Source organism: Bradyrhizobium denitrificans (assembly GCF_013179005.1).
In the GTDB taxonomy this organism is placed as follows: domain Bacteria; phylum Pseudomonadota; class Alphaproteobacteria; order Rhizobiales; family Xanthobacteraceae; genus Bradyrhizobium; species Bradyrhizobium denitrificans.
Map to the genome: position 1 here is coordinate 172,474 of NZ_JABFDP010000001.1, position 56,357 is coordinate 228,830.

The 56,357-nt window shown below is 65.0% G+C and carries 54 protein-coding genes, 1 tRNA gene and 2 riboswitches (2 of these 57 only partly in view); of the genes, 37 read left to right on the plus strand and 18 right to left on the minus strand.

From position 1 onward, the window contains the following. The 4 genes from HL671_RS00660 to HL671_RS00675 form a co-directional block, all read left to right on the plus strand. Positions 1–254, plus strand: the final stretch of a protein-coding gene (locus HL671_RS00660; protein ID WP_012041050.1) for a branched-chain amino acid ABC transporter permease. The gene continues 694 nt to the left of window position 1, outside the view; the window shows 254 of its 948 coding nt (coding positions 695–948); its start codon lies beyond the left edge, outside the window; it ends in the stop codon at positions 252–254. Continuing rightward, a complete protein-coding gene (locus tag HL671_RS00665) occupies positions 247–1,017 on the plus strand; it encodes an ABC transporter ATP-binding protein (protein WP_012041051.1) in 771 nt (256 codons plus the stop codon). The genes HL671_RS00660 and HL671_RS00665 overlap by 8 nt, the downstream gene beginning before the upstream one ends. Before the next feature lie 16 nt (positions 1,018–1,033). Further along, positions 1,034–1,738, plus strand: a complete 705-nt coding sequence (locus HL671_RS00670) for an ABC transporter ATP-binding protein (RefSeq protein ID WP_012041052.1) — start codon at positions 1,034–1,036, stop codon at positions 1,736–1,738. A gap of 295 nt (positions 1,739–2,033) precedes the next feature. After that, positions 2,034–2,183, plus strand: a complete 150-nt coding sequence (locus HL671_RS00675; protein ID WP_012041053.1) for a hypothetical protein — start codon at positions 2,034–2,036, stop codon at positions 2,181–2,183. 8 nt (positions 2,184–2,191) lie between these two features. Here the strand turns inward: HL671_RS00675 and HL671_RS00680 are convergent, their stop codons facing one another. Further along, positions 2,192–2,542 (minus strand): hypothetical protein, encoded by a 351-nt coding sequence (locus HL671_RS00680; protein WP_012041054.1) that lies wholly within the window; start codon positions 2,540–2,542, stop codon positions 2,192–2,194. A gap of 216 nt (positions 2,543–2,758) precedes the next feature. After that, positions 2,759–2,861, plus strand: a riboswitch (guanidine-I (ykkC/yxkD leader). A 75-nt stretch (positions 2,862–2,936) separates the two neighbouring features. On the opposite strand from HL671_RS00680, the gene HL671_RS00685 reads away from it, so the two are divergent. From HL671_RS00685 to HL671_RS00710, 6 genes are all read left to right on the plus strand, one after another. Further along, positions 2,937–4,007 (plus strand): putative urea ABC transporter substrate-binding protein, encoded by a 1,071-nt coding sequence (locus HL671_RS00685; protein WP_172235321.1) that lies wholly within the window; start codon positions 2,937–2,939, stop codon positions 4,005–4,007. A 408-nt stretch (positions 4,008–4,415) separates the two neighbouring features. Beyond that, positions 4,416–5,237, plus strand: coding sequence for an ABC transporter permease (locus HL671_RS00690; RefSeq protein ID WP_012041057.1), 822 nt, complete (start codon positions 4,416–4,418; stop codon positions 5,235–5,237). Further along, positions 5,237–6,010, plus strand: coding sequence for an ABC transporter ATP-binding protein (locus HL671_RS00695; RefSeq protein WP_172235322.1), 774 nt, complete (start codon positions 5,237–5,239; stop codon positions 6,008–6,010). Before HL671_RS00690 ends, HL671_RS00695 begins: the two co-directional genes overlap by 1 nt. 41 nt (positions 6,011–6,051) lie before the next feature. Then, on the plus strand, positions 6,052–7,257 hold the full coding sequence (locus HL671_RS00700) for an agmatinase family protein (protein ID WP_012041059.1): 1,206 nt from the start codon (positions 6,052–6,054) through the stop codon (positions 7,255–7,257). Positions 7,258–7,397: 140 nt separating this feature from the next. Then, on the plus strand, positions 7,398–7,775 hold the full coding sequence (locus HL671_RS00705; protein WP_012041060.1) for a hypothetical protein: 378 nt from the start codon (positions 7,398–7,400) through the stop codon (positions 7,773–7,775). Between the two features lie 77 nt (positions 7,776–7,852). After that, positions 7,853–8,314, plus strand: a complete 462-nt coding sequence (locus HL671_RS00710) for a DUF4231 domain-containing protein (RefSeq protein WP_012041061.1) — start codon at positions 7,853–7,855, stop codon at positions 8,312–8,314. Between the two features lie 193 nt (positions 8,315–8,507). Here the strand turns inward: HL671_RS00710 and HL671_RS00715 are convergent, their stop codons facing one another. After that, the gene (locus HL671_RS00715; RefSeq protein ID WP_012041062.1) at positions 8,508–9,428 is read right to left on the minus strand and encodes a helix-turn-helix transcriptional regulator; all 921 of its coding nucleotides are present in this window, start codon (positions 9,426–9,428) and stop codon (positions 8,508–8,510) included. Between the two features lie 128 nt (positions 9,429–9,556). Here HL671_RS00715 and HL671_RS00720 point away from each other — a divergent pair, with 128 nt between their 5' ends. The 4 genes from HL671_RS00720 (at position 9,557) to boxB (ending at position 15,354) form a co-directional block, all read left to right on the plus strand. After that, entirely contained in the window at positions 9,557–11,077 is a 1,521-nt protein-coding gene (locus HL671_RS00720) for a benzoate-CoA ligase family protein (protein WP_172235446.1), read from the plus strand. Positions 11,078–11,197: 120 nt separating this feature from the next. After that, positions 11,198–12,001: an alpha/beta fold hydrolase gene (locus HL671_RS00725; protein WP_172235323.1), complete on the plus strand. Its 804-nt coding sequence runs from the start codon at positions 11,198–11,200 to the stop codon at positions 11,999–12,001. 96 nt (positions 12,002–12,097) lie between these two features. Then, the gene (boxC, locus tag HL671_RS00730; RefSeq protein ID WP_172235324.1) at positions 12,098–13,786 is read left to right on the plus strand and encodes a 2,3-epoxybenzoyl-CoA dihydrolase; all 1,689 of its coding nucleotides are present in this window, start codon (positions 12,098–12,100) and stop codon (positions 13,784–13,786) included. 116 nt (positions 13,787–13,902) lie between these two features. Then, the gene (gene boxB, locus HL671_RS00735; RefSeq protein WP_041750301.1) at positions 13,903–15,354 is read left to right on the plus strand and encodes a benzoyl-CoA 2,3-epoxidase subunit BoxB; all 1,452 of its coding nucleotides are present in this window, start codon (positions 13,903–13,905) and stop codon (positions 15,352–15,354) included. A 65-nt stretch (positions 15,355–15,419) separates the two neighbouring features. On the opposite strand, the gene HL671_RS00740 is transcribed toward boxB, so the two are convergent. Both HL671_RS00740 and HL671_RS00745 read right to left on the minus strand, forming a co-directional pair. Next, positions 15,420–16,229, minus strand: coding sequence for an SDR family oxidoreductase (locus HL671_RS00740; RefSeq protein ID WP_012041067.1), 810 nt, complete (start codon positions 16,227–16,229; stop codon positions 15,420–15,422). Positions 16,230–16,341: 112 nt separating this feature from the next. Next, the gene (locus tag HL671_RS00745; protein ID WP_012041068.1) at positions 16,342–17,400 is read right to left on the minus strand and encodes a polysaccharide deacetylase family protein; all 1,059 of its coding nucleotides are present in this window, start codon (positions 17,398–17,400) and stop codon (positions 16,342–16,344) included. 165 nt (positions 17,401–17,565) lie between these two features. Between HL671_RS00745 and HL671_RS00750 the strand changes: the two genes are divergently transcribed. The 4 genes from HL671_RS00750 to HL671_RS00765 all read left to right on the plus strand — a co-directional run bounded on the left by HL671_RS00750 (position 17,566) and on the right by HL671_RS00765 (position 22,147). Then, a complete protein-coding gene (locus HL671_RS00750) occupies positions 17,566–18,960 on the plus strand; it encodes an OmpA family protein (protein WP_012041069.1) in 1,395 nt (464 codons plus the stop codon). Positions 18,961–18,964: 4 nt separating this feature from the next. Continuing rightward, positions 18,965–19,270, plus strand: a complete 306-nt coding sequence (locus HL671_RS00755; RefSeq protein WP_012041070.1) for a hypothetical protein — start codon at positions 18,965–18,967, stop codon at positions 19,268–19,270. A 484-nt stretch (positions 19,271–19,754) separates the two neighbouring features. Further along, positions 19,755–20,810 (plus strand): lysylphosphatidylglycerol synthase domain-containing protein, encoded by a 1,056-nt coding sequence (locus HL671_RS00760; RefSeq protein WP_012041071.1) that lies wholly within the window; start codon positions 19,755–19,757, stop codon positions 20,808–20,810. Between the two features lie 29 nt (positions 20,811–20,839). Beyond that, positions 20,840–22,147 (plus strand): ATP-binding protein, encoded by a 1,308-nt coding sequence (locus tag HL671_RS00765; RefSeq protein ID WP_012041072.1) that lies wholly within the window; start codon positions 20,840–20,842, stop codon positions 22,145–22,147. Positions 22,148–22,274: 127 nt separating this feature from the next. On the opposite strand, the gene HL671_RS00770 is transcribed toward HL671_RS00765, so the two are convergent. Beyond that, on the minus strand, positions 22,275–22,790 hold the full coding sequence (locus HL671_RS00770) for a GcrA family cell cycle regulator (RefSeq protein ID WP_012041073.1): 516 nt from the start codon (positions 22,788–22,790) through the stop codon (positions 22,275–22,277). 472 nt (positions 22,791–23,262) lie between these two features. Here HL671_RS00770 and HL671_RS00775 point away from each other — a divergent pair, with 472 nt between their 5' ends. From HL671_RS00775 to HL671_RS00795, 5 genes are all read left to right on the plus strand, one after another. Next, positions 23,263–24,474 carry an aspartate aminotransferase family protein gene (locus tag HL671_RS00775; RefSeq protein WP_172235325.1) on the plus strand — a complete coding sequence of 404 codons (1,212 nt, stop codon included), beginning with the start codon at positions 23,263–23,265 and terminating at the stop codon, positions 24,472–24,474. Between the two features lie 8 nt (positions 24,475–24,482). Beyond that, a complete protein-coding gene (argF, locus tag HL671_RS00780) occupies positions 24,483–25,409 on the plus strand; it encodes an ornithine carbamoyltransferase (protein ID WP_172235447.1) in 927 nt (308 codons plus the stop codon). Between the two features lie 333 nt (positions 25,410–25,742). Continuing rightward, positions 25,743–26,738, plus strand: a complete 996-nt coding sequence (locus HL671_RS00785; protein WP_012041076.1) for an Hsp33 family molecular chaperone — start codon at positions 25,743–25,745, stop codon at positions 26,736–26,738. Positions 26,739–26,930: 192 nt separating this feature from the next. Beyond that, positions 26,931–27,308 (plus strand): hypothetical protein, encoded by a 378-nt coding sequence (locus HL671_RS00790; RefSeq protein WP_012041077.1) that lies wholly within the window; start codon positions 26,931–26,933, stop codon positions 27,306–27,308. A 136-nt stretch (positions 27,309–27,444) separates the two neighbouring features. Beyond that, a complete protein-coding gene (locus HL671_RS00795; RefSeq protein ID WP_049795292.1) occupies positions 27,445–27,840 on the plus strand; it encodes a hypothetical protein in 396 nt (131 codons plus the stop codon). 148 nt (positions 27,841–27,988) lie between these two features. Here the strand turns inward: HL671_RS00795 and apaG are convergent, their stop codons facing one another. Then, the gene (apaG, locus tag HL671_RS00800; RefSeq protein ID WP_012041079.1) at positions 27,989–28,384 is read right to left on the minus strand and encodes a Co2+/Mg2+ efflux protein ApaG; all 396 of its coding nucleotides are present in this window, start codon (positions 28,382–28,384) and stop codon (positions 27,989–27,991) included. A 369-nt stretch (positions 28,385–28,753) separates the two neighbouring features. Between apaG and HL671_RS00805 the strand changes: the two genes are divergently transcribed. From HL671_RS00805 to HL671_RS00815, 3 genes are read left to right on the plus strand one after another with little or no spacing between them, the layout of a single operon-like run. Further along, on the plus strand, positions 28,754–30,019 hold the full coding sequence (locus HL671_RS00805; RefSeq protein WP_172235326.1) for an OpgC domain-containing protein: 1,266 nt from the start codon (positions 28,754–28,756) through the stop codon (positions 30,017–30,019). Next, entirely contained in the window at positions 30,019–30,777 is a 759-nt protein-coding gene (locus HL671_RS00810; RefSeq protein WP_012041081.1) for an SGNH/GDSL hydrolase family protein, read from the plus strand. Before HL671_RS00805 ends, HL671_RS00810 begins: the two co-directional genes overlap by 1 nt. A 14-nt stretch (positions 30,778–30,791) precedes the next feature. After that, positions 30,792–31,931 carry a GDSL-type esterase/lipase family protein gene (locus tag HL671_RS00815; protein ID WP_172235327.1) on the plus strand — a complete coding sequence of 380 codons (1,140 nt, stop codon included), beginning with the start codon at positions 30,792–30,794 and terminating at the stop codon, positions 31,929–31,931. Positions 31,932–32,012: 81 nt separating this feature from the next. Here the strand turns inward: HL671_RS00815 and HL671_RS00820 are convergent, their stop codons facing one another. Then, complete coding sequence (locus HL671_RS00820; protein WP_012041083.1) at positions 32,013–33,221, minus strand: O-succinylhomoserine sulfhydrylase; 1,209 nt, start codon at positions 33,219–33,221, stop codon at positions 32,013–32,015. A gap of 76 nt (positions 33,222–33,297) precedes the next feature. Continuing rightward, positions 33,298–33,377: riboswitch (SAM riboswitch) on the minus strand. A 112-nt stretch (positions 33,378–33,489) separates the two neighbouring features. On the opposite strand from HL671_RS00820, the gene HL671_RS00825 reads away from it, so the two are divergent. Beyond that, positions 33,490–34,596, plus strand: a complete 1,107-nt coding sequence (locus tag HL671_RS00825) for a 2'-deoxycytidine 5'-triphosphate deaminase (RefSeq protein WP_172235328.1) — start codon at positions 33,490–33,492, stop codon at positions 34,594–34,596. Between the two features lie 68 nt (positions 34,597–34,664). Here HL671_RS00825 and HL671_RS00830 read toward each other — a convergent pair whose 3' ends face one another. Then, on the minus strand, positions 34,665–37,526 hold the full coding sequence (locus HL671_RS00830; protein WP_210263703.1) for a S8 family serine peptidase: 2,862 nt from the start codon (positions 37,524–37,526) through the stop codon (positions 34,665–34,667). Between the two features lie 432 nt (positions 37,527–37,958). Here HL671_RS00830 and HL671_RS00835 point away from each other — a divergent pair, with 432 nt between their 5' ends. Beyond that, positions 37,959–39,416, plus strand: coding sequence for an MATE family efflux transporter (locus HL671_RS00835; protein ID WP_012041086.1), 1,458 nt, complete (start codon positions 37,959–37,961; stop codon positions 39,414–39,416). Positions 39,417–39,423: 7 nt separating this feature from the next. On the opposite strand, the gene HL671_RS00840 is transcribed toward HL671_RS00835, so the two are convergent. The 5 genes from HL671_RS00840 to HL671_RS00860 form a co-directional block, all read right to left on the minus strand. Next, positions 39,424–39,825 carry an SRPBCC family protein gene (locus HL671_RS00840; protein WP_172235330.1) on the minus strand — a complete coding sequence of 134 codons (402 nt, stop codon included), beginning with the start codon at positions 39,823–39,825 and terminating at the stop codon, positions 39,424–39,426. Between the two features lie 38 nt (positions 39,826–39,863). Continuing rightward, positions 39,864–40,223, minus strand: a complete 360-nt coding sequence (locus HL671_RS00845; protein ID WP_172235331.1) for a VOC family protein — start codon at positions 40,221–40,223, stop codon at positions 39,864–39,866. 52 nt (positions 40,224–40,275) lie between these two features. Further along, positions 40,276–41,112 carry a helix-turn-helix transcriptional regulator gene (locus tag HL671_RS00850; protein ID WP_172235332.1) on the minus strand — a complete coding sequence of 279 codons (837 nt, stop codon included), beginning with the start codon at positions 41,110–41,112 and terminating at the stop codon, positions 40,276–40,278. 76 nt (positions 41,113–41,188) lie between these two features. Further along, a complete protein-coding gene (locus HL671_RS00855) occupies positions 41,189–41,761 on the minus strand; it encodes a methylated-DNA--[protein]-cysteine S-methyltransferase (RefSeq protein WP_012041090.1) in 573 nt (190 codons plus the stop codon). 205 nt (positions 41,762–41,966) lie between these two features. Further along, positions 41,967–42,371, minus strand: coding sequence for an SPW repeat protein (locus HL671_RS00860; protein ID WP_172235333.1), 405 nt, complete (start codon positions 42,369–42,371; stop codon positions 41,967–41,969). A gap of 229 nt (positions 42,372–42,600) precedes the next feature. On the opposite strand from HL671_RS00860, the gene HL671_RS00865 reads away from it, so the two are divergent. Together HL671_RS00865 and HL671_RS00870 are read left to right on the plus strand one after the other, a co-directional pair. Continuing rightward, positions 42,601–42,674 (plus strand) — tRNA-Gly (locus HL671_RS00865). Positions 42,675–42,874: 200 nt separating this feature from the next. Beyond that, positions 42,875–43,630 (plus strand): SDR family oxidoreductase, encoded by a 756-nt coding sequence (locus HL671_RS00870; RefSeq protein ID WP_172235334.1) that lies wholly within the window; start codon positions 42,875–42,877, stop codon positions 43,628–43,630. A 32-nt stretch (positions 43,631–43,662) separates the two neighbouring features. Here the strand turns inward: HL671_RS00870 and HL671_RS00875 are convergent, their stop codons facing one another. The 3 genes from HL671_RS00875 to HL671_RS00885 form a co-directional block, all read right to left on the minus strand. Then, positions 43,663–44,661, minus strand: a complete 999-nt coding sequence (locus HL671_RS00875; RefSeq protein ID WP_172235448.1) for a LacI family DNA-binding transcriptional regulator — start codon at positions 44,659–44,661, stop codon at positions 43,663–43,665. A gap of 296 nt (positions 44,662–44,957) precedes the next feature. Further along, on the minus strand, positions 44,958–46,802 hold the full coding sequence (locus tag HL671_RS00880) for an AMP-dependent synthetase/ligase (protein WP_172235335.1): 1,845 nt from the start codon (positions 46,800–46,802) through the stop codon (positions 44,958–44,960). A 196-nt stretch (positions 46,803–46,998) separates the two neighbouring features. Continuing rightward, positions 46,999–47,364, minus strand: coding sequence for a nuclear transport factor 2 family protein (locus HL671_RS00885; protein WP_172235336.1), 366 nt, complete (start codon positions 47,362–47,364; stop codon positions 46,999–47,001). Positions 47,365–47,573: 209 nt separating this feature from the next. Between HL671_RS00885 and HL671_RS00890 the strand changes: the two genes are divergently transcribed. The 5 genes from HL671_RS00890 to HL671_RS00910 all read left to right on the plus strand — a co-directional run bounded on the left by HL671_RS00890 (position 47,574) and on the right by HL671_RS00910 (position 52,979). Continuing rightward, positions 47,574–47,888, plus strand: coding sequence for a hypothetical protein (locus HL671_RS00890; RefSeq protein WP_307768953.1), 315 nt, complete (start codon positions 47,574–47,576; stop codon positions 47,886–47,888). A 773-nt stretch (positions 47,889–48,661) separates the two neighbouring features. Beyond that, complete coding sequence (locus tag HL671_RS00895) at positions 48,662–49,186, plus strand: hypothetical protein (protein ID WP_172235337.1); 525 nt, start codon at positions 48,662–48,664, stop codon at positions 49,184–49,186. A 362-nt stretch (positions 49,187–49,548) separates the two neighbouring features. After that, positions 49,549–50,142, plus strand: a complete 594-nt coding sequence (locus tag HL671_RS00900) for an SCO family protein (protein WP_012041100.1) — start codon at positions 49,549–49,551, stop codon at positions 50,140–50,142. Between the two features lie 97 nt (positions 50,143–50,239). Beyond that, a complete protein-coding gene (locus HL671_RS00905; protein WP_012041101.1) occupies positions 50,240–51,148 on the plus strand; it encodes a transporter substrate-binding domain-containing protein in 909 nt (302 codons plus the stop codon). A gap of 184 nt (positions 51,149–51,332) precedes the next feature. Next, a complete protein-coding gene (locus HL671_RS00910; RefSeq protein WP_172235338.1) occupies positions 51,333–52,979 on the plus strand; it encodes a lysine--tRNA ligase in 1,647 nt (548 codons plus the stop codon). Positions 52,980–53,078: 99 nt separating this feature from the next. Here the strand turns inward: HL671_RS00910 and HL671_RS00915 are convergent, their stop codons facing one another. After that, the gene (locus HL671_RS00915) at positions 53,079–53,840 is read right to left on the minus strand and encodes a carbonic anhydrase (protein WP_012041104.1); all 762 of its coding nucleotides are present in this window, start codon (positions 53,838–53,840) and stop codon (positions 53,079–53,081) included. Between the two features lie 287 nt (positions 53,841–54,127). On the opposite strand from HL671_RS00915, the gene HL671_RS00920 reads away from it, so the two are divergent. Both HL671_RS00920 and HL671_RS00925 read left to right on the plus strand, forming a co-directional pair. Continuing rightward, positions 54,128–54,472, plus strand: coding sequence for a DUF952 domain-containing protein (locus HL671_RS00920; RefSeq protein ID WP_012041105.1), 345 nt, complete (start codon positions 54,128–54,130; stop codon positions 54,470–54,472). Then, positions 54,469–55,563, plus strand: a complete 1,095-nt coding sequence (locus HL671_RS00925; protein ID WP_172235339.1) for a quinone-dependent dihydroorotate dehydrogenase — start codon at positions 54,469–54,471, stop codon at positions 55,561–55,563. Before HL671_RS00920 ends, HL671_RS00925 begins: the two co-directional genes overlap by 4 nt. Before the next feature lie 130 nt (positions 55,564–55,693). On the opposite strand, the gene HL671_RS00930 is transcribed toward HL671_RS00925, so the two are convergent. Next, on the minus strand, positions 55,694–56,357 hold the 3' portion of the coding sequence (locus HL671_RS00930) for an MATE family efflux transporter (RefSeq protein WP_172235449.1). Its footprint extends 641 nt past the window's final position; only the last 664 of its 1,305 coding nucleotides appear in the window; its start codon lies off the right edge, out of view; its stop codon occupies positions 55,694–55,696.

The window sequence follows — 56,357 nt, forward strand, 5'->3', positions numbered from 1 at the left end:
ACAACACCGATTTCGTCAGCCCCGCCGTGATGTACTGGACCCGCTCCGGCGATCTGATGGTGATGGTGATCCTGGGCGGCATGGGCACGCTGATGGGGCCGGTCGTCGGCTCCGTCGTGTTCCTGGTGCTGGAGGAGGTGCTGTCGCAGCTCACCGAATATTGGGCGCTGATCATGGGGCCGCTGCTGCTTTTGATCGTGCTGTTCGGCCGCGGCGGCATCATGGGCATGCTCGGGAGATTGAACCGTGGCTGAACCGCTGCTTCGCGTCGACAATCTCGTCCGCCGCTTCGGCGGCATCGTCGCCACCGATCACGTCTGCCTCGATGTGTCCAAGGGCGAGATCCACGCCATCATCGGCCCGAACGGCGCCGGCAAGACCACCTTGATCAGCCAGCTCACCGGCCATCTCGCGCCGCATGCGGGTCGCATCTTCTTAGGGGGCCGCGACATCTCGCATTTCCCGGCCTACAAGCGCAGCGCGCTGGGGCTCGCGCGCTCGTTCCAGATCACCTCGCTGCTGACCGACTTCACTGCGGCGGACAATGTCGCGCTGGCGGCGCAGGCCCATGACGGCCGGCACTCATTCCGGTTCTTTGCCAATGCGCGCAAGGAGAAGACGCTGCGCGATGCCGCGCGCGCCGCGCTCGAGCGCGTCGGCCTCGGCCACCGCGCCGACGTGCTCGTCTCCAAGCTGAGCCATGGCGAGCAGCGTGAGCTGGAGTTGGCGGTCGCGCTCGCGACCAAGCCGCAACTGCTGCTGCTCGACGAGCCGATGGCCGGCCTCGGGGTCACCGAGTCGCAGCGCATGGTGAAGCTGCTGAATGAGCTGCGCAAAGAGGTCTCGATCGTGCTGGTCGAGCACGACATGGAGGCGGTGTTCGCGCTGGCCGATCGTATCTCGGTGCTGGTCTATGGCCGGATCATCGCCTCGGGCAGACCGGATGAGATCCGGCAGAACGAAGAGGTCAAGCGCGCCTATCTCGGCGATCAGCACGTGGTGGTCGGCCATGGTTGATCAGGGAACAAGCGCCATGCTGCTTGAGGTCGACGGTATCGAGACCTGCTATGGCCTGAGCCAGGTCCTGTTCGGTCTGTCGCTGGCGATCCGTCCCGGCGAGATGGTCTCGCTGATGGGCCGTAACGGCATGGGCAAGACCACCACGATCCGCTCGATCATGGGCCTGACCCAGGCCCGCGCCGGAGTGATCCGTTTCAGCGGCCAGGAAACGCGCAAGCTGCCGTCCTACCGGATCGCCCAACTCGGCATCGGCCTCGTGCCGGAGGGGCGGCAGATCTTCCCGAACCTCACGGTCACCGAAAATCTCGTGGCGGCCTCCACCAACCGGCTCGGCGCCGCCGATCCGTGGACGCTCGACAAGATCCACGCGCTGTTTCCGCGGCTCGCCGAGCGCGGCAGCAACATGGGCAACCAGCTCTCCGGCGGCGAGCAGCAGATGCTGGCGATCGGCCGTGCGCTGATGACCAATCCGAAGCTGCTGATCCTCGACGAGGCGACCGAGGGCCTGGCGCCGCTGATCCGCGAGGAGATCTGGAACTGCCTGTCGCTGCTCAAATCGCGCGGGCAGTCGATCCTGGTGATCGACAAGAACGTCGAGCATCTCACCCGCATCTGCGACCGCCACTACATTATCGAGCGGGGCCGTACCGTCTGGCACGGCACATCTGAACAGCTGATGGCCGAGCCCGAGCTGCAACACCGCTATCTCGGGATTTGATAGTCACTCTCTGCGGCAGGCGTGGTCTGCACCTCCCCGACTTGCGGGGGAGGGCGGCCCGCATAAAAAGTCAGAGTTCTGTACCTGTCTGTCTCCACGTCGTTCGGCATCCTGTGCACGGCGTGGAGGCCCGGGACGAGCCGGGGCATGACGGAGCAACTCACTGCCAGCTTGCTCGTCGTCGAATCCGGCAGCCAAGCTGACATGCGCCGTTTTTTCGCATTGAGATGCGCCCCGACCGCGCCTATGCTCTCAAGGTAGTAGTTTGTTTTGCCTTTTATCAAAGGTCGAGCAAATGCGTGCGCATCCGATCGACATCCAGGCGCAGAACAAGCCGGTATCCGGCCGGCGCGGCTTCTGGTCGAACCACCCCGACATCGAGACACTGCTCTGTCTTGCCTTCATGCTGATCGTCGGCGTGATCGTGAAGCTCACACCGCCCTGAGCGGCGCGTCAGCGCGCGAATGGAATGTACTTCTGATACTCCTTCGGCACCCGGCTGCGGTAGCGCGAGGGCACGGTACCGCTGCGCAGTGAGTCCTCCACCTCCTTGCGCGTGCTGGTCTTGGTGCGCTTCTGCTTCGGCGCAGTCGCCTCCTTGGCCGGCTTGGCGTCACCCGTCTTGTCGGCCGAGGCGGCCGGTGCGGGCGTTGCGTCCGGGGCGGGGCTTGCGGCGGGCGCGGGCTGGACCGGGGCAGGTTGGGCCGGCGCATCGGCGGCAGGCGCGTTCTGCGCGACGGCGGCTCCGGCGGAGAGACTCAAAGCCAGAACCGATGCAAGTGCGACCCGGGACAACCTGATCATGTCGACGAAACCCCAAAAAGCGTGTCGGTTGATGCTGGTCTGATGAGGTCGCCTGCGTGCGCCGTCGGGTTCATGCCCGGCACATGACTCACGCCGGCCGATGGTCCCATCGCCCAACTTCAATTCGTGCTGCCAATTTCTTGGGCACAGCGTGCGATTGCTCGTGTTGAATCGCAAGCATTTTTCTCTGGCACGGGGATTGCTGATCTCATGTTCAGAGTTGGCAGCTAGGGTTCCGGTTCTCTCGATGAGAACGCTGGTCCGAGAGCAGCCGCCAGGGGAGAGCCCTGGTGCACGGCGGGATAAAAACCCGGGAGACCTCAGTGGCCGCGCTTGGCAGGCTCGAGGTTGTCTTTGCCAGTCCGCAGGTCACAAAACCGATGAGGGACTGGACATGTTCAAAGCACGAAATCTGTTTGTTGCCCTGCTCGCGGCATCGACCCTGGCGACCGCATCGCTGTCGCCGGCCTTCGCTGAGAAGAAGAAGGAATTCAACATCGCATGGACGATCTATGTCGGCTGGATGCCGTGGCCCTATGCCGCGGAATCCGGGATCGTCAAGAAATGGGCCGATAAATACGGCATCTCGATCAAGGTCACCCAGATCAACGACTACGTCGAATCGATCAACCAGTACACCGCCGGCAAGTTCGACGGCGTGACCGTCACCAACATGGATGCGCTGACGATTCCGGCTGCCGGCGGCGTCGACACGTCGGCCATCATCATGGGTGACTATTCCAACGGCAATGACGGCGTGGTGCTGAAGAAGGGCAAGACCCTGGCAGATATCAAGGGCCAGAAGGTCAACCTCGTCGAGCTCTCGGTGTCGCATTATCTGCTGGCGCGCGGCCTGGAGACCGTGAAGCTCTCGGAAAAGAGCATCAAGACGGTCAACACGTCCGACGCCGATATTGTCGCGGCGGCGAAGTCGCCGGACACGACCGCGGTCGTCACCTGGAACCCGCAGCTGCTCGAAGTGAAGGCCGAGCCCGGCGCAACGCTGGTGTTCGACTCCAGCAAGATCCCGGGCGAGATCGAGGATCTCCTGGTCGTGAACAGCGCCACGCTCAAGGACAATCCGGAGCTCGGCAAGGCGTTGGTCGGCATCTGGTACGAGACCATCGCGCTGATGAAAGACCAGAGTGAGAAGGGCAGGGCCGCGCGCGAGGCGATGGCCAAGCTGTCGGGCACCGATCTCGCGGGCTTCGAGACCCAGCTCAAGACCACGTTCATGTATTACGAGCCGAAGGACGCGCTTGCTTTCATGACCGGGCCGGAGCTGCCGAAGATCATGGATCACGTCCGCACCTTCTGCTTCGACCACAATCTGCTCGGCGAGAACGTGAAGTCGAAGGATGCGGTCGGCATCTCCACGCCGTCGAAGGCGCTGGGTTCGACGACCAACGTGAAGCTGCGCTTCGATCCGACCTACATGAAGATGGCCGCCGACGGGAAGCTCTGATCCATCCATCGTCGTGCCAACAGCATCTCCCTTCATCCTGAGGAGCTTGCGTAGCAAGCGTCTCGAAGGATGAGGCCCCGACCGGGCCTCATGGTTCGAGACGGCGCTCACCCATCTCCTCACCATGAGGGGGCGGATCGTAGCCCGGATGAGCGGAAGCCGAAGCCTGGAGGGCGAAGGCGGACGCGATATCCGGGGTCTCACGAGGCGTCGCGTGTGAACCCGGATGTCGCTTCGCTCATCCGGGCTACGCGGGCTCCTCACCATGAGGGGCCGGCACCGAGACCGGTGCTGCACGTTGACCATGAACACGCTGTCGGCGTGCTCATGGAGAGGGTGAGCTCCAAGGTCGGCGCTGCACATGGACCATGACCATCGCGCCATGGAGAGGATTGAGGGAGCTTCGCAATGCCGCGTGCCATGAACGTCGTTCCGAACCGGGGCAGCCGGCTGTTGCTGGCGTTCCTGCCGTTCCTGCTGATCGCCCTGATCTACGTGGTCGGCTCGGCACAGCGGCGCGCGGATAATCCCGACGACAAGCTGCTGCCGCCGGTCTCGGAGATGGTCGCGACGTCGAAGCGGCTCGCCACCGAGCCGGATCGCCGCTCCGGCGACTACGTGCTGTGGTCGGACACCGCGGCGAGTCTGCAGCGCCTCGCCCTCGGGCTCGGCATCTCCGCGGTGATTGGTCTCGTGCTCGGGCTTGCGATCGGGTTGCTGCCGATCGCCGGCGCCGGCTTCGGCACATTGGTCGCGGTGCTGTCGATGATCCCGCCGATGGCGGTGCTGCCGGTGCTGTTCATCGTGTTCGGCCTCGGTGAGCTCTCCAAGGTGGTGCTGATCATCATCGGCGTCACGCCGACGCTGGTCCGCGATCTTTCGTTGGAAGTGCAGAACATGCCGCGCGAGCAGTTGATCAAGGCGCAGACGCTGGGCGCCTCGACCTGGCAGGTCGCGATCCGCGTGGTGCTGCCGCAGATCATGCCACGGCTGATCCAGGGCCTGCGCCTGATGATCGGGCCGGCCTTCCTGTTCCTGATCTCGGCGGAGGCCATCGCCTCCGATGTCGGGCTCGGCTATCGCATCTTTCTCGTTCGGCGCTATCTGTCGATGGACGTGATCCTGCCTTACGTCGTCTGGATCACCTTGCTCGCCTACATCTTCGACTACGCGCTGATCTGGTTCGGCCAGCGCGCCTTTCCCTGGGCGTATGCGGGAGCGAGCCGCTGATGAGCACGCTGTCCTTCCGCAACGTCTGGGTCGAGTACGGCAACCAGGTCGTGCTCGAGCGCATCAATCTCGAGATCACCTCCGGCACCTTCCTGTCGATCGTCGGTCCGTCCGGCGCGGGAAAGAGCACGTTCCTGCGGCTGATCCTCGGCCAGGAGCGGCCGAGCCAGGGCGCCGTGCTGCTCGACGGCGAGCCGTTTCCGGCCGAGCCGGGGCCCGACCGCGGCATCGTGTTCCAGCGCTATTCGGTGTTCCCGCATCTGACCGTGCTCGGCAATGTGCTGCTCGGCTATGAGCTCGCGGCGCGCCCGTTCACGGCGCGGCTGTTCGGCACCGCGCGCAAGCAGGCGGTGGAGAGGAGCCGCGCGCTGATCGACGCCGTTGGTCTCGGCGCTCACTGCGACAAATATCCGAGCGCGCTGTCCGGCGGCATGCAGCAGCGGCTGGCGATCGCGCAGGCGCTGGCGAAGCAGCCGCGCGTGCTGTTGCTCGACGAGCCCTTCGGCGCGCTCGATCCCGGCACCCGCGCGCAGATGCATGCGCTGATCAAGCCGCTGTGGCGCGAGCACAAGATGACCATCGTGATGGTCACCCACGACATCAAGGAGGCGTTCGGCCTGGCGACGCGGCTGATCGCGCTCGACCGTCCCCGCAAGGATCCGCAGGCGCCCGAACGGTTCGGCGCCCGCATCACCTACGATCTCGATCTCACCCGCGAGAGTCCTGTGCCCGTGCTCGGCTTCATCCGTGCCAGCGCGCAGGCGGCGCAATAGTCAGCCCCAAGAAACGTCGAAAGAAACGAAGGAGAGTCTTCATGTCGTTCCCAGCCATGCGCCGCACGCGCCATGCCGGATTACAAGGTCATCGCCGGAGCCTGCGCCGTCACCATCCGGACTTCGACAAGATGGCCACGCAAGGCTGGCAGGCGCTGGAGGCCGAAGGCAAGCTGCCGAGCAATGGCTGGCGCAAGGAGCGGCAATGGGCGCTCGACATGGGCCTGCCCGGCGCCGACACGCTGACCGATCGCGACATCCCCACATTCGCACGCGGCGAGCTGCCGCATTTCGCGGGCATCAACACCTTCATGAAGGCGCCCTATGTCGAGAACGTCCGCGACGTCGGGAAATATGACGCCGCAGTCATCGGCATCCCCTTCGATTCCGGCACCACCTACCGCCCTGGCACCCGCTTCGGGCCGCAGGGCATCCGCCGCATCTCCGCGCTCTACACGCCCTACAATTACGAGCTCGGCGTCGACCTGCGCGAGCAGATGACCCTGTGCGATGCCGGCGACGTTTTCACGATTCCCGCCAATCTGGAAAAGAGCTTCGACCAGATCAGCCGCGGCGTCGCGCATGTGTTCTCGTCCGGCGCGCTGCCGATCATGCTCGGCGGCGACCACTCGATCGGCTTCCCCTGCGTGCGCGGCATCGCGCAATGCACCGACAAGAAGATCGGCATCATCCATTTCGACCGCCATATCGATATCCAGGAGAAGGATCTCGACGAGCGCATGCACACGACGCCCTGGTACTGGGCGACCAATTTGCCGAACGTGTCGCCGACCAATCTGGTGCAGCTCGGCATCGGCGGCTGGCAGGTGCCGCGCGAGGGCGTCGAGGTCGCGCGTAAGCGCAACACCAATGTGCTGACCATCGCCGACATCGAGAAGATCGGTCTGGAGAAGACCGCCGAGATCGCACTCGAACTGGCCTGGAAGGACGCCGACGCCGTCTACATCTCGTTCGACGTCGACTCCATCGATTGCGGTTTCGTGCCTGGCACCGGCTGGCCGGAGCCCGGCGGCTTCCTGCCGCGCGAGGCGCTGAAGCTGCTCGGCCTCGTCGCGGCCGAGGGCCTGTGCGGCCTCGAAGTGGTCGAGGTCTCGCCGCCCTACGACACCTCCGACATCACCGCGCTGATCGGCGTCCGCGTCGTCGTGGAAGCGCTCGGCTCGATGGTCGCGCATGGCAAGCTCGGCAGCCACAAGCACATCATCAACAAGCCGGTCAGCTATTGAGGCCCGCGATGCGTCATCATCACCACCATCACGGCCATCATCATCACGACCACGGCCATTCGCATGATCATGATCATCCTCATGATCACGATCACCCGCCGCACGGCCCAGGGCATAACCATCCGCACGGCCGCTCTCCCGTGCAGTGGCAGACGCCGCATCAGCCGGAGGGCGCCAGGCCTGTCGCGGTGGTCGAGCCGGATCTCGACAAGGTCGAAGCCGCTTTCGTCGACGGCTTCATCGCCGCGCCCGATCCGACCAGCTTCCTGCGGCTCGCGCGCATTCCGTTCGAGATCCTGCGCGACGGTGCGAGCCTCAAGTTGCTGCGTGTCGAGATCGATGCGCTCACCGATGTGGGAAGCCTGACGCCGCATCTTGGCGGCGGCACCTTCCGCTACGATCCGCTGCCGTCGAACTTCATCTCCCGCCGGCGTCGTCTGCGCTTCATCTATTTCGATGGCGCCGGGCTGACGCCGCTCACCTATGCGGAGCTGCGGGAGCTCGAGACCCGGGGCTGATCTGCGACGTCTTCCGCTCACACGGCCGGCTCGTGCTTGCGCGAAGCCGGACATTGTCGTTGGATTGTCCCTCAATCATGGGCTGTGTCGGCCTTCCAGCCGGCGCGACGGGGGAGGGAACGATGGCCAACGGACATGGGCAGGAAGCGGGCGCGGATTTCGTCGCGCGCACACTGAGCGATGCGCTGCGCTGGAGCAACCGGGGGCAGAAGCTGTGGAGCTTCGCCAATCACGGATCCACGGTCTGCGTCGTGGTGTTCAGTGCCACGGCTGCGGTGCTATCGCAGACCAGCAGCGCCATCTTCGGTTTTGATGCGAAGACCGTGGCGACGGTGTTGTCGCTTTGCGTGACCATCATCTCGACAGTGCAGTCAAAGCTCGGCTTTGAGCGCAAATGGGTCGCCAACCGGCTGACTCACAGCGCGCTCAACCGCCTGCTGCTGGACGAGAAAACCGGCGCTGACGTGCAGGACACCAAGGAAAAGCTGAAGACGATCCTCGAAGCGCACGACCGCGCGATCGCCGCAACGGGTGGCTGATTCAGCCTGCCGCTCTTGTCATTTCAGGGCAAGGCCGAACGTATTGAACTCGGAACCTTGTGTCGGGTCTTGATCACTTCGGGATTCCGGTTAATCGCCACCCCACGGTGGCTTTGCGTCTGCGCAGTGACAAATCCGCCGGAATGACCTTGAAAGCGTGACTGATTGATTTCTAAAATGCCGAAGGACCAGCTCACCCCCGCGCGAACATCCGCGCCTCGTTGGCGATGACGGGCTGCACCACCTCGCTGAGCCGCGCCGCGGCCGCTTCGACCGTCAGTCCGGCGGTGTCGACCACCGCATTGGCCCGCGCATAGAGCGGCTCGCGGCTCACCAGGATGTTGCGCAGCTCGGCCATCGCCGAACGATCATCGGCCATCGGCCGCAGATCGCCCTGGCCGCGCACGCGCGCCATGTGCTCCTCCGGCTTGGCCTTCAGCCAGATCGTGTAGAACGCGTTGAGGATCAGGTCGAAGGTGACGGGCTCGGAGACGATGCCGCCGCCGGTCGCCAGCACCATCAGCTCTTTGCGCGCAAGCAGTTGTTGCAGCGCCGCCTGCTCCATGCGGCGAAATCCCTCCTGGCCATAGAGCGCGATGATCTCCGCAACCGACAGACCGTTCTGCCGCTCGATCTCCTTGTTCAATTCGACGAAGCTCCAGCCGATCCGTTCCGCCAGCATCTTGCCGAGCGTCGATTTGCCGGCACCGCGCAAGCCGATCAGTGCGATGCCGGAGAACGAACGCCGCAGCGGCGCCGACGCGCCGCCCGCGAGCAGATCCTTGACCTCGGCGATCTGGCTCGGGCTCGCTTTCTTGAGGAGGTCCCGGATGACCGGCCAGTCCGGCGACGGTTCGCTGCCGGGAATGATGTCGTCGAGCGGCGCGTTGATCGCGTTGGCGATCCGGCGCAGCAGCACGATCGAGACGTTGCCTTTGCCGCTTTCGAGCTGGGCGATGTAGCGTTCGGAAATGCCGGAAACCTGGGCCAGCACCTTGCGCGACATGCCGGCAAGGCCGCGCATCCGCCGCACCCGTTGGCCCAGCTGGTCGAGGAAGTCGGTCTCGGCCGCGGACTGGCCGTCGTCGCGCGGGGCGTCGCTGTCTCGCGTCATATCCCTGAGGCACTCTTGTGACTAGGAAACATAATGCCGGGAAGGATTGACAGCAAGCGATGTTGGTGGCCTTCTATGAATTATAATTCAAATATCGGGGGAGGGACGCCGTGGGGTCATACAATGCGGTGTCATGGTTGCTTGACCGCAATGTCGAGGCGGGCCGTGGCGAGAAGCTCGCCTACACCGACACAATCTCCGAGCTGACCTATCGCGGCCTGCAGCAGCAGACCTGCCGTGTCGCCAACATGCTGCGCCGCCTTGGCGTCCGCCGAGAAGAGCGCGTGGCGATGATCATGCTCGATACGGTTGATTTCCCCGCGGTGTTTCTCGGCGCGATGCGCGCCGGCATTGTGCCCGTGCCGCTCAATACGCTGCTGACGTCCGAACAATACGCCTATGTGCTTGCGGACTGCCGCGCGCGCGTGTTGTTCGTCTCCGAGCCGCTCTATCCGGTGGTGAAGGACATCGTCGGGCGGATGCCTGATCTCGACTGCGTGGTCGTCTCCGGCAGCCATGCGCTCGGCCACAAGCTGCTCGCCGAGGAGCTCGCGCGCGAGAGCGATCAGTTCGACACCGTCGCGACCCATGAGGACGAGCCGGCGTTCTGGCTGTACTCCTCCGGCTCCACCGGCATGCCGAAAGGCGTCCGCCATCTGCATGGCAATCTCGCTGCGACGGCGGAGACCTATGCCAAGCAGGTGCTTGGCATCCGCGAGAGCGATGTCTGCTTTTCCGCAGCCAAACTGTTCTTCGCCTATGGACTCGGCAATGCGCTGACCTTTCCGCTGTCGGTCGGTGCGACCACGATCCTCAACTCTGAGCGGCCGACGCCGGCGCTGATGTTCAAGCTGCTCAACCGCTACAACCCGACGATCTTTTACGGCGTGCCGACCTTGTTTGCGGCCATGCTGCACGATGAGTCGCTGCGCCATGAGACGGCCGGCAGCGGCTTGCGCATCTGCACCTCGGCCGGCGAGGCGCTGCCGGAATCCGTCGGTCATGCCTGGAAGGCGCGGTTCGGCGTCGATATCCTCGACGGCGTCGGTTCGACCGAGCTGCTGCACATTTTCCTCTCTAACGCCCCCGGTGACATCAAATACGGTTCGTCGGGCCGTCCTGTGCCGGGTTATCAGGTGCGCCTTGTCAACGAGGCCGGCCTGGACGTGCCGGATGGCGAAATCGGCGAGATGCTGGTGCATGCGCCGTCCGCCGGCGAAGGCTATTGGAATCAGCGCCACAAGACTCGCGCGACCTTCGAGGGTTATTGGACGCGCACCGGCGACAAATATGTCCGCGACGCCGAGGGGCGCTACACGTTCTGCGGCCGCTCCGACGACATGTTCAAGGTCTCCGGCATCTGGGTGTCGCCGTTCGAGGTCGAGAGCGCACTGATGACCCATCCCTCGGTGCTCGAAGCGGCCGTCGTGCCGGAGGCCGATCCGGAAGGGCTGTTGAAGCCGAAGGCCTATGTTGTGCTGAGGCCGAGCGTGGATCGCGAAACGCTGCACGAAGCGCTGAAGGAGCACGTCAAGCAGAAGATCGGCCCGTGGAAATATCCGCGCTGGATCGAGGTGGTGGACGCGTTGCCGAAGACCGCGACCGGCAAGATCCAGCGCTTCAAGCTGCGCGAGGGGGCCGGCTCGTAGTTGGCTTCTGCTTGTCGTTGTCGTCATGGCCGGGCTTGACCCGGCCATCCATTCCACTGCGAGGAAGAAAGACGTGGATGGCCGGGTCAAGCCCGGCCATGACGAAGGAGAGGGCTGCGCATGACGCTCCAAGCCAAGGGCTTGCTCACCATCAATTCCGCCCAGCTCGAATATCGTCTGATCGGTCCGCAGCCGTCAGATGCACCATGCATTGTGCTGCTGCATGAAGGCCTCGGCTCCGTCGGCCTGTGGGGCGATTTCCCCGACAAGCTTCAGCAAGCCACCGGCGCCGCCGTATTTGCCTATTCGCGCGCCGGCTATGGCGCCTCGAGCCCGGTGTCGCTGCCTCGGCCGCTCGATTACATGCAGCGCGAGGCCTGCGAGGTGCTGCCGGAACTGCTCGACCGGATCGGCCTCCAGCGCGGCCTGCTCATCGGCCATTCCGACGGCGCCTCCATCGCCGCGATCTATGCCGGCAGCCACGCCGATCATCGCCTCGACGGCATCGTGCTGATCGCGCCGCATGTCGTCGTCGAGGACGTCTCGGTGTCCTCGATCGCGGCGATCAAGACCGCCTACGAGACCACCGAGCTGCGCGCCAAGCTCGGACGCTGGCACAAGGATGTCGACAACGCGTTCTACGGCTGGAACGGCGCCTGGCTGGATCCGGCCTTCCGCGCCTGGGACATCACCGACGCCCTCGCCTACATCCGCGTGCCGGTCGCCGTGATCCAGGGGATCGATGACCAGTATGGCACCATCCGCCAGGTCGAGATCATCCAGGAGGAGTGCTACTGCCCGGTCGAGCTGACCATGCTGCCCAAGACGGGCCATTCCCCGCATCGCGAGGCGCCGGACGCCACCTTGCGCGTCATCGCCGATTTCGCCGCGGCCACCTTGCCGGCCTCGCTGTCTGGAACATGAAACAAAATGCATGTTTCGGCTTTTTGCGGTAGACGCAGGTCTTAACATGAATTATTGTGCATCTTAACGATAAGCCCACCAACGCAAGGGTGACTCATGGCCGGGGAAGACCGCGTGCTCGCGGGAGGCAAGACGTTCATCGATTTCCAGACCGATCCCTCCCGCTATCGTCATTGGAAGCTGTCGATCGACGGCGAGGTGGCGACGCTTGCCATGGATGTCGACGAGAATGGCGGCCTGTTCGAGGGTTACCAGCTCAAGCTGAATTCCTACGATCTCGGCGTCGACATCGAGCTCGCCGACGCCGTCCAGCGGCTGCGCTTCGAGCACCCCGAGGTCAAGGTCGTGGTGCTGCGCTCGGCCAAGCCGCGCGTGTTCTGCGCCGGTGCCAACATCCGCATGCTCGCCGGCGCCACCCATGCCCACAAGGTGAATTTCTGCAAATTCACCAACGAGACCCGCAACGGCTTCGAGGATTCATCCGAGAATTCGGGCCAGCGTTTCATCACGGTCGTGAACGGCACCGCGGCCGGCGGCGGCTATGAGCTCGCGCTCGCCACCGATCACATCATTCTGGCCGATGACGGCTCGTCCTCGGTGTCGTTGCCGGAGGTGCCGCTGCTCGCGGTGCTGCCGGGCACCGGCGGCCTGACGCGTGTCGTCGACAAGCGCAAGGTGCGCCGCGATCGCGCGGACGCGTTCTGCACGACGGAGGAGGGCGTCAAGGGCAAGCGCGCCGTGCAATGGCGCCTGGTCGACGAGATCGCGCCGAACTCCAAGGTCGAGGCCAAGGTGGCCGAGCGCGCCAAGGAGTTTGCGGCCGCTTCCAAGCGCAACGGCAGCGGCAAGGGCGTCGAGCTTACCCCGCTGAAGCGCGTGATCGACGCCACCAGCGTGCGCTACGGCTTCGTCAACGTCGACATCGACCGCACGGCGCGGATCGCGACCATCACCATCGCGGCGCCTGAAGCCGCGCCGCCGGCCGATATCGACGGAATGATCGGGCAGGGCGCTTCGTTCTGGCCGCTGCAGGTCGCGCGCGAGCTGGATGATGCCATCCTGCACCTGCGCATCAACGAGCTCGGCATCGCGATGCTGGTGTTCAAGTCGCATGGCGACCGCGCCCAGGTCCTCGCTTATGATGCGTTCCTGGACGACAACAAGACGCATTGGCTGGTCAACGAGATCCGGCATTACTGGAAGCGCGTGCTCAAGCGCATCGACGTCACGTCGCGCACGCTGGTGACGCTGGTCGAGCCCGGCTCCTGCTTCGCGGGGACGCTCGCCGAGCTCGTGTTTGCCTCGGACCGCTCCTACATGCTGATCGGCACCATCCAGGGCGACAACCGTCCGGCGCCGGCGATCGAATTGTCGGCGATGAATTTCGGCCCCTATCCGATGAGCCACGGCCTGACCCGGCTGCAGTCGCGCTTCCTCGACGATCCCAACGGGCTCGCGCGCGTGCACGAGCAGGTCGGCAAGCCGCTTGAGGCCGAGGAGGCCGAGGAGCTCGGGCTCGTCACCTTCGCGCTCGACGACATCGACTGGGAGGACGAGATCCGCGTCTTTCTCGAGGAACGCGCCAGCTTCTCGCCCGACAGTCTCACGGGTCTGGAAGCGAATCTGCGCTTCGCCGGTCCCGAGACGATGGAATCGAAGATCTTCGCCCGCCTCACCGCCTGGCAGAACTGGATCTTCCAGCGCCCCAACGCGGTCGGCGAGGAGGGCGCGCTCCGGCGCTACGGCACCGGCGAGCGGCCGAACTACGATATGACAAGAGTCTGAGCGAGCAGAGAAGAGCGAATAGGGAGTAGCGAATAGGGAATGGGGGTGTTGCGAAGCGGGCCGTTGCTCCATTCGCTACTCGCCATTCGCTATTCGCCCCGCCAGGGAGCACGGCGATGAATATGAATATCATGAACGTCGACTACAGCACCAAGATCCCCAACAACGTGAATTTGGCCGAGGACCGTCAGGTCCTCAAGGCGCTGGAGGGCTGGCATCCCGGCTATGTCGACTGGTGGAACGATATGGGCCCGGAGGGTTTCCAGCAGTCGCTGGTTTACTTGCGCACGGCCTATTCGGTTGATCCGCGCGGCTGGGCGAAGTTCGACTATGTCAAGATGCCCGATTATCGTTGGGGCATTCTGCTTGCGCCGCAGGAAGAGAACCGCAAGATCCCGTTCGGCGAGCATTATGGCGAGCCGGCCTGGCAGGAGGTCCCCGGTGAATATCGCGCGCTGATGCGCCGCCTGATCGTGATCCAGGGCGACACCGAGCCGGCCTCGGTCGAGCAGCAGCGCCATCTCGGCAAGACTGCGCCGTCGCTCTACGACATGCGGAATCTGTTCCAGGTCAATGTCGAGGAGGGCCGTCACCTTTGGGCGATGGTCTATCTGCTGCAGAAATATTTCGGCCGCGACGGCCGCGAGGAGGCCGACGAGCTGTTGCGCCGCCGCTCGGGTGACGCGGACAGCCCGCGGATGCTCGGCGCCTTCAACGAGAAGACGCCGGACTGGCTGTCCTTCTTCATGTTCACCTACTTCACGGATCGCGACGGCAAGATGCAGTTGCACTCGCTCGCGCAGTCCGGCTTCGATCCGCTGTCGCGCACCTGCCGCTTCATGCTCACCGAAGAGGCGCACCACATGTTCGTCGGCGAGACCGGTGTCGGCCGCGTCATCCAGCGCACGGTCGACGCAATGCGCGCCGCCGGCATCGATGATCCCACCGACATCGCACGCGTGCGCGCGCTCGGCGTCATCGATCTGCCGACCATCCAGAAGAAGCTGAACCTGCACTACACGCTGTCGCTGGATCTGTTCGGCTCGGAGGTTTCGACCAACGCCGCGAACGCCTTCAATGCCGGCATCAAGGGGCGCTATCACGAGACCCAGATCCAGGACGATCACCAGCTCAAGAACTCGACCTATCCGGTCCTGAAGTTCGTCGATGGCGAGATCAAGCTGGTCGACGAGCCGGCGCTGACCGCGCTCAATATGCGCCTGCGCGATGACTATTCGCAGGACTGCATCAAGGGGCTGCTGCGCTGGAACAAGATCATCACCACCGCCGGCTACGACTTCCAGCTCAAGCTGCCGCACGTCGCCTTCCACCGCGCCATCGGCGAGTTCAAGGACGTGCATGCGACGCCCGACGGCATCCTGATCGACGAGGGCACGTGGGCCAAGCGCAAGGGCGACTGGTTGCCCTCGACCGATGACGGCGCCTACATCACCTCGCTGATGAGGCCCGTCACCGAGATCGGCGAATACGCCTCCTGGATCGCCCCGCCGAAGGTCGGCATCGACAACAAGCCGGGCGATTTCGAATACGTGAAGATCGAGACCTGATGAGGTGCGAATAGGGAGTGGCGAGTAGCGAATAGGGATATGACCTAATCGCTACTCGCCCTTTTTTAACTATCCCAGCCCGCACCCGGAATGCCCGGGTTCGCGTAGACGATGCCGCCGTCGACTGCGATCGTATTCCCCACCACGTAGTCGCCCGCGCGCGAGGCGAGGAAGATCGCGGTGCCGGCCATGTCTTCGTCGGTGCCGATGCGCCCCGCCGGAACGCGCTTGGCGACCTCGTCCTCATGGTCGCGCGCGGCCTTGTTCATGTCAGACTTGAACGGTCCTGGCGCGATCGCGGTCACCACGATGTGGTCGTGGATCAGCTTCGCCGCCATGCGCCGCGTCAGATGGATCAGCCCCGACTTGCTGGCCGCGTAGGAATAGGTCTCCAGCGGATTGACGAAGATGCCGTCGATCGAGGCGATGTTGATGACCTTCGCCGGACGCTCCGCGCTCGCGGCTGCACGCAAGGGAGCTGCCAGCGCCTTGGTCAGGAAGAACGGCGTCTTGACGTTGAGGTTCATCACCTTGTCCCAGCCGCTCTCCGGGAATTCGTCGAAATCCGCGCCCCAGGCCGCGCCCGCATTGTTGACCAGGATGTCGAGCTTCGGCTCGCGCTGCTTGATCTCCGCCGCCAGCCTATCGATGCCGGCCATCGTCGAGATGTCGATCGGAAGCGCGATGCATTCGCCGCCATATTCGGCCGTCAGCTGCTTGGCCGTCTCCTCGCACGGGCCGGCCTTGCGCGCGGTGATGTAGACCCGCGCCGCGCCCTGCGCGAGCAGGCCGGCTGCGATCATCTTGCCGATGCCGCGCGAGCCGCCGGTGACGAGCGCGATGCGCCCATCGAGTGAGAACAGGTTCTTGAGCATGGTGCCTCCCTTTCTTTATCGGCTGCGCTTGTGGAGGCTGCCTGTCGTCACTGTCAAGTGAGACGCAGTCGCGGGAGGAGAGGCGTGCAGTCGCGCCGGAACGCTGGACGGTCTAAGCCGCGTCGATGCGGCGGAAGCCGTTCCACATCGCGGTGGCGGCGCCGGAGGTGAGCACCGGCAGCACGCGGGGGTCCTGGTAGTGGCCGTTCAGCGACACGCGCGACAGCGCCGTGAGGTGATCGGCACTCTCCGGGAAGATCATGCCTGGACGGGTCGTCACAGCGGTCTTGTAGCCGCTCGCCGCGGCCAGCACGAATTCGCGCGGCCCGGCCGCCGCGCGGTCGCCATAGGGATAGGCCATGTGCAGCACCGGCCGCTGCAATTCGGCCTCGATCCGCGCGCGGCTCTCGGTGATTTCGCTGCGGGCCATCTCCTCGGTCTGCTTGGCGAGGCTGCAATGGCTCACGGTGTGCGCGCCGATCTCGATGAGCGGCTCGGCGGACAGCGCGCGCAGCTCGTCCCAGGACAGGCAGAGCTCGCGGCAAATCGCCGCTTCGTCGATGCCGTGCTCGGCGCACAGCGCGCTGATCTCGCGCCGGATGTCATGCTCGCTCGGCAGCGAGCGCAGCCAATCGTGCAGGCGCTGGAACGTCGCGCACTTGGCGCTCTGGGTGGACGCGTCGAGCCGGAGCCGCAGGCCACCGATCTCGACCTCGATCTGCTGCGCCTTGGCCACCAGGCGTTCCAATGCGACCCACCAGAGCCGTCCGACACCGGCCGCGAAATCGCTGGTCACATAGATCGTGAAAGGGGCGCCGAAAGCGCGCATGACCGGCAGCGCGAAATCGCGGTTGTCGCGATAGCCGTCGTCGAAGGTGAAGCAGGCGAACCGGCGCGAGAAATCCTGCGAGACGAGGCGCCGGTGCAGCTCGTCGAGCGTGACGATGTCGATCTCATGGTCGCGCAGATGCGACAGCATCTGGCCCAGGAACTCGGGCGTGACTTCGAGATGACAGTTCGGCTGGAATTCTGCCGTGCGGCGGGGCCGCACATGATGCAGCGTGTAGATCGCGCCCACGCCGGAGAAAATCGGGCGCAACCAGACATGCGCGCCGCTGAGATACAGCGCTTCCAGGCCGGCGCGAATAAAACTTTTGCGAAATCGCCTCATCTGAAATAAGCGGCCCGGTGGGTGGTCGGGACAACGTTACCGACAAACCGCTGAAGAAAACCTTAGCCGCGGCCTTACAGGATACCGGAAATCTCGTCTCATTTCGGTTTGACAGGCATGCAAGGGTTTGTTTTCTCTCTGCTTCCTCGATGCGACGGATGACGAATGCGCGGACTTTTCAGGTGGAGCGGCAAATGGTGGCCCGGCGTCATCCCGCTTGTCGTGCTTTGGGGCTTCGCGGCCTGGACCAGCACCGTTCCCCTGGAAAATGATCTCGCCGGCCGCAGTTCAGCCGCACTGAAGGGCTCCGTGCTCGACAAGACCAGCATCACGGTCGATGGCCGCGACGTGGCGCTGCGTGCCAATGCATTCTCGGAGGCCGGTCGCCGTGACGCGGTGGCGGCCGTCGATGCCGTGCCCGGCGTGCGCCTCGTCAATGACGAGACCCGGCTGGTGCCGGAAGCCAAGCCCTTCGTGTGGTCGGTCGAACGCGATGTCGTCCGCGTCACCCTGGGCGGCAATGCGCCGCTGCCGGCGCTCAAGGGCAAGCTGGTGGAGGCGACGCGCTCCGCGCTGCAGGGCGGTGAGGTCGCGGATCAGATGAGCCTGGCGCGCGGCGCGCCGCCGCATTTCGAGGACGCCGCGCTGCTGCTGATCGGCCAGATCGGCCGGCTGAAGGACGGCAAGTTCACGATCTCCGATGGCGAGGTGTCGCTGACGGGCATGGCGCGCGAGCTCGGCGGCCGCGAGGCCATCGCGGCGGCGCTGGCCAAGCTGCCGGACGGCTTCAAGGTCGCCAGCAATGAGGTCAAGGCGCCGCCCTACATCTTCCAGGCCTATAAGGACCCGGTGGCGGTCACGGTGACCTTGTCGGGCAATGTGCCCGACGAGAACATCCATGCTGTCGTGGTCGGCTCGTCGTCGCGCAAATTCTTCAGCGAGAAGGTCGTCGACAATCTCAAGAACAGCGTCGGTGCGCCGGCGAATTTCGTGAATGCGGTGGTGCCGGCGCTTGGCGCGCTGTCGCGGCTGTCGACCGGCACGCTGGTCGTGTCGGATCGCGACATCAAGATCTCCGGCGATGCGCTGTACGATGCGGCCGCGGGGCAGATCCGCACCGGGCTCGCCAAGGACGTGCCGCAGGGCTGGCAGGTGAAGGCCGACATCACCGTCAAGCCCGCTGCGGCCCCGGTCGATCCGACGGTGTGCCAGCAGCTGTTCGCCGACCTGCTCGGCAAGGCCCGGATCCGCTTCGAGACCGGCCGCAGCGATCTCGATCGCGACTCCACCGGCCTGTTGGACCGCCTGGTCGAGATCGCGATGCGCTGTCCCGCGGCCAATGTCGAGATCGCCGGCCATACCGATGCCGAAGGCGACGCGGCGGCCAATCAGGCGCTGTCGGAAAAGCGCGCCCAGGCGGTGGTGGATTATCTCGTCAAGGCGGGGCTGCCGGCCGAGCGTTTCACGGCGGTCGGCTATGGCAGCGCCCAGCCGGTCGCCTCCAACGACACCGGCGACGGCCGGGCGCAGAACCGGCGCATCGAATTCCTGGTGAGGTGACGACATGGCCTATCTTGTTGCCTTCCACTGGGGCTGGCTGGCCGGCGCCTTCGCCATCGGGCTCGCCATGGGGTGGGTGGCCGTGGTGCATCGGGCTCCCGGCGTGTCGCGCCCGGTCATGCTGCTGCTGTCGGCGCTCGCGGCCATCCTGGTCGGTGCCGCCGTGGCCTGCCTGATCCCCGGCCGGGCCGGCTACTGGCTCGAGCTGCTGCTGCTGCTGTTCGTGCCCTATCTGGTCGGCTGCGCCATCGGCACCTGGCTGCGCGCCCTGGTCGTGGTCCGCAGCATGCGGACCAAATCCGCTGCCTGAGCCCCTCGGGACGGCAAATCCCCTCCGTCCGGCCGCCGCGGGACGTGCGACCATTCTCCGGCGAGGCGTCGCGCCCCGGCTCGCGCTGCGCCGCGTCATCGCCGGCGCAAGGCCGACGGTGCTCTGCAGACACGAAGGTTTGACGACGTCCGAGCCTGTCAAAGCGGCAGCGGGCGCTTATCGTCTGATCATGGCCATCCCCGTCCCCCCGGAAAGCCCGGAGAGCGGTGCTCCTCACCGAAGTTTAACCGGGGATCCGCAAGTTGGTCGGCGCCGCAGCTTCGCCGCATGTGCGGCAAAACGGTGCATCGCATTTCCGCGAAGCCTGCTAAGTATAGCCATGCGGTGGTTTCGGTTCACATGGCCCGTGTTCCCCAATGCGTCGAAACGCGCTACCAGGGCGTTGTATGCGCAGGTGATGCGGCGGCTTTCGGGCCCCGTGCCGAGCCCAGTCATCGTGATGTTGTCACGGTTAGAGGTGTAGATGCTTGAAGCCATACGCGGAGCGGCCACGTTCCTGCGCGAGAAGCAAGTCCTGCACAAGCTCGGTGTGCTGATCAGCATCGCCGTCATCGCGATTGCCTGCTACGTCCTCTATCACATGCTGCGCGGCATCGACACTTACGAGGTGCTCGAGGCCATCAAGAGCACGGAGCCGCATCAGATCGCGCTGGCCGCGCTGTTCGTCGCGGCCGGCTATTTCACGTTGACATTCTACGATCTGTTCGCGGTGCGCACGATCGGCCACGACCATGTGCCGTACCGCGTCAATGCGCTCGCCGCGTTCACCAGCTATTCGATCGGCCACAATGTCGGCGCCAGCGTCTTCACCGGCGGCGCGGTGCGCTACCGCATCTATTCGGCGCATGGGCTGAACGCGATCGACGTCGCCAAGATCTGCTTTCTCGCCGGCCTCACCTTCTGGCTCGGCAATGCGGCCGTGCTCGGCCTCGGCATCAGCTACCATCCGGAGGCGGCGGCCTCGATCGACCAACTGCCGCCCTGGGTCAACCGGCTGGCGGCCATCGCCATCCTGGTCGGGCTGATGGGCTATGTCGCCTGGGTCTGGACCAAGCCGCGCGTCGTCGGTCGCGGGCCCTGGACCGTGGTGCTGCCGGGCGGCCCCTTGACCCTGCTGCAGATCGCGATCGGCATTGTCGATCTCGGCTTCTGCGCGCTCGCGATGTATGTGCTGGTGCCGGACGAGCCCAATCTCGGCTTCGTCGTGGTCGCGGTCATCTTCGTCTCCGCGACATTGCTCGGTTTCGCCAGCCATTCGCCCGGCGGGCTCGGCGTGTTCGACGCCGCGATGCTGGTCGGGCTCTGGCAGATGGACCGTGAGGAGCTGCTGGCCGGAATGCTGCTGTTCCGGATGCTGTATTATTTGGCGCCCTTCCTCATTTCTGTAATCTTGCTGACGTTTCGGGAGGTCATCATCAGCGCGAGGTCGAAGCGGTTGCGTCAGGCGGCGCTCAGCCTCGATCCGAGCCCCCCGCCCGAAGCCGCTTATGTGAGGAAGCGCAGCGATTCCGGAGCCTGAAAGCAACAATGGGAGACGAGTAGGACGCGATGGCTCTTGACTCTCCCTCGGACGCTCCCCCGACATTCTTCGCCCCTTGGCCGGACCGGCTGCGCCATTCCGCGATCATCCTGCTCGCGGCCGCGCTGGCCCTGACCGGGCTGGTGCTGCTCGACGAGCTGTTGCCGTTCCGGGCGCTGGCGGTATTCCTATGCATTGCGGGGGCGGCCCTAGTGCCGTGGCGGCTGCACAGCGCCGTGGCCAAACGCGAGGAGGAGCGCCACGCCAACCCGGTCGAGGCCGCCGCGGTCAGCGCCGTGGTGGCCGGCATCCCGGTGCCGGCCGTGCTGCTCGACCGCGCCGGACGCGTCATCCATCTCAATGCGGCGGCGGCGCAACTCGCGCCCGCCTTGCGCAAGGGCGAGCTGGCCCAATTCGCGCTGCGTACGCCCGAGATCATCACCGCGCTGCGCGAGGCGATTGCTTCGACCGAGCTGAGGCGCGCCACCTATCACGATCACGTGCCGGTCGATCGCTGGACGGAGCTGATCATCACCCCCGTCCCGGTGCCCACGGCGTTTGGCGGCACCGACAAATGCATGCTGATGACGTTCCACGATCTGACGCCGCTGCGGCGGGTCGAGGAGATGCGCGCCGATTTCGTCGCCAATGCCAGCCACGAGCTACGCACGCCGCTCGCGGCGCTGTCCGGCTTCATCGATACGCTGCAGGGGCCGGCCAAGGATGATGCCAAGGCGCGCGAGCGTTTCCTCGGCATCATGCATACCCAGGCCACCCGCATGGCGCGGCTGATCGACGACCTCCTGTCGCTGTCGCGGGTGGAGCTGTCGGCGCATGTTCAGCCCCACACCATGGTCGACATGGTCGCCATCATTCGCCAGGTCACCGATGGGCTCGAGCCGCTGGCGCGCGAGCGGCAGGTGGAGATCGAGACCAGCCTGCCGGACGCGCCGGTGACGATCGCCGGCGATCGCGAGGAGCTGCTGCGCGTGTTCGAGAACCTGATCGAGAACGCGCTGAAATATGGCGCCTCGGGGGGGCGCGTGATCGTGTCCCTGGAGCAGGCGGTGTCCGGCGAAGGGACGCCGGAAATCCGGGTCAAGGTCCGCGATTTCGGCCCGGGCATCGCGCCTGAGCATCTGCCGCGCCTGACCGAGCGGTTCTATCGCGTCGATGTCGGTGACAGTCGCGCGCAGGGCGGCACCGGGCTCGGCCTGTCGCTGGTGAAACACATTCTCAACCGCCATCGCGGCCGGCTGCTGATCGAAAGCGTTCCGCGCAAGGGCGCTGCCTTCACGGCGTGCTTCCCGCAGTCGAAGCCCGCGCGAGCGGCGTAATCCACCGAGGCGCGCCCAGCCGGCGTGCGCCGGGTCGATCCTCATCGGCCATTGTAAATTGAGGCCGGGGAGGTGAAGCGCGTGGGGCGATGCGGATCCAACCTCATCGCCCGTGCGTGCCGGGCCCTCAGCGTGGGCTTGACTTCGCCGGCTGGCGGCGACGATCGGCCGCGGGCTGATAGGCGACGCGCGAGTGCTGCGCGCAATAGGGCAGGCCGGCCAGCGCCTTGCCGCCGCAGAAGAAGAAATCCGGGCTCGACGGATCGCCGACCGGCCAATGGCAGGTGGCCTCGTTGAGCTCCAGCAGCGACAGCCGCTGATTCATCGGCACGACATTGTCGAATGCAACTGGATCGGGCTCTGCCTCGACCTCGAAAACCTGAGCGAGCGCGGTGTTGCCGCGTGCCACCGGACGCGCCACCCGCATCATCGGTTGAGCCGGACGGGCCGCCTTGCGCTGGCGCGGGGCTGCAGTCGCCGGGCTCTTGGCGCGGCCTGACAGACCCAGCCGGTGCACCTTGCCGATCACGGCGTTGCGCGTCACGTTTCCGAGTTCCGCGGCGATCTGGCTGGCCGAAAGCCCGGCTTCCCAGAGTTTTTTCAGTTGCTCGACGCGATCGTCGGACCAGGTCAGTACCGTCATCGAACCTTTCCCTTCGCGTTGCGCCGGCCAATTCTGGGACGGCGCTGCGATATCTGTCTCAAGAAAATCCCTGACGGCAGAATCCCTTATCCCTCGCCGGGAGCGCGTGAAGCACCCGGACGTTACGCGAACAAAGAACTTCTAGAGGGATCGGAACTGCCGCACGAGATGTCGTACTCGACGCTGAAAACGCTACAATATGGCGTGACTCCCGCGCAAGAGTCGGAGGCCACAGTCCACACATTCCGTGGTTCCCTGTGATCCGTCTTGAGCTGTGTCATGCATCCGCAATGTCACGGTCACCATGGCGCGGATCAGCTGACGCGTAGTTGACTCCAAGCGCCGCCCGCATACAATAGGTGCACGTGCCGCCTTGAAAAGGCGGCACATTTTGTTTTCCAGGGTGGGGTCCCTGATGCGATGGCGCCGCAGGGCGCGTGTCTCGGCCAGCCCGTCAGCTCATGTGATTGTCATGACCAGTGTTGCCGCTACGCATCTGCTCCCCGTATTCGCCCGGGTCGATCTTGCTTTCGAGCGTGGCGAGGGCGCGTGGTTGATCGCGACCAATGGCGATCGCTACCTCGACTTCACCTCCGGCGTCGCTGTCAATTCGCTTGGCCATGCGCATCCGCATCTGGTGAAGGCGCTGCAGGAGCAGGCGACCAAGCTCTGGCACATGTCCAACCTGTTCAAGAGCCCCGACGGCGAACGACTTGCAGCACGGCTGTGTGAACAGAGCTTTGCCGACTACGTGTTCTTCGCCAATTCCGGCGCCGAGGCGATGGAAGGCGCGATCAAGATCACGCGCAAATATCACGCCGCCAAGGGGCATCCCGAGCGTTATCGTATCATCACCTTCGAGGGTGCGTTTCATGGCCGGACGCTGGCGACGCTCGCCGCCACCGGTTCCGCGAAATATCTCGAAGGCTTCGGTCCGCCGATGGATGGCTTCGATCAGGTTCCGCTCGGAGACCTCGAGGCCGTGAAGAAGGCGATCGGTCCGCACACCGCGGGCATCCTGATCGAGCCGGTGCAGGGCGAGGGCGGCGTGCGCACGGCGCCGCTGTCCTTCTACAAGGCGCTGCGCCAGCTCTGCAACGATCACGGCCTCCTGCTCGTTGTCGACGAGGTACAGACCGGCATGGGGCGCACCGGCGACCTGTTCGCGCATCGCTGGCTCGGTGTCACGCCTGATGTGATGTCGCTGGCCAAGGCACTTGGCGGCGGTTTTCCGATTGGCGCGGTGCTGGCAACGGCCGAGGCGGCCTCCGGCATGACGCCGGGTTCGCACGGCTCGACCTTCGGCGGCAACCCGCTGGCGGTGGCCGCGGCCAATGCCGTGCTCGATGTGATGCTGGCGCCCGGCTTCTTCGAGCATGTCCGCAGGATGTCGCTGCTGTTGAAGCAGAAGCTCGCCGCCGTGGTCGATCGTCATCCCGACATCATCTCCGAGATCCGCGGCGAGGGCCTGCTGATCGGCGTCAAGGCGGTGGTGCCGTCCGGTGATCTGGTCGCGGCCTTGCGCGAGCAGAAGCTGCTCACCGTCGGCGCCGGCGACAATGTGGTGCGCTTCCTGCCGCCCTTGATCGTGAGCGAAGCTGAAATCGAACAGTCGGTCGAGATGCTCGATCGCGCCTGCGCGGCGCTGTCGGGCGGTCCTGCGAAGCAGGCGGCCGCATCATGAGCAAGACCATGGCCAATACGCCGCGTCACTTCCTCGATCTCACCGAGATGCCGGTCGAGGAGCTGCGCAACATGCTGGCGCTGTCCAGCCGGATGAAGAAGACGCTGAAGGCCAACGAGCCCGCGAAGAAGCCGCTCGAGGGCAAGGTGCTGGCGATGATCTTCGACAAGCCCTCGACGCGCACCCGCGTGTCGTTCGATGTCGGCATGCGCCAGCTCGGCGGCGAGGCGATCATGCTGACCGGCACCGAGATGCAGCTCGGTCGCGGCGAGACCATCGCCGACACCGCGCGGGTGTTGTCGCGCTATGTCGATGCGATCATGATCCGCATCCTCAGCCATGAGGCGCTGCTCGAGCTGGCTGCGCACGCCACCGTGCCGGTCATCAACGGCCTGACGCGGCGCTCGCATCCCTGCCAGGTGATGGCCGACGTGATGACCTTCGAGGAACATCGCGGCTCGATCGAGGGGCGCACCGTCGCCTGGACCGGCGACGACAACAACGTGCTGGCCTCCTGGGCGCACGCCGCCGAGCGCTTCAAGTTTCGCCTCAACGTCGCCACGCCGCCGCAGCTGTCGCCGGGCAAGCAGATGAAGGATTTCATTCGCGCCACCAAGGCCGACATCCATCTCGGCCACGACCCGGAGGCGGCGGTGACCGGCGCCGACTGTGTCGTCACCGACACCTGGGTGTCGATGGGCGACAAGGACGGCGAGCACCGGCATAATCTGCTGAAGCCCTATCAGGTCAATTCCAAGCTGATGTCGTTGGCCAAGCCTGAAGCGATCTTCATGCACTGCCTGCCCGCGCATCGCGGCGAGGAGGTCACCGACGAGGTGATCGACGGCCCGCAGTCCGTCGTCTTCGATGAAGCCGAAAACCGCCTGCACGCGCAGAAGGGCATTCTGGCCTGGTGCTTCGGCGAACGGGCGTAGGGTGCTGATCATAGCGTGCTAGTGGCGTGAGAAGCTAGCAGCCGCGAATGCGGGTGAGGGGTTGCCCCGAGCGCAGGCCTGAGTTTGCGGCACGAACCCCTCACCCGAGCGAGCTTGGAGCTTCTGCCGGTGTAGCCCTCTCCCACAGGGGGAGAGGACGCAGTCATGAGCGCCGTGTTGGGGCTGATCGATCGCATTTGCCAATCGAGCAGTTCAATGTTGGTTCGAGAGACGTTGCGGCATACTCGGTGCACCCTCTCCCTACGGAGCCCGCCATATGCGCTAGTTCCACAACCCCCTTCACTTTGCCCGCATCATCCCCAAATACGCCCGATGACATCCAATTCCCCCGACAACGACATCCATCTCGATACCGGGCGGGCACCCTCGGCCGTGCCGGTCGACGACGCCGTGCTGCCGTTCGAAGTGTCCGCCCTCGATCTGCGTGGGCGCCTCACCCGCATGGGGCCGGCGCTCGACGACATCCTCACCAAGCACGCCTATCCGGCGCCGGTCGGCAAGCTGCTCGGCGAGGCCATCGTGCTGACGACCTTGCTCGGCTCGTCGCTGAAATTCGACGGCCGCTTCATCCTGCAGACCCAGACCGACGGGCCGGTGTCGTTCCTGGTGGTCGACTTCCAGGCGCCCGACCGCCTGCGCGCCTATGCGCGCTACGACCAGGCGCGCCTCTCGGAGGCAAAGGACTCCGGCGCACTGCTCGGCAAGGGCCATCTGGCGATGACCATCGACCAGGGTCCCGACATGAGCCGCTACCAGGGCCTCGTCGCGCTCACCGGCGGCAGCCTGGAGGAGGCCGCGCATGAATATTTCCTGCGCTCCGAGCAGATCCCGACCCGTGTGCGCCTCGCCGTCGGCGAGGAGTGGAGCGGCGGCAAGCTGCGCTGGCGCGCCGGCGGTCTGCTGACGCAGTTCCTGCCGCAGGCGCCCGAGCGTCTGCGTCAGGCCGATCTGCATCCCGGCGATGCGCCCGAGGGCACCGAACTGCACGCTGTCGAGGAGGACGAGGCCTGGGTCGAAGGCCAATCGCTGGTCGCCACCGTCGAGGACGTCGAACTGATCGATCCGGCGCTGTCCGGCGAGCGTCTGCTCTATCGCCTGTTTCACGAGCGCGGCGTCCGCGTGTTCGACCTCGTGCCGCTGCAGGCACGCTGCTCGTGCTCGCGCGATGCCGTGGCCAACATGCTGAAGAGCTTCTCCGCGCAGGACCGCGCCGACATGGTCAAGGACGACAAGGTCGTCGTTACCTGCGAGTTCTGCTCCTCGGTCTATCAGTTCACCCCGCATGAAGCGGGCGTGACGGAGAACTAACATGCGGCCCGGATGCGGCGGGCGCGGCGCTTGACCCAATGCTTCCGACGCAACGGGGTCCTCTGTCTATGCGATATGCGCGAGGGTCTCTCGTTCGCGCGCATCGCGCGGCGGCATTGAAACGGCTCTCGACGCACTCAACCTCTGCGGCTAAGTTCGGCCGGGGAATGGCGTGCCGGGGGCTATCACAGAATGCGCATCTTGTTGGTCGTGGTCGGGCTGCTGCTGTCCGCGGTGGCGGCGCATGCCGAGAGGGTCATCCCATCCGGCAAGCAACTGATCCTGTTCAACGCGACGTCGGTCAATCCCGATTGCAGCGCGCTCGGCAATGTCGAGGTCCGCGTCGCGCAGGGACCTGAGCACGGCAAGGTGTCGATCCGCAGGACCCGGGTGTTTCCGAACTACGCGGCGGTCAATCTGCGGAGCGCGTGCAACGCGCGCCGGGTGGCCGGCGTGCTCGTGACCTACGTGTCGCAGCGCGGTTATGTCGGCGACGATCTCGTCGTCATCGAGGTGTTCTTTCCGAACGGCCGCGCCCAGCGCACCACCATCGCCATTCGCGTGGTCTGAGCAGCCGGCTGCTCTGATAGCCTCGGACGTCGCGGATCGTTCGTCGTTCGCACGCGATCTCACATCGTCCGAACACGCTCGACGGGCGCAATCTCCGCGGCTAAGTTCCACGCGAAAGTCAGTGCGGGGGATTTGAATGCGTGTGGTGTTGGTCGTGATGGGTCTGCTCGTGTCCGGTCTGCTCGCGTCGCCGGGCGCAGCGCAAGCCGCCACGAAGTTCGTCCTGTCGGGCAGGCCGGTGATCCTGTATCAGGCCGGCGCTACCAACCCGGATTGCACCGCCGCCGGCGAGGTCGTGCTGCGCGTGATCCAGGAGCCCGAGCATGGCAAGGTCACTATCCGCCGCGCCGGATTCTATCCAACCTTCCCCGACCACAATGTGCGCAGCGCCTGCAATCGCCGCCGTGTGCCCGGCGTGCAGGCCGTCTACGTCTCCCAACGCGGCTATACAGGGATGGACATGGTCGTGATCGAGGCGTTCTGGCCGGCCGGCCGCGCCGTACGCTTCACCGCGCCGATCCGCGTGATGTGAAGCGTCCCGCCCGCGCCGGACAGAGCTCGTGAATTCGTCATCGTCGGTGTGCAATCCGCCGCGGCGCGCCATCAATCTGCCCGTCGCGCTGATCTGGAAAACGCGGGGGCACACGATCGGGCGTTAACTGAACCGGATCCCGCTGCGGCTAGTTCAGCACCCTCTTGCCGCCATCCGGACTGTCGAGCGAAAACGCCGGCACCGCGATATCGAATTGCTCGCCGCTCGCGCTCTCCATCTGGTAGGAGCCGGCCATGAAGCCGGACGCGGTGGTGAGCGGAACGCCGGAGGTGTATTCGAAGCGCTCGCCGGGCGCGAGCACTGGCTGCTCGCCGACCACGCCCTCGCCGCGGACCTCCTGCTGCCGGCCGACCCCGTCGGTGATGATCCAGTGCCGGCTTCGCAGCTTCACCGTGTCCTCGCCGGTGTTGGTGATGACGACGGTATAGGACCAGAACCAGCGGCCATCCGCGACCGAGGATTTCTCGGGCAGAAAGTTCGGTTCGACGGTCACTTCGATCTGGCGAGTCACGGCGCGGTACATGAATGCATTGTAGCGGAAACTTGCCGGGGAACCAATCCGGGGCCCACCCAGCTTTCAACACAGTTCCAGATTATGGCACCAGAATCGCGGACTCCGCCGTTCGCGCACGCCGGTCCTTGGTCGGGACCGGAGACCGTGACGTCCGGCGCAGGTTGTATGGGGTGGCGAAGCGATCGGGTTGTGCGTCACGCGGTCGCCATCAGAACCGGAACCGGATCTTGAATTGACGCCCCCGGGCCAGGCCCCGGCGTCGATCAAAAACCGGGGCACGGCCGAGCTGATAAGTCCTTCATCGCTTGCGCAAAAATTGCGCAGCCCTACATTCCCTCTGCCGTGCCTCCCGGGCGGGCAGCCTTGACGTGGTGCCTGATGACGTCGATTGCCGATCGCATTGCCGGACCGTCCGTCCCCGGAGCCGCTGCCGCGCCTGCGCCGGCAGAGACGGCTGCGCCCGCGAGCGTCGCGGCCCCCGCGATCACCTTCCCGGCGGTCGGCGAGCGCGAGCTGCGGCTGGACCTGTTTCGCGGGCTGGCCCTGTGGCTGATCTTCATCGACCATCTGCCGCCGAACCTGCTGACCTGGTTCACGATCCGCAATTACGGCTTCTCCGACGCCACCGAGATCTTCATCTTCATCTCCGGCTACACCGCGGCCTTCGTATATGGGCGGGCGATGCAGGATGCCGGCTTCATCGTCGCCACCGCGCGCATCCTGCGCCGGGTCTGGCAGATCTACGTCGCCCACGTCTTCCTGTTCACGATCTTCCTCGCCGAGATCTCCTACGTCGCGACCAGCTTCGAGAACCCGCTCTACACCGAAGAGATGGGGATCATGGACTTCCTGAAGCAGCCGGACGTGACGATCGTCCAGGCGCTGATCCTGCGCTTCCGTCCGGTCAATATGGACGTGTTGCCGCTCTACATCGTGCTGATGCTGTTCTTGCCGCTGATCCTGTGGCTGATGCGCTGGCGCCCTGACGTGACGCTCGGGCTATCGGTCGTGCTCTACGCGGTCACCTGGGAATTCGATCTCTATCTTTCGGCCTATCCGAACGGCTTCTGGGCCTTCAATCCGTTTGCGTGGCAGCTGCTGTTCGTGTTCGGCGCGTGGTGTGCGCTGGGCGGTGCCAAGCGTATGTCACGCATCCTGAACTCCCCGGTCACGCTCGGCATCTGCGTCGCCTATCTGGTGGCGGCGTTCTTCGTCACGCTGACCTGGTACATCCCGCAGCTCGGCCATCTGATGCCACGGCGAATCGAGCAATGGATGTATCCGATCGACAAAACAGACCTTGACGTGTTGCGTTTTGCCCATTTCCTCGCACTCGCAGCACTCACCGTCCATTATCTGCCCAAGGATTGGCCGCCGCTGAAGTCGCGCTGGCTGCGTCCGTTGATTGTTTGTGGGCAACACTCGCTGGAGATCTTCTGTCTCGGCGTGTTTCTGGCGTTTGCCGGACACTTCGTACTTGCCGAAGTGTCCGGCGGCGCCATGATGCACGCCTTGATCAGTCTGAGTGGCATTCTCGCCATGTGGGGAGTTGCCTCGCTGATTTCGTGGTACAAGCGTGAGGCCGATAAGGGTGCGGCGCGGAAGGGTGCGCGCAGCAACGCTGATATGGCGGGAGGGGGCTGATGAAGTCCGTCTCGTGGTTAAGGTTTGGTGTCGCGGCGCTGGCGATCTCGCTGGCCGGAGTCGCGCGGGCCGAAGATGCGCCGCAAAACTGCGAGGTGCCGGCCTACCTGCTGACGACCGAGAGCCCACTCTCAAAAGTTGCAGATGCCGTGAAGAATGGCCGTCCGCTTGATATTCTGGTGGTGGGGAGCCGCTCATCCGCCATTGTCAGCGCCTCCGACGCCAATGCGTACCCCGCCCGGCTGCAGGCGGCCCTGAAAGAGAGGCTGCCGTCCGTCCCCGTCAATATCAGCGTCGAGCTGCAGCCGAAGAAAACAGCAGAGGAAACGGCTGCCAATTTTGTTAAACTGGTGGAAGGAAAAAGGCCTAATTTGGTCATCTGGCAAACCGGTACGGTCGACGCCATGCGGTCCATCGATCCCGATGAGTTTCGTCAGGCAGTCAATGACGGTGTCGCGACGCTGCAGAATGCGGGGGCTGATGTCATCTTGATGAACCTGCAATACAGCCCGCGCACGGAGACCTTGATCTCCGTGCCGCCCTATATCGACAACATGCGGGTGGTGGCGCAGCAGCGCGACATTCCGCTGTTCGATCGCTTTGCCATCATGCGGCAATGGAACGAGCAGGGCGATTTCGACCTGTTCAATCCGACGCACGGGATCGAGCTGGCCAAGCAGGTTCACGACTGTCTCGGCCGGGCGCTGTCGAAGTTCATCATCGACGCGGCGCATCTCGGGCCGGCGCAGCAGAACTAGGATCCGTCTTGTTCATGACTTCCCCCTGTAAAGACCGCGTATCCAGACATTGGAAGACGCTGTCCGCCGTCGTCGCTACGGTGCTCGCGCTCTCGATGAGCGCGCAACTGGCGCGTGCCGACGGCGCTGCCCCGCCTGCGCCTGACGCAGAGACCGTTTCGATCGGTGAGCTCCGGCCGACCATCGGCCACATCACGCTGGCCCAGGCCGGCAGCCAGGGATCCGGCCAGATCGCCGCGGTGCGCCCATCGGCCGCCGCTCAGCCATCGCCGCCGCCGACCCAGCCCGCGACGCCGGAGATCAGCGCGCCGGGCACGCCCGCTCAGCCTGTCGCGGCCACGCAACCCGCGTCGCAGCAGAGGAGCATCACCGATCGGGCGATCGACAAGGTCAAGCAGGTCGCGAAGTCGGCGACCGACATCTTCAACCGCGTGCCGTGCCTGCCACCGAAGGGTGTGGCCAAGAAGAACTTCATCTCGCTGCCGCACGTGGCCAACAAGCTGGCTTCGGGACTGCCGGTCGTCATCGTCGCGTTCGGTTCGTCCTCCACGCAGGGCTATGGTGCGAGTGCGCCGGACTACACCTATCCGAACCGGCTCGCGGCGCAATTGCGCCGTCAATATCCGATGGCCGACATCAGCGTCATCAACGCCGGCGTCGGCGGCGAGGACGCACCGGAGATGATGAAGCGGCTCGAGACGTCGGTGATCGATCATCATCCCGATCTCGTGATCTGGCAGGTCGGGACCAATGCCGTGCTGCGCGATCTCGATCCGGCCGAAACCGCAAAGCTGGTCGAGGATGGCGTCGCCAAGCTTCAGGCGGCGGCCTCCGACGTCGTGCTGGTCGATCTGCAATATTCGCCGCGCGTCAATGAGCGTTCCGAGAATGCCAGCCGCATGAACAAGCTGCTCGGCCGCATTGCCGAGCTGCATCACGCCGGCATCTTCCCGCGCTTCGAGGTGATGCGCGACTGGCACGAGCGCCAGGCGATCCCGATCAATGAGTTCGTGATCTCGGACGGCCTGCACATGAGCGATTGGGGCTATGCCTGCTTCGCCCAGCTTCTTGGCGACGACATCATCCGTTCGGTCGGTCAGGTCAAGCTCGGCGTCAACGCCCCGGCCAATGTGCCGACCTACCGGCCGATGTGATGAGCGGCGAATAGGGAATCGCGAGTAGCGAATAGGGAAGAGGTCCTATCCTGCTCTTCGCTACTCCCTATTCGCCATTCGCTACGCCGCCCCCAGGGCAGCGTCGAGATCCGCGATCAGATCGTCTGCATGTTCGAGGCCTGCGGAGAAGCGGATGAAGCCTTCGCTGATGCCGAGTTCGGCGCGCGCCTCCGGCGACAGCCGCTGATGCGTCGTCGTCGCGGGATGCGTGACCAGCGTCTTGGAGTCGCCGAGATTGTTGGAGATGCGCGCGAGCTTGAGGCCGTTGAGCGTGCGGAACGCGCCGGCCTTGCCGCCCTTGACCTCGAAGCCGACCAGGGTCGAGCCGGCGCGCATCTGCTTCCTGACGGTCGCGGCCTGCGGATGGTCCTCGCGGCCCGGATAGATCAGCCGCGAGATCTTCGGATGCGTCGCGAGAAAATCCGCAACCTTCGCCGCGTTCTCGGTCTGCGCGCGAACGCGGACGGCCAGCGTCTCCAGGCCCTTGAGCAGCACCCAGGCGTTAAAGGGCGAGATCGACGGGCCGGTCTGGCGCATGAAATTGTGGATGTGCTCGGCGATGAAGGCCTCCGACGACAGGATCACGCCGCCCAGGCAGCGGCCCTGGCCGTCGATATGCTTGGTCGCGGAGTACACGACGACATCGGCGCCGAGCGCGAGCGGGCTCTGCCAGATCGGCGTTGCGAACACATTGTCGACGATCAGCCGCGCGCCGTGGGCATGCGCGATCTCGGCGATCGCCGGAATGTCCATCACGTCGAGCGTCGGATTGGTCGGGCTCTCCAGGAAGAACGATTTCGTGTTCGGCCGGACCGCCTTCTGCCACTGGTCGAGATCGAGCCCGTCGACCAGCGTCGACTCGATGCCGTAGCGCGGCAGCAGGTCCTCGACGACGTAGCGGCAGGAGCCGAACAGCGCCTTCGCGGCAACGACGTGGTCGCCGGCGCGCAGCGGGGCCAGGATCGCGGTGGTCACTGCAGCCATGCCGGTGGCCGCGGAACGGCAGGCCTCGGCGCCTTCGAGCTCGATCATGCGGCGCTCGAACATCGCCGTGGTCGGGTTGGAAAAGCGCGAATAGATGAAGCCGGGATCCTCGCCCTTGAAGCGCGCCTCGCATTCCTCGGCGGTGGCGTAGACGAAACCTTGCGTCAGGTAGAGCGCCTCGGCGGTCTCGCCGAATTCGGAACGCAAGCTGCCGGAATGCACCAGCCGGGTTTCGGGGCGATATTGGGCGAACGACGCGGGCGCCTTCGCGGGGGACTTCGACATGTGACCTCCATCGTGACCGCCGCCTCCGGCGACGGGCACAAAAAAACCGGCCTGGGATAACTCCTCACGGCCGGGATCACATTCGTCCCCGGCCTGTTTAGCGACTTATTTAACGTGGCTGCAAGCCGGCCGGCTCAAATCACCACGGGATAAGTGCTGCTCTTAGTCGTAACCGACCTTTCCGTCAAGCCAGCCATCGGATAACCGGTAAAAAGACCCTATATAGGCTCGATAAGCCGCCGTTCCGGCGCCTGCAAAGGATCAGGTCTTGCCGTTTTCGCTCCCTCCCGACGCCCATGGCATCCTGCCCGATCGCATGATCGTGGCGATGACCGAGGCCGGCCTGATCATCCCGGAATATGATTTCGTCGAGAGCCAGATCCAGCCGGCGAGCCTGGACCTGCGGCTCGGCGACGTCGCCTACCGGGTGCGCGCGAGCTTTTTGCCGGGGCCGGGATCGACGGTGGCCGAACGCATCGACGAGCTGAAGCTGCATGAGTTCGCGCTCGCGGATGGCGCGGTGCTGGAGACCAACTGCGTCTACATCGTGCCGCTGCTGGAGAGCCTGGCGCTGCCCAAGGATATCGTGGCTGCGGCCAATCCGAAGAGCTCGACCGGCCGCCTCGACGTGTTCACCCGCGTGATCGCCGACGGCACCCGCCGCTTCGACATGATCGGCGCCGGCTATCATGGCCCGCTTTATGCCGAGATCAGTCCCAAGACGTTTCCCGTCTTGTTGCGCGAAGGCTCCCGCCTGTCCCAGGTCCGCTTCCGCTACCGCGACGCGGTGCTGACGGAGGCGGAGCTGAACGCGCTGCATCGGGCCGAGCGGCTGGTCGATCGCGATGATGCCGATCTCGCCGGCGGCGTGGCGCTGTCGGTCGATCTGTCGGGCGCCAATGCCAATGGCTATGTCGGCTATCGCGCCAAGCGTCATACCGGCGTGGTCGATGTCGACCGCCGTGGCGGCTATGCGGTCGAGGAGTTCTGGGAGCCGATCAGGGCGCGGCCCGATGGCAGCCTGATACTCGATCCCGGCGAGTTCTACATCCTGGCCTCCAAAGAGGCCGTCCAGGTGCCGCCGGACTACGCCGCGGAAATGGTGCCGTTCGATCCGCTGGTGGGCGAGTTTCGCGTGCATTATGCCGGCTTCTTCGACCCCGGCTTCGGCTATGCCGGTGCGGGCGGGCAGGGCGCGCGCGCCGTGCTCGAGGTGCGCTCGCGCGAGGTGCCGTTCATTCTCGAGCACGGCCAGATCGTCGGCCGTCTCGTCTATGAGAAGATGCTGGCGCGCCCGGATGCGATGTATGGCAGTCGCATCGGCTCGAACTACCAGGCCCAGGGGCTCAAGCTCTCCAAGCATTTCCGCAGCTGAAGATCGTCCTCTTGGTCAAGAGCACGCCCGGCGCCATTGACGCCGGGCTGTGCTGTCGGCTCTCTGCCTCAGACGATATGCAGCTGCGACTGATGTGCCAGCAGCGCCGCGACCGAAACGTGATCGAGCGTCAACGTGTCGTGCGCCGCGTCCGCAATCACGGCGTTGCCGTGGCCATCGTCATGGATCGCGGCCAGCAGAGCCTGCTGGCTTGCGAACAGGCCCGGGCTGAATGCGATCGTATTGCGCGCCGGATCGAAGTCGGTGATGCGGATATCCCCGAAATGCGAGGCGAAGACGAACGCATCATGCCCGGCGTCGAATCGCACCAACGGATCGCCGACGCTTGCGATGGCCGACGCCGTGCCTGCGCCCGCCACGCTGATCGTGGCTCCACCCTTGCCGTCGCCAGCGAAGTGGAAGCGGTCCAGCGTGTGCAGCCCATCATAGCTCGCCGAGGCGCTCAATGTCAGGCTATGGCCGTCATAGCTTGCGGGCGCATTGTCCCGCCAGCCGGTCGACCAGACCACGGCTGCATTGAGGTTCAGTGGCACGCCGATGATACCATCATGGTTGAGATCCTGATGGAAGGCCAGCTCCGCCGTCTCGAGCTCGGCGCTCGTGCCGGCCACTTTCTCGAACGGCTTGCTGACGAGATTGCCGAGCGGGTCGACGGTCCAGACGCTGTAGAGTTCAGACCCTTGCAGCTTCCACGCGACCTGATAGCCGTTCGCCGTGGCTTCGGCGCCGATCGGAACCCAGCCGTTCTGCAATCCGGCGATGACCGGCTTGCCGTTGGCCTTCAGCTCGATGCTGCCCCATCCTCCGATCTGAGTGATGAAGTAGTTGATGCCGTGCTGCGACAGGCTGGTGTTGCCGCTGAACTCCACCAGCACGTCGGCATAGGCTTTGGCCGCGGCGACCGCGGGGTCGACGCGGACCAGGCCGGCGCCGGCCTTGTCCGTGTCCTTCATCTCCAGCGCTGTCTGCTGCATGACGTCCGACACTGCGAAGGGCGTCAGTTGAGAGTTTGCCGCCAGCATCAGTGCGGCGAGTGCTGCGACCGTCGGTGTCGCGGCCGAGGTGCCGTAGAAGTCGCTGAGCGGCCCTGTCACAGTGGTCGCGATATTGTCGACGCCCGAGACAGTCACCGGATGGAGCTGAATGGGAAATGGCAGCCGGTTGCCGTGATCATCGAAGAGAAGCTGGGTGCCCTGGCCTGACGACGAGAACCGCTCATTGACGAGCTCGCTTCCGAACGGCGGCGTATTGGCGCTGTTGACGGCGCCCACCGAGATCGCGCCCGGCACCATGGAATGGCCGTAGACGGTTCCGATGTTGGAATATTGCAGCGTGGCGTAGTGGCGGCCGTTGTGAGCCGCTACCTCCCTGATGATGCCCGGATCGACGTCGGAGGCGTTGTCGATCACCACCTGGTAGGTGCCCGGCTTGTCGAAAAAGTACTCAGTCCATGGATCGTTGGGAACGCCGAAGCGAATATGATTGGTCGTTCCCTGCCACTTGCCGTCCTGGAAAACATGGATCTGCAGGTTGGCCTTCGCCTGCCCGTAAGCCTCGTCCCACCACAGCAGGAGCGGCGTCTCGCTCCCTGGCTTGGGATCGACGGTGATATTCTGAACAATGCTGCCATTGAAGCTCATGGCGTTCTTGAACGTCATGCCGCCGTATGCGCCCGATACGCCTTTCCAGGCACCTTGATAGCCGGCGCCGTCATTGTTCCCGGCAAGGGTCACGTATGTCACGCCCTTCGCGACGACCTCCTGAATCGCCTTGGCGATCGGGCCGTTCTGGAACATCGGCTCGTGATAGTAGAAGATGTCGTCGCAGATGACCTTGCACCCGGCATCCGCGAGCTTGCGGATTCCGTCCGCGAAGTCCTGCTCGCTCCCAGGTGAGCTGTAGAAGGCGAGGCTCGCGCCCGGCGCGATCGTATGCACGATCTGCAGCATCGCGCGGCCCTCGTCGATTCCGGACGTCCCCTCCTTGAGGATCTCGACCGACGATGGCAGCGCGCCGCTCGCTTTGTCAGCATCGGCACCTTTCAGGAAATCGAAGCTGTCCGACAGCAGGCCGATCTTGATTCCCTTTCCGTCCCCGCTGGCCGCAGTCTGGTCCATCGCTTGACGCAGCTGTTGAGGCGTGGCTCCGACCTTGCCGGTGGTGTCGATGGTGTCTCCGTTCGACCACGCCTGGTGCAAGAGCGATGTCTGACTTTGCGTTGCCGGCGTCGGGCTTTCGGCCGAGATTTTGGATACACTCGGAGCCGTGTCGAGGGCTGGCGCGCCGACCGTATCGGTGTGCGCGGCAACGTCGTGATGCGGCGCGACGGCCACGGCATCATGCCTATTTGCGGGTGCTTCCCTTTCAGCAGCGAAGAAGGTCCAGTTGTCGGTGAAGGGGGCAAGGATTGAGATGCCTGACGTTTCGCCGGCCTTAGCCGTGGTGCTGGGGATGGGGCCGGCAAGAGCGCCCATCAAGGCGGTGAGCGGAGAAGACGTCTCGCCCGAAGACGCAGCCAGCGCGCTGACGGACCATCCGGGACCATAGTTGCCCGCGCTCTGCTCGAAGGCGGAGGGCGGCGTTTGATCACCGTCGTGGACGAAGGACGTGTGTTCGCGTGACGCGGTGCTCGGGAGCCGAAAGCCGGCGTTCCAGGGAGTGAGTTCAGCGCCACTGAGGTCGAGATAGGTCGAATAAAGGCCACTAGCTGCAGCCGCGCCGCTGGCGTTGCTGAGGTTGCTGGAGCTGGCCGTCTGCGCTGTGGACGCGGTTGCGGTACTTTGTAGCTCGATCAGTTGCCGCAGCGAGTCCAATCCGTCGCCCCACAGATCGAAGATCGAATCGGTCGATCGAAAGATATCGAGTTCAGCGGGCAGAAAAACATCCTTAGGTTGTATTTTTGGCGGCATGTCGGCGCTCCTCCGTAAACATTGCACGGTAGGATCATAGGGGCCGTAGGTCATTTCTGCCGAGCAAAATGTTTGAGCCTCTCCGCATAGAATTTGGTCAACAAACGTTGTGGTTGTATGAGGAGTCATTCTCCGATGCGGGTTGGTGACTGACATGCAGGACGGCGTCTTGCGCGCGTGAAGTGCGCACATAGTTGCGACATCGACTGAGAGTGCGATGCTCACGCACAAATCCGAGCGCGCCGCTATGGCATCAGGCATGCCTCGCTGCAGCGCGATATCTGCGAGAGTTGCATGACGCGTGTCTGCGTCCTCGTCAGAGCCCCATGAGCGAGCTCGCGTGTGGCGCTCTGCTGCGTCGTGCTACAGACACCCTTGCTCCGGCCCCGATGACAACTCAGCTCTTCACGGCGGATCGGATTGGGAGAAGAAATGTCCGAATACAGCCTCGCCGAAAGTTCGGTCGAGCGGGCCACACCGAAGCAAGCGGAACGACAGCCGCGCAGCGCGTTGTCTGACGGACCGATCCTGCGGACACTGTTGTCGTTGGCATGGCCGAACATCATTGCGAACTCGGCCGGCACCTGCGTCGTCATCGCTGAGACGTCCTATATCGGCCGGCTCGGCATCGAGGCGCTCGCCGCGATGGCGCTGGTCTTCCCCTTGGTGATCCTGACGATGACCATGTCCGGCGGCGCCATGGGCGGTGGCGTCGCTTCGGCGATCGCGCGTGCGCTCGGCGCCGGCGACACCGAGCGGGCCTCGACGCTTGCGGCGCATGCGCTGCTGATCGCATTGTGCTTCGGTGCAACCTTCATGGTCGGGATGCTGATGTTCGGTCCCCGCCTGCTCCAAGTGCTCGGCGGCCGCGGTGCGGTGCTCGAACATGCCGCGGCTTACCTGCAGGTGTTCTTTGGTGGGGCCATCCTGCCGTGGCTGATGAACGCGATGGCGGGCATTCTGCGCGGCACTGGCAATATGAAGCTGCCATCGTTCATGATCCTGAACGCGGCGGTGTTGCAGATCGTGCTGGGTGGAACGCTGAGCCTGGGCCTCGGGCTCGGCATGCGCGGCGTCGCGGCCGGTGCGCTGCTCGCGTTCAGCGCCAGCATCTCGGTGATGGGCTGGTATCTGCTCTCGGGACGCGCCCGTGTGCGGCCGAAGCTGTACGGTCTCAAGATCAGCCGCGCGATGTTTGCCGATATCCTCAAGGTCGGCGCGATCGCCTGTTTCTCGCCGCTGCAATCGGTGCTGTCGATCGCGATCTTCACGCATATGCTGGCGACGTTCGGCACGGCCGTGCTCGCCGGCTACGGCATCGGCGCGCGCCTGGAATTCATGATGACGACCGTCGCGTTTTCGTTCGGCATGGCCTCGGTGCCGATGGTCGGCATGGCGGTCGGCGCCGAGCGGATCGCAAGGGCTCGCCGGATCGCCTGGACGGCGGCGCTCGTCTCGTTCGTCACCGTGGGGGCGCTCTCGACCGTGATCGCGATCTTTCCGCAATTGTGGGTCGACATCTTCACGCAGGACCCGAGCGCGCGGGCGGCGGGAGCGCATTATCTGAGAATCGCCGCGCCGATGTATGCCTTCATCGGTCTCGCGATCGCGCTGTATTTCGCCTCTCAGGGGGCGGCGAAGGTGATCGGCCCCGTGCTCGTGCAAACGGTGCGGCTGGTGTTCATCGCCGCGGGCGGCAGCTATCTGCTGGCGGGCGCGGCGACTGAAACGGGGTTCTTCCTGCTGGCAGCCTCCTCGATGGTGCTGCTCGGCGTGCTCACTCTCGCCAGCGTCATGCTGACGCGTTGGGGGCCGAAGCCGGTGGTCGCCGAACTGCGCCCGGCCGTCGTGGCGGCCGAGCTGAAGGGCGTTCCGCCGTCATCGCGCTGATCGGCGTCTAGCGGCCCGGATCGGCAAGCGTCCTCTGCATGACCGCCGCACCGAGCTCCATCTGCTGCTCGATAGAGGGCGCGATGTCGTGCGGCAGAACGTCGGTGATCCAGATCATGCGGCAGCGCTGCTCGCCGTCGGGGATGATCTGCATCGAGGCATTGTGCCGCTGCATGCGCGCATCGTCGATGGCATAGACGAGACGCCGTCGTGCGTCGCTGCAGTCGACGAGATGCTCTCGAACCACCTTGCCATTGGCGAAGCTGACGATGCGGACGTCGCCGTCGCGCTTCGTATCGATCACGAAGCCGGGGGCCAGCCGCGTATGCACCGCGCCAAAGTCGCGGACGGCGTCCCAGACCGCGGCTGCCGATGCGGAGATCGGGATATCCTTGCAGACGGATGCCATTGAATGGATGCCTTTATATGGATGCCTTGGCTTCGGTCTCACGGACAGACGGCTTCGATGTTGTTGCCGTCCGGATCGATCTGGAATGCCGCGTAGTAGGTCGGGCTGTAATCCGCGCGCGGCCCGGCACCACCATTGTCGCGGCCGCCGGCCTTCAGTCCCTCGCTGTGGAATCGGGCGACGCCCGCCTGGTCGGCGGCGCGGAACGCGACGTGGACAGGGCCCTTGGCCGCGCTGCCGTTGAGATAGAGCCACAGTCGCGGCTCGCCCTTCGGGCCGATGCCGGCCGAGGTCTCGTCCTTGCAGCAGAGAATATGGCCGAGCGGGGCCAAGGCGGCCGCGTAGAAGCGGACACTGGCGTCGAGATTCCCGACCTTGAGTCCAATATGATCGTACATCGCTGGTCTCCCGTGTTTCGCATGCGCCAGCGCACGCTCCGGGATCAGCTAATCAATGGCGGCGGAGCCGTTCTTGGAGAATCTTGCGCTCGCCACGCGAGGCTCGGCGAAACTTCAGCGGCGACACGCCGACGGCACGCGTGAACGTCCGGGTGAAGTTGGACAGATCGGCAAAGCCGACATCGTAAGCGATATCGGTGACCGAAGTATTCTCGGCGCTCAGGCGCTGGGCCGCGCGCCGCAACCGGGACCGGATCAGATATTGGTGCGGCGTCACGCCGATCGTGGCTGCGAAGAGTCGCAGGAAATGGAACGGGCTGATGCCGGCGGCCCGCGCCGTCTCCGCCAAATTGATGTCTTCGTGAGCGTTGTCGTCGATCCACAGGGCGCTCTCGACGGCACGACGGCGGTCACGAAGGCTTGGGCGGGCCGGCCGTTCCTCCCGGCCAGTGACGATCGCCACGAAACGGCCGGCGATCATGTGACCGACTTCGTCAAGTCCTAACGTCTGCTTCTGAGCGGCAATGGCCTGGGCAAGCTCGCCGAGTGCGATGAACTCCGGGAGCGGCGGAATCGCTCCGGCCTGCCATGCCTGGCCGCCACCGATGTCATCGATGACCGCGCCATCGAAGGAGAACGACAGGCATTCGTCGCCGCAGACGTGATCATGTGTACACATGAACTCGTCGCCGGGATATCCGACCAGCAGCGCGCCGGTCACCAGCTCGAAGAGGCGGCCGCGATGATGACAGCCGAAGCTGCCCTTGCGCACATAAGAGAGCGAGTAGCCGCCATACTGCTCGACAAAAGGACGCGCGCCCCGGGCCGCTTCACAGCGGAACTCGGATACGGTTACGTCTCGGCTTTCGAACAGGATGGTCGCGGCCATGGCGCCAATCTAGCGCATCAGGCCGAAAAGAGCAGGGCCTCTGCGAGATAATCTGGCGAAGCGCGCGAGGCCGGCTCTAGGACGCGCGCGGCCGATCGGCTGCGAGCAGGGCGTCGAACAGGGTCAGGCCGGCATGTGGCCGTGCACCTTCGAGCGAGAGCAGGCGCCGCTTGGAGATGATGCCGCTGTTAGGAGACGGCTTGTCCAGTCCGCCTCCGATGTCGCGCACGCGATGGCAGGGCACGATCAGGACGAACGCGTTGTTGGTCAAAGCCTGCGCGATCTCATGCAACGCTTCGGGGACGTGCAACTCGTCCGCGATATCTTCGGCGCTGCGGGTCTCACCGCGCGGGATACCGCGAACGCAATCATAGACGCGCTGATTGAACGGTGTCACGCCTTCGAGGTCGAGCACGACGTCGGAAAAGTCGACATCGCGTCCGCGCAGCGTGGCGACGATGCCCTCGATGGCAAGTTCGGTGTTCGCACAAGGGCGCTGCTCCCGCGCCTCCGGGAATTGTCGAAACAGATGCCGCCGCGTCTCGATTTCCCGCGCCTCCGGCAATTGCACGCCGGTGATCCCGGCGTCGCTCCAGGCGATGCCGCAGCGGCCGAGCGCCGTATCAAAGATCGTATACCCAAGCCTCATGACGCCACCCCAACCCACGCCACACCCTGTCGCGACCGCCGCCTTGATGGTGTTAACAACGTGTTAACAGCGCGGCACGACGGAGGCGGGTTTGCCCTGATTTGGGTCGTGGTTGTCAAGTGCGCTGACGGAAGACGTCTGTTCGCTCGCGCAAGAGCAACCCGGCATTCATCTGCTTGGGAGGCGAAGCACGCCGCGTGGCGAGCTATGTCGTCGTCGTATCAGCGAAATCAGGATCATGCGCCAGCCACAGTTCCAGCAGGCTCAGGAACATGACCGCGATTCCGATCGCGATGCTCACATGCATCGCCGAGCTATGGACGAAGCCGAGCAGCCACGGTGCTGCGATCAGCCAGACGCCGAGTGCGACCTTCAACCATTCCTCCCAATCGGCAAACGCGACCAGCCCGGCGATCGACAATGCGATCACGGCTGCGCCGACGAGCTCTGCATCGACTCGGCCGGCGGTGTGGGCGAAGCCGAACAGCCAGGGAGCACCGATCAGAAAGAGGCCACAGCCGAGCGTATAAAGATCGAGTGCGGCGGGGCGCGACATGACCGCGAGAATGTCTGCCTTGTGGGCCGTGAGAGTGTGGCTGTGGATTCGCATGATCGTCCCTCCGAGGGACTCGGGCGGCCGTGCCGCTGCGAGCGACGGCGCCGCATTCGACAGGGAAAGCGTGATCGGCGCGATTCGTTCCCAGGATGGACGGGACTGTCGATCACAATGGCGAGACGCAAAGGTGGCGTGGCGGGATGTCGCCGGCCGGCGAAAGCCCGGGGCAGGTGACAAGAAGCCGCTTGGCGAAACGCATGCTCTCGGCTAATCATGAGCCCGCGCGGGCGTAGTTCAATGGTAGAACGGCAGCTTCCCAAGCTGCATACGAGGGTTCGATTCCCTTCGCCCGCTCCAGTCGACATCGACCGGTCCGGCGTCCGCCTCAGAGTTGATCTCCTGGTTTGCGGCGAGCCTTCCCCAATTCCTCCTGCTGCGGCGCCAACCGGCAGCCCAAGATATTCCCCGCCACGGGTCGTCGCCAGGCGAGATTGACAGCTCCTGTTATCGATAACATAGTCTCGGCTCATCGGCGTTCGATTGGCGGGAGGACACAGGTGGCGGTCGACTTGTTCGATCTGACGGGGCGTCGTGCTCTGGTGACCGGATCCTCTCAAGGAATCGGCCTTGCGCTCGCGCACGGTCTCTCCGCGGCCGGCGCCGAAATCGTGCTCAATGGCCGCGACGAGACGAAGCTCGCCCGCGCTGAAAGCGCGATTGCGGGATCACGCAGGCTCGCTTTCGATGTCACCGATCATGCGGCTGCGAGAGCCGCGGTCGATCGTTTCGAGGCTGAGATCGGCCCGATCGATATTCTCGTCAACAACGCCGGCATGCAGCATCGGGCGCCGCTCGAGGAGTTTCCGGACGAGGCGTTTCAGCGCCTGCTGCAGACCAACATCGCCTCGGTGTTCAACGTCGGCCAGGCCTGCGCCCGCCATATGATCGGGCGGCGCGCCGGCAAGATCATCAACATCGCCTCGGTCCAGTCCGCGCTCGCCCGTCCCTCGATTGCCCCCTACACGGCAACGAAAGGCGCAGTGGCGAACCTGACCAAGGGCATGGCGACCGATTGGGCGAAGCGTGGCCTCCAGGTCAACGCGATCGCGCCCGGCTATTTCGACACGCCGCTCAACGCGGCGCTGGTGGCTGATCCGGCCTTCTCTGCCTGGCTGGAAAAACGCACCCCTGCGGGGCGCTGGGGCAAGGTCGAAGAGCTCGTCGGCGCCTGCATCTTCCTCGCCTCGGCTGCATCGTCCTTCGTCAACGGGCACGTGCTCTATGTCGACGGCGGCATCACCGCCTCGCTTTGAGCGGCGTCGTCAACGCTGTTGAAGCATGAGGGTCAGGTGCTTTCGCGCTCGATCACCTCGAAGGGCACGATCAGCGTCGCCGGCATCGGCGTGCGCTTTCTCTGCACGTCGTCGAGTGCGCCCAGCAGGATGCGGCCGGCCTCCAGCCCGATGGTGCGACAATTCACGGCGACCGTCGTGATCCGCGGCCAGGCCCAGCGCGAGACCTCGAAATCGCCAAAACCGGCAATGCCGATTCGGCCCGGAACCGCCCAGCCGCGGCGATGACACTCCATGATGGCACCGAATGCGGAGAGGTCGGAGACGCAGACGGCGGCGTCCATATCGGGCCATTGCTCGATCAGATGGACGATGGCCTGACCGCCTTGCTCCACCGAGATCGGCGGGTCGCCGAACGCGATGGTGCGGCCGACAGGCAGGCCGAGCTCCTCGATCGCGCGTAAATAGCCCAGCCTGCGATCGGCGCCGCGGCTGTCGCGCCGGCTTGCGCCGCCGATGAAGCCAATCTTGCGGTAGCCCTTCTGATAGAGTCGATGGACGAGCGCGCGCGACGCCTCGGCATTGGAGAAGCCGACGACGTGATCGATCGGCTCTGCCGGCAGGTCCCAGATCTCCACGACCGGAATGCCGGCGGCCTGCAGCATCCGGCGTGCCCGGGGCGTATGCCGGCCATCGGTGACGATGATGCCGTCGGGGCGGCGCGTCAGCATGGTCTGGACGAGATGCTCCTCCTTCTCGATGTCGTAGTCGGTGGCGCCGAGCAGCACCTGTAGCCCTTGGTCATCGATGACCTCGGTGATGCCGCGGGCGGTGTCGGCAAAGTTGGAATTGTTGATCGAGGGCACCAGCACGGCCACGAAGCCGGTCCGCTTCGACGAGAGCGCGCCGGCCGACAGATCCAGCACATAACCCAGCTCCTCGACGGCGGCGAGGATGCGGCGCCGCGTCTCCTCGGAGACGGCCCCGTCTCGCTTCAAGGCGCGCGAGACGGTCATCGTGGACACCCCCGCCCGCGCCGCGACCTCCGCCATGGTCGCCGGCCGTCTCGGGCTCCGGTTGATCGTCGTCCGGGTCTGCTTCATCGCATGCGCTTGTTCCGGGGTGGACGTGGGATGCCCGCATGCCTGAGCTGCAAGCGCGGCAGGGCGGGGTCGCTTCCGCGCAGGATACATCGCCAGTGATATCGATAACAATCGCCTGCAGCGGCAGCCTGCATGGCGCTTTGATCGATCGCGCGATGAACCGCCAGCGTCGGATCAGCCTGTTGCGATAGTCGGATGGATCGGATCGTTCTGGCTTCGGCTTTCGCGGCGACCCGCGCCGGTGGCTACGCGGCCGCGACCGGCCGCCTCGCATAGATCGCCTCGATCTCCTTGGCAAAGGCGCGCTCGATGGCCGGGCGCTTGTTCTTCAGCGTCGGCGTGATCAGGCCGGCCTGCACGGTCCAGGGCTCCAGCGTCCAATGCACCGCTCTCGGCGTCGCATAGGACGGATAGGCCTTCACCGCGCGCGCGATGTGTCGCAACAAGGAGGCTGCCTCGGCCTCGGTCCCGCGCTGGCCATGGGCGGCGAGCCGTGCCTGCTGCTCGGCCCAGCCCTTCGGGTTGAGCACGACGATCGCGGTCAGGAACGGCCGGTTCTCGCCGATCACGATCGCTTGCTCGAACAGCGGATCGGTCAGGATCGCGGTTTCGAGATCGGCCGGCGCGATCTTTTCGCCGGTCGACGTCACCAGGATGTCCTTGATCCGCCCGGTGATCGTGATGCGGCCGTGGTCGATGCGCGCCTGGTCGCCGCTATGCAGCCAGCCGTCGGGCTGCTTGATCCGCGCGGTCTCCTCCGGCCGGTGCCAATAGCCGAGCATCACGTTGGGTCCGCGCACCATCAGCTCGTCATTGTCGCCGATACGAACCTCGATGCCCGGCAGGGCGCGGCCGACCGTGCGCGGGTCGTTATCGTCGGGCGTGTTGACGCTGACCACCGGGGAGGTCTCGGTCATGCCGTAGCCCTGCAGCACCTCGAGCCCGAGCGCGAGGAACAGCCGCACCACCGGCTCGGCAATCGGCGCGCCGCCGCTGACCGCCACCTGCAGGCGTCCGCCGAACCGCGCCAGCACCTTGTCGGCGACGACGCGCTTGAGCAACGGCCATGCGAGGCGATCGAAGGTCCCGAGCTGCGCGCCGCCATGCTGCGCATCGAAGCGGCGGTTGCCGATTGCGATCGTCAGATCGAGCAGCGCCCGTTCGATCGGGTTGGCGAGCGCGCGGTGGTGCATGACCAGGGAAAAGATGCGCTCATAGATGCGCGGCACTGAAATGAGGATGGTGGGGCGGACCTCCACCAGATCCTCCGCCAGCTGCTTCACCGAGCGTGCATAGGCGACGCAGGCGCCGATCGCGATCGGGTAGTAGTAGCCGGCGGTCCGCTCGAACGTATGCGACAATGGCAGAAATGACAGGAACACATCGTCCTGACGCGCCGCGAGGCGCTGATGGATCGCCTTGAGGTTGGAGACGACATTGTCGTGCGACAGCATCACGCCTTTCGGCCGGCCTGTCGTGCCCGACGTATAGACGATGGCGGCGAGGTCGTGCGGCGCGACGGGAACGGTATTGTCGCGCGGCATGGTGTCGCCAGCCGCGTCCAACCACGCGTCCAGAGCCTTGAGGCGCGGGTCGCCGGCCATTCCGGGGCTGGCGCGCAGCTCGGCACAGATGATCCGCTTCAGGTCGGGCAGCGCCTGGCCGACGGCGGCGATCTCGTTCCAGCGCTCGTCCGAATCGACCAGCAGCAGCCGGGCGCCGCAGTCGGCGAGAATGTAGGCGATGCTGTCGGCATTATCGACGGCGTGCATCGGCACCGGCACCAGCCCGAGCGACAGCGCCGCCTGATCCATCGCGAGATGCGCAACGCCGTTCGGCATCAGGATGGCTGCGCGCTCGCCCGGGCCGAATCCATCTGCCGCGAGCGCCTGCCGCCAGCGATCGACGACGGCGTCGATCTCGCGCCACGAGAGGCTGGTCCATTCGCCGCGACGTGAGTCGAAATGACGATAGGCCTGCGTGTCGGGGCTCCGCAGGCACCGCCACCGCCACAGCTCGGGCAGCGTCGCGATGTCGGCCAGCGCGCCGGCCGCCACGGGGGGATGATCGATGGGACCTGATTGCTGCACGCCCGTCTCCGGCGATCTGAAGGTGTCGCGATGCGCCGCTCTTGCAGCGGCGCATCGCGACCGACCTTGACGTAGCGCAATTGCGCATGGCCAGCCCCCGCGCTCGGGCATGGGAGATCGGCGCCAGCGGGACGGCTCGATCGCATCCGGATGCGACAGCGCTCCGGATCGGAGCGCTGTCGGTCGCCGACGAGTCTCAGGCGCCTTCCGGCACCTTGTCGAGAAAGCCGATGATCCGATGGATGCGGCCGTCCTTCAGCTCCGCGACGTCGCTGCCCTCGATCGGACCGCTCTCGCCTGTCGGGCCGAGCTCCCAGCGAAAGCGGACATAATCGCCATGGCCATTGGCCGCCCCGATCAATCTGAAGCTGTAGTCGGGGAAGCGTTGCTGCACGCCGGCCACTAGCGCCTCGATGCCCGCGTGCCCATCGCCGCGCATCAGCGGGTCCACATAGGTCGCGTCGGTGGTCCAATGCCGCGCGAGCAGCTCGCGCCGTTGTGCGGATGTGCGCGCATTCCACAGCGCGATGTAGCTATCGGCGATGGCGGCGATGTCGGTCATCGGTGCTCTCCATGTTGTGAACGATGATGAGGCGATGATCGCGCCCGCCGTGTCGCGAATCGATTACGTCGGACGTCATCTCATATCGCATGACGAAACTGTAAGTTGCCGATCTGCTGCGCCGCGCATACGAGCGCGCAGAGACGGTGCGGAGATCGCGTTGCATGTTGTCCGACACTTGGAAATTGATCGCAGTTGCGATCTGTCTCGTGCTGTTCACGGCCGATACGGTGCTCAAACCGCAGGACAAGCCCAATCGCATGGTGTTCTTCGAGCTGCATCGAGGCGAGAGCCCGACGGTGATCGGCATGATGCGCGATGATTTGCGCAAGCTGCCGGGCACCGGCGCGAGCCGCATCCGCGACGCGTTGGCGCGTGGAGAGACGTTAACGGTCTGGCAATATGCGTTAAGGAAAACTGAAGACGGCAGCTATCAGGAAGTCCCCGACCGGCAGATCCAGCTCGGGTCTGCCGATGCTGCACTCGTGACCTTCGGTGCACGCATTCGTTTGCCGAACGATTAGTCGCTGCGCGACATATGGTTGGGAACTGCATCCTCAGCCACGACCTCGGCGGGAGGTTGGGACGATTCCAGCCCGAGTGATTCCTGTCCGAGTGAGTCCCGTCCAAGCGAGGTCTACCCCGAGCCGCGGCTGCGCGCTCCTGGCCCGCGCAAGTCGGCTGCGTTGCGCTGCAACCGACTGCAGCCGGCAATGTGCCGCGACTCAGGCCACGAAGCGTGACGGGCTGCGCGTCGGTCTGATTCGCGCTTGGTGACGGTCGGGTCGTCGATCCGCAGGACGGCAATCGCCGTGCGGTGATCAGGCCGCGCAAATGTCGTCAACGCACGATTGTCCGCAGCGTGATCATCATGAGCGCGCGATAACGGAGATCGCGCGTCGCTCGCTGGGCGGCCGACGTGAGCTTCGAAGCCCGTAATTCCCCGGTGCTCTGCGCTCCGTGATCCGCATGTCGCGCAATATGGCGATGATGGCGGGCTCCCGCCCTGCTCGTGGCGCGCAGGCCATGCTCGGAACCCGGGTGGGGCGATTTTCTTGCTACGGCAACCGCTGGTGCAGCCGGCTTGCAACACTTGCTCTGAATTTGGCTCTGTTGGCTGCGCTGTCCTGGACAAAAACGCGATCTCGAAACACGCTGCGTTAGCGATTTGGATCTGACTGTCGTGTTCCGGTTCTGGGGAGCGGGGTGCGTCGGTAAGGTCGGCGCAATCCAAGCATCACAAGAAGCGCATCACAGTCGGTCAGATCGGCTTCGCCGGGTTGAACTGGGGCTCGACATGAAATTCTGGACGGGGTTGCTCGCGGTTGTTCTGTTGCTGTCCGGCGTCGGTGCGAGCCATGCCGTTGTCAGAATCGCCGATGACCGCGGTGGCCGGATCGGTACCTATGTCGACAAATATCAGGGGCTGCGCTCGTCCGGTGAGTACGTCATCATCGACGGTCTGTGCGCCTCGGCCTGCACCATCGTCCTGGGTGCCATCCCCCACGAGAAGATCTGCGTCACCTCGCATGCCAATCTCGGCTTCCATGCTGCCTGGGATTTCGGTGCCAACGGCCGGGCCGTCACCAATCCCGAGGCGACCCAGATGCTCTACTCGATGTATCCGTCACCGATTCGCCGCTGGATCTCGCAGCGCGGCGGCCTGACCCCGCGAATGATCTTTCTGAAGGGCAAAGAGCTGCAGGCGATGTACAAGCCCTGCTACATGGATGCCCAGGCCTCCTCGCCAGCTCCGGCTCAGGTGGCGCCGAACGCCCCGGCGATGTCGCCGGCGGCTGCCAAGGCGTCCGCCGCGCACTGAACGGACGTCCTCTCCCCCGGCCAAGTCACGTCCTCGGTCCCGTAGCGCTTGCCTCGCTCGTCGCTGCGGCCTATCTGAGAGGGCGAGAGGCGGGCGGCTGCTTGTGCCATTCTGGGGCAGTGGCCCCGCCGAATGAGCAGGCCATCATGCAGCCTCTTTCAGCGCCGCAAGAATCAGCACCGCAAGGAAGCGTGTCCGCAGCGGCCAGCCGCCGCCTGACGGCGGTGCTGGCTGGCGTTGCGGGGCTCGTTCTCCTGACGGGGGCGGTCGGTCTGTGGGGGAAGTATGGGACGGCTGTGTTCTTCGAGATCATGGCTGCCGGCCTTCGGGCCTGCTTCTGAGAGAGAGTGAAGGAACTCGGCATGCCGCGTAATGTCACGCGCCCGCTCGTCATCGTCGGCGCCTTTGCCGCCAGCCTGGTGGTCGGGCTCTCACTGATGTTCCTGATCATGGGGGGCGGGCGGAATATCGCGGCGCCGGCCGCGATCGGCGGCCCGTTTCAACTGACGGATCAGAGCGGCGCGGTCGTCACCGAGCAGAGCCTGCAGGGACGGCCAACCCTGATCTTCTTCGGCTTCACCCATTGTCCGGACGTCTGTCCGACCTCGCTGTTCGAGATCTCCGAGGTGCTGCGCGCCATGGGCAAGGACGCCGATAGCGTCAACGCCTATTTCATCTCGGTGGATCCCGAGCGAGACAATCCGGCGACGATGAAGGATTACCTCTCCAGCTTCGATCCGCATCTGAAGGGGCTGACCGGCGATCCCGAGGTGCTCGCCAAGGTGCTCACCGAATACCGCGTCTATGCCAAGAAGGTTCCGCTCAAGGACGGCGACTACACCATGGACCATACGGCCCTGGTGTATCTGATGGATCGCAATGGCCGGTTTGTTGCGCCTTTCAACCTGAAGCGGACCCCGGAGGAAGCGGCAGCCGACCTGAAAAAATACCTCTGAGCATTAACGCTTAGGGCGGAGGGTTGTCTTCCAGCCGAATCCAGCCTCGAATTTGCGCTTGGATGGTCTATAAGGCGCGCTGACCTCGGGACCGCAAATGCCGACCGTCTTGTCACAAGCTGCGAAGTCGATCTGGACCGCCCGCGCCGCCATTGCGGGCCTGCTGCTCTGTCTTGGCGTGGCCGGTGCCGCGTCGGACGCGCATGCCCAGGCACCGATCAAGCCGCCGGTCGAGGCTGCGCCGCAGGCCGTGCCCGGCTTTTGGGATCCGCGCCGCCGTCCCGAGCGGCCGGATCTTTCCCGCCTCACCGTGATCCGCTTCCTAACCGAGACCGATTATCCCCCGTTCAACTTCACCGGTCCGGATGGCAATCCGGCCGGCTTCAACGTCGATCTGGCGCGAGCCATCTGCGACGAGATCAAGGTGACCTGCACCGTCCAGATGCGCCGCTTCGAAACCCTGCTGGACGCGCTCTCCTCCAACCGCGGCGATGCGATCATCGCGTCGATGGCGGTGACGCCGCAAATGCGGGCGCGGCTGGATTTCTCCGATCCCTATTACCGGGCGCCGGCGCGCTTCGTGTCCCGGCGCGACGCCGTCATGACCGAGATCCGCCCGGAATTTCTCGAGGGCAAGAAGATCGGCGCGATCGCCGGCACCGCCCATGAGGCCTATCTCAAGGCGATGTTCACCGACGCCGAGATCAAGACCTATCCGAATGATGAGGCGCTGCGGCAGGCGTTGCGGCGGGCCGAGGTCGATCTGATCTTCGGCGACGGCATTTCGCTGGCGTTCTGGGTCAACGGCACTGATTCCGCCGATTGCTGCGCCTTTTCTGGTGGACCTTTCGTCGAAAGCCGCTATTTCGGCGAGGGCGTCGGGATCGGGGTGCGCAAGGGCAATGACCTGCTGCGCCAGGCCCTGAACTGGGCGCTGTTCCGGGTCTGGGAAAAAGGCCGCTACACCGATCTGTGGCTGCGCTATTTCTCGATCAGCCCGTTCTGATGTTTCCACGCCAGGGTGGGCAAAGGCGTATCGCGCCGGGCCCATCGTCGCTGCGCATCCACCGTCATTGCGGGAGCGGAGCGACGAAGCCATCCAAGGGTCTGACGAAGACTGGATCGCTTCGCTTCGCTCGCGATGACGCCTTGTGTTAGTTTTCTGCTCCTTTGAAGAACCGGTAGTTCAGATGTCCACGATCGACCTTGTCCCAACCAGCCCGAGCGATCTGCGCGCGCTCGCCGAAAACTCCAACGCCTGGCCGTTCGAACAGGCGAAAGCGATCGTCAACCGGCTGAAGAAGACCCCTAAGGATGAGGTGCTGTTCGAGACCGGCTACGGCCCGTCCGGCCTGCCGCATATCGGCACCTTCGGCGAGGTCGCGCGCACCACGATGGTGCGCCATGCCTTTCGCGTGCTGACCGAGGACAAGATCAAGACCCGGCTCCTGGCGTTCTCCGACGACATGGACGGCCTGCGCAAGGTGCCGGACAATGTGCCGAACAAGGAGATGCTGGCGAGCCATCTCGGCAAGCCGCTGTCGCGCATCCCCGATCCGTTTTCGAACGAGTATCCGTCGTTCGCTGCGCACAACAATGCGCGGCTGCGCGCCTTCCTGGACAGGTTTGGGTTCGATTACGAATTCGCGTCCTCGACCGAGTACTACACCTCCGGCAAGTTCGATGCGGCGCTGTTGCGCATGCTGGAGCGACTGGAAAAGGTGATGGCGATCATGCTGCCGTCGCTCCGCGAGGAGCGCGCGGCGAGCTATTCGCCGTTTCTCCCGATCTGCCCGCGCACCGGCCTCGTGCTGTACGTGCCGATCGTCGCGCACGACGCCAAGGCCGGCACCATCTCCTATGACGATCCCGAGACCAAGGAGCGGATGACCGTCCCGGTGACCGGCGGGCATTGCAAGCTGCAATGGAAGCCGGACTGGGCGATGCGCTGGCACGCGCTCGGCGTCGACTATGAAATGGCCGGCAAGGACCTGATCGACTCGGTGAAGCTGTCGGGCAAGATCTGCGCGGCGCTCGGCGGCACGCCGCCGGAGGGCTTCAACTACGAGCTGTTTCTGGACGAGAAGGGCCAGAAGATCTCGAAGTCGAAGGGCAATGGCCTGACCATCGACGAATGGCTGCGCTACGCGTCGCCGGAATCGCTGTCGCTGTTCATGTATCGCGAGCCAAAGGCGGCGAAGCGGCTGTATTTCGACGTCATCCCGCGCAATGTCGACGACTACCAGCAGTTCCTGGAAGGCTTTCCGAAGCAGGACCCCAAGCAGCAGCTCGGCAATCCGGTCTGGCACATCCATTCCGGGACGCCGCCGAAGGCCGACATGCCGGTGACGTTCCAGCTGCTGCTGACGCTGGTGTCGTCGTCGAATGCCGAGAATGCCGAGACCCTGTGGGGCTTCATCGGCCGCTACCGGCCGGGCGTGACGCCGCAGACGCATCCGAAGCTCGACGCGATGGTCGGCTACGCCATCAATTATTACCGCGACTTTGTCGCGCCGACGAAGACGTTCCGCGAGCCGACCGAAGGCGAGCGCGTGGCGCTGCAGGACCTGCGCGATGCGCTGTCGAACCTGCCGGCGGAGGCGCCGGCCGAGGACATCCAGAACGTGGTCTATGAGATCGGCCGCCGCGAGCCGTTCCTCGACCACGCCAAGAAGGGCAAGGACGGCCGGCCCGGCGTGTCGCTGGACTGGTTCAACATGCTCTATCAGGTGCTGCTCGGCCAGGAGAAGGGCCCGCGGTTCGGCTCCTTCGTCGCGGTCTACGGCCTCAACAACGCGGTGGCGATGATCGACGGTGCGCTGGCGCGCTCCGCGTGATGGCCATGCTGCTGGCCTCAAAAAAGGTGTCGTCCCGGCCTTGAGCCGGGACGACAGCGTAATGTTTGGCGGTGCCCTTTGCCCCGCACGGGCGGTCGACTACACCCCCTGCAGCACAAAGCGGCGGTCGAGCTTCTGCACCGGACGGGCGTTCATCGGATAGAGCTTGGCGAATTTCGCCACGTCGGCTTCCGCCACCTGGATCGGATCGGCCAGCAGCAGCCACTCGACCACTTCCGAGCAGGGCGGCGTCGTCAGCGAGCCGGCATAGCGATAATACGAGCGGCGGTTGGGCAGCATCTGGTTCGGATTGATGCGCGCATCGGCCTTGACCGCGGGGCCTTCCTTGTCGGGCATCGTCGCCACGATCTGCGCAAAGGCAGGATTGGGACGGCCCGTCGTCATGAGCACGCCGACCACGGCGAGCCCGCCCGAGGCGGCGCGGTGCACGAAATGCGCCTCCATCGGATAATTCTTGCCGCCGATCTGGTGCTCGCTCGGCCGATGGAAATGCACCTGCAGCAGCTTGTAGGTGGTGCCGTCGAGCTTCAGGGTGCCGCTGCCGTCGGCGAAGTTGAGCTGGATGGTGTGGCCGTTATTGACGATGGTGTCGGCGGTCTTGGCCCAGCTCAGCTTGAAGTCGGGCAAGCGGGCCTGGGTCGCGTGCTCGATGTCGATGGGAGATTGCTGGCTGCCGATGCTGCAGACCTTGTTGGCCGCATCGAGATCGCCCCATTTGGCGGGTCCAGTCGCCCCCTCATAGCTCCAATGCGGAGCGCCCTCGGCGGCAAAGCCCGGCTGGGCGCAGACAGGACAGAGAGCGAGCCCGGCGAGGGCCTTCAAGGCGTTGCGGCGGTTCATGGCAATCTCCAAAAACGACGGGTGTGATGCATGCAATCGGTGCGGGGCGTCGGCGCAGCGTTGAGCGCGATCGCGAATCGCAAGCCTCAGAAGAGCCGAATTCGGTTAATCCTTGCTGAGGAACGGGCCACATCCGGGTGAACCCGTGATGACACGGGGCAGCTTCACCGAGCCGGCGCCGGCCGCCGCGGGACAATCGATGCTTGAGTTCGCCGACACCTGCCGATACGGTCGTCCGCATCCCGAAAAACATCAGCAAACTCAAGATCGAGCAGGATCGCGCGAAGGTGCCCAAAATCTACAAAATCTGCTCAGCTTCGGCCTGGCGCGAGGCGGAGCGGTCGGGCGTCTATCGCGGCAGCGCCGACGATCTGCGCGACGGATTCATCCATTTCTCGACCGCGGCCCAGGTACCGGAGACCGCGCGAAAGCACTTCTTCGGGCAGAACGCGCTGTTCCTGGTCGAGGTCGAGGCCGACGCGCTGGGCGCCGCGCTGCGCTGGGAGCGGTCCCGCAATGACGAGCTGTTCCCGCATCTGTATGGCGAGCTCGATGTGGGCGCGGTGACTGCGGTTCACCAGATGCACAGCCGGGCCGATGGCGGCCACGACATTCCGGAACTCACGCCGTGATTCGCGCCTTCGATCAGCTCTCGCTGCCGCTGTTGCGCTGGCTCGACGCCGAGGACGCGCACCGGCTCGCCATTCAGGGCCTGAAGCTGCTGCCGGCGATCAAGCCACGGCCGGACGATGCCAAGCTCGCGGTGCGCGCCTTCGGGCTCAACTTTCCGAACCCGGTCGGCATGGCCGCCGGCTTCGACAAGAACGCCGAGGTGCCCGACGCGCTGCTGCGGCTCGGCTTCGGCTTCGTCGAGATCGGCTCGGTCACGCCCCGGCCGCAGAGCGGCAATCCGCGCCCGCGGCTGTTTCGCCTGGAGCGTGACGAGGCCGTCATCAACCGCATGGGCTTCAACAATGACGGCGCCGAGATCGTGCTGCGGCGGCTTGCCGGCCGCGCCAATCAGGGCGGCATCGTGGGCGTCAATGTCGGGGCCAACAAGGATTCGGCCGACCGCGTCGCCGACTACGTCCGGCTGATCGAGACCTTCGCGCCGGTCGCGAGCTATTTCACCGTCAATATTTCCTCGCCGAACACGCCGGGCCTGCGCAATCTGCAGCAGGCCGCGCAGCTCGATGAGCTCTTGTCCAAGGTATTGGAGGCGCGCGACCGCGTCCGGCGCAAGGCTGGCGACACGCCGGTGCTGCTCAAGATCGCGCCCGATCTCAGCCTGGCCGAGCTCGACGACGTCGTCCATGTCGCGCGCTCGCGCGGCGTCGACGGCATGATCGTCTCGAACACCACGCTGGCGCGGCCGAATAGTTTGCGCGAGCAGTTGCGCGCCAAGGAGCAGGGCGGCCTGTCCGGCCGGCCGCTGTTCCGGCTGTCGACCCGCATGGTGGCGGAGACCTTCGTCCGCGTCGAAGGCGCCTTCCCGCTGATCGGCGTCGGCGGCATCGACACCGGCGGCGCCGCACTGACCAAGATCCGCGCCGGTGCCAGCCTGATCCAGCTCTATTCCTCGCTGGTCTATAAAGGGCTCGGCCTGGTCGAGAGCATCAAGGCCGACCTGACCTCGACCTTGCTGCGCACGGGGCGTGACTCGCTCTCGGAGATCGTCGGCGCCGACGCAGCGACCATCACCGCCGAGGACTGGCCGGTTTAGGTGTGGCCGAGCGGTCGCGGCATTGTCCGCTGTCATCCCCGCGCAGCCGGGGATCCAGCACGCCGCGGCGGCCGTTATTGAACCGAGACGGCACGGCGTACTGGATCGTCCGCCTGCGGACGATGACAGTTTACGATGCTGGGCCAGCCGGGCCTTTGCCGAACGACGCCTTCAGCAGCGCTGGATAGCGCGCGGCCTGGAAGCCGCCGCGGGCGGCGTAGAAGCCGAGCATCGCGATCCACAGCCCCGTATTGCCGAAGCCGCGCAGCGCAAACCAGATCGCGAGGAACACGGCCAGCGCCGCCACCATGAGGTTGCGCATGTCGCGGGCCCAGGTGGCGCCGATATAGACGCCGTCGAACGCGAAGGCGAACACCGACAGCAGCGGCGAGGCCACCACATAGGGCAGATAGTCGCGCGCGGCGCTGCGCACGGCTGGACTCGCCGTCATCACGTCGATCAGCGCCGGTCCGAACAGCGCCAGCACCACGGCGACAACGAGCGCGAAGCCGAAGCCCCAGGCGAGCACCAGGCGGGTGGCGCCGGCAAACGCGTCTCTGTTGCGCGCGCCATAGGCATAGCCACAGAGCTGCTCGGCGGCGTTGGCGAGCCCGTCGAGGAAGAAGGCCGCGACCAGCAGGAAATTGTTCAGCACTGCGTTGGCCGCGAGCGTCGTGTCGCCGGCGCGCGCGCCCTGCGAGGTAAAGAACAGGAATGCCACGATCATCGCCGCGGTGCGGATCATGATGTCGCGGTTGACTGCCATCATGTGCATCAGCTTGGCGCGGTCGAAC

Excerpts from the sequence above, each read along its gene's own strand:
- HL671_RS00670 (WP_012041052.1), top strand. The coding sequence starts at position 1,034 with ATGCTGCTTGAGGTCGACGGTATCGAGACCTGCTATGGCCTGAGCCAG.
- HL671_RS00675 (WP_012041053.1), top strand. The coding sequence starts at position 2,034 with ATGCGTGCGCATCCGATCGACATCCAGGCGCAGAACAAGCCGGTATCC.
- HL671_RS00680 (WP_012041054.1), bottom strand. The coding sequence starts at position 2,542 with ATGATCAGGTTGTCCCGGGTCGCACTTGCATCGGTTCTGGCTTTGAGT.
- HL671_RS00685 (WP_172235321.1), top strand. The coding sequence starts at position 2,937 with ATGTTCAAAGCACGAAATCTGTTTGTTGCCCTGCTCGCGGCATCGACC.
- HL671_RS00690 (WP_012041057.1), top strand. The coding sequence starts at position 4,416 with ATGCCGCGTGCCATGAACGTCGTTCCGAACCGGGGCAGCCGGCTGTTG.
- HL671_RS00695 (WP_172235322.1), top strand. The coding sequence starts at position 5,237 with ATGAGCACGCTGTCCTTCCGCAACGTCTGGGTCGAGTACGGCAACCAG.
- HL671_RS00700 (WP_012041059.1), top strand. The coding sequence starts at position 6,052 with ATGTCGTTCCCAGCCATGCGCCGCACGCGCCATGCCGGATTACAAGGT.
- HL671_RS00710 (WP_012041061.1), top strand. The coding sequence starts at position 7,853 with ATGGGCTGTGTCGGCCTTCCAGCCGGCGCGACGGGGGAGGGAACGATG.
- HL671_RS00715 (WP_012041062.1), bottom strand. The coding sequence starts at position 9,428 with ATGACGCGAGACAGCGACGCCCCGCGCGACGACGGCCAGTCCGCGGCC.
- HL671_RS00725 (WP_172235323.1), top strand. The coding sequence starts at position 11,198 with ATGACGCTCCAAGCCAAGGGCTTGCTCACCATCAATTCCGCCCAGCTC.
- boxC (WP_172235324.1), top strand. The coding sequence starts at position 12,098 with ATGGCCGGGGAAGACCGCGTGCTCGCGGGAGGCAAGACGTTCATCGAT.
- boxB (WP_041750301.1), top strand. The coding sequence starts at position 13,903 with ATGAATATGAATATCATGAACGTCGACTACAGCACCAAGATCCCCAAC.
- HL671_RS00740 (WP_012041067.1), bottom strand. The coding sequence starts at position 16,229 with ATGCTCAAGAACCTGTTCTCACTCGATGGGCGCATCGCGCTCGTCACC.
- HL671_RS00745 (WP_012041068.1), bottom strand. The coding sequence starts at position 17,400 with ATGAGGCGATTTCGCAAAAGTTTTATTCGCGCCGGCCTGGAAGCGCTG.
- HL671_RS00750 (WP_012041069.1), top strand. The coding sequence starts at position 17,566 with ATGCGCGGACTTTTCAGGTGGAGCGGCAAATGGTGGCCCGGCGTCATC.
- HL671_RS00755 (WP_012041070.1), top strand. The coding sequence starts at position 18,965 with ATGGCCTATCTTGTTGCCTTCCACTGGGGCTGGCTGGCCGGCGCCTTC.
- HL671_RS00760 (WP_012041071.1), top strand. The coding sequence starts at position 19,755 with ATGCTTGAAGCCATACGCGGAGCGGCCACGTTCCTGCGCGAGAAGCAA.
- HL671_RS00765 (WP_012041072.1), top strand. The coding sequence starts at position 20,840 with ATGGCTCTTGACTCTCCCTCGGACGCTCCCCCGACATTCTTCGCCCCT.
- HL671_RS00770 (WP_012041073.1), bottom strand. The coding sequence starts at position 22,790 with ATGACGGTACTGACCTGGTCCGACGATCGCGTCGAGCAACTGAAAAAA.
- HL671_RS00775 (WP_172235325.1), top strand. The coding sequence starts at position 23,263 with ATGACCAGTGTTGCCGCTACGCATCTGCTCCCCGTATTCGCCCGGGTC.
- argF (WP_172235447.1), top strand. The coding sequence starts at position 24,483 with ATGGCCAATACGCCGCGTCACTTCCTCGATCTCACCGAGATGCCGGTC.
- HL671_RS00785 (WP_012041076.1), top strand. The coding sequence starts at position 25,743 with ATGACATCCAATTCCCCCGACAACGACATCCATCTCGATACCGGGCGG.
- HL671_RS00790 (WP_012041077.1), top strand. The coding sequence starts at position 26,931 with ATGCGCATCTTGTTGGTCGTGGTCGGGCTGCTGCTGTCCGCGGTGGCG.
- HL671_RS00795 (WP_049795292.1), top strand. The coding sequence starts at position 27,445 with ATGCGTGTGGTGTTGGTCGTGATGGGTCTGCTCGTGTCCGGTCTGCTC.
- apaG (WP_012041079.1), bottom strand. The coding sequence starts at position 28,384 with ATGTACCGCGCCGTGACTCGCCAGATCGAAGTGACCGTCGAACCGAAC.
- HL671_RS00805 (WP_172235326.1), top strand. The coding sequence starts at position 28,754 with ATGACGTCGATTGCCGATCGCATTGCCGGACCGTCCGTCCCCGGAGCC.
- HL671_RS00810 (WP_012041081.1), top strand. The coding sequence starts at position 30,019 with ATGAAGTCCGTCTCGTGGTTAAGGTTTGGTGTCGCGGCGCTGGCGATC.
- HL671_RS00815 (WP_172235327.1), top strand. The coding sequence starts at position 30,792 with ATGACTTCCCCCTGTAAAGACCGCGTATCCAGACATTGGAAGACGCTG.
- HL671_RS00820 (WP_012041083.1), bottom strand. The coding sequence starts at position 33,221 with ATGTCGAAGTCCCCCGCGAAGGCGCCCGCGTCGTTCGCCCAATATCGC.
- HL671_RS00830 (WP_210263703.1), bottom strand. The coding sequence starts at position 37,526 with ATGCCGCCAAAAATACAACCTAAGGATGTTTTTCTGCCCGCTGAACTC.
- HL671_RS00835 (WP_012041086.1), top strand. The coding sequence starts at position 37,959 with ATGTCCGAATACAGCCTCGCCGAAAGTTCGGTCGAGCGGGCCACACCG.
- HL671_RS00840 (WP_172235330.1), bottom strand. The coding sequence starts at position 39,825 with ATGGCATCCGTCTGCAAGGATATCCCGATCTCCGCATCGGCAGCCGCG.
- HL671_RS00845 (WP_172235331.1), bottom strand. The coding sequence starts at position 40,223 with ATGTACGATCATATTGGACTCAAGGTCGGGAATCTCGACGCCAGTGTC.
- HL671_RS00850 (WP_172235332.1), bottom strand. The coding sequence starts at position 41,112 with ATGGCCGCGACCATCCTGTTCGAAAGCCGAGACGTAACCGTATCCGAG.
- HL671_RS00855 (WP_012041090.1), bottom strand. The coding sequence starts at position 41,761 with ATGAGGCTTGGGTATACGATCTTTGATACGGCGCTCGGCCGCTGCGGC.
- HL671_RS00860 (WP_172235333.1), bottom strand. The coding sequence starts at position 42,371 with ATGCGAATCCACAGCCACACTCTCACGGCCCACAAGGCAGACATTCTC.
- HL671_RS00875 (WP_172235448.1), bottom strand. The coding sequence starts at position 44,661 with ATGGCGGAGGTCGCGGCGCGGGCGGGGGTGTCCACGATGACCGTCTCG.
- HL671_RS00885 (WP_172235336.1), bottom strand. The coding sequence starts at position 47,364 with ATGACCGACATCGCCGCCATCGCCGATAGCTACATCGCGCTGTGGAAT.
- HL671_RS00895 (WP_172235337.1), top strand. The coding sequence starts at position 48,662 with ATGAAATTCTGGACGGGGTTGCTCGCGGTTGTTCTGTTGCTGTCCGGC.
- HL671_RS00900 (WP_012041100.1), top strand. The coding sequence starts at position 49,549 with ATGCCGCGTAATGTCACGCGCCCGCTCGTCATCGTCGGCGCCTTTGCC.
- HL671_RS00905 (WP_012041101.1), top strand. The coding sequence starts at position 50,240 with ATGCCGACCGTCTTGTCACAAGCTGCGAAGTCGATCTGGACCGCCCGC.
- HL671_RS00910 (WP_172235338.1), top strand. The coding sequence starts at position 51,333 with ATGTCCACGATCGACCTTGTCCCAACCAGCCCGAGCGATCTGCGCGCG.
- HL671_RS00915 (WP_012041104.1), bottom strand. The coding sequence starts at position 53,840 with ATGAACCGCCGCAACGCCTTGAAGGCCCTCGCCGGGCTCGCTCTCTGT.